We start from the raw sequence: 57,671 nt of genomic DNA, 5'->3' as shown, positions 1-57,671 counted from the left end.
CGATCAGCACAGCACTGGTAACTATTCCGAAACGGATGGGAAGGGTTAAATTTTTCATATTTCAATTTTTGGATTTATTGTATAATTTACTGAATGTTTGCGAATTATCCCAAGTTTAAAGCCCTAAGACTTTTATAAAAAAGCAGATGTTTAGAAAATATTCTATATTTTGCGTAACATCATTCGAGAAATCGATACCAACCTCTTAGCAACATCAATTTATAAATACTAACTATTTACAATGAAAAAACATTTGTTTTCCGCATTTACTATGCTCTTTGGAGTGGCGCTGCTTTCGGCACAGGAGGTAGTTTTTGAAGAGTATGATCTGGACAACGGTCTCCATGTGATCCTGCACCAGGACAACGGAGCCCCTGTAGTTACCACATCGGTTATGTACCATGTGGGATCTAAGGATGAAGACCCCGAAAAAACCGGTTTTGCCCACTTCTTTGAACATCTATTGTTCGAGGGAACCAAAAACATTGAACGAGGTGAGTGGGATCAAATTGTAGCTTCCAACGGAGGAAGAAACAATGCGAACACCTTCTTGGATCGCACTTATTATTATGAGGTATTCCCCTCCAACAGTTTGGAAGTTGGCCTTTGGCTGGAATCTGAACGTTTGATGCACCCAATCATCGGACAAGTTGGCGTAGATACCCAGAAAGAAGTGGTACAAGAAGAAAGAAGACTCAGAACGGACAATGCCCCCTACGGTGCATTTTTTGAGCAAATCTTGAAGAATCTTTACACCGACCACCCGTACCGCTGGGGCGTGATCGGATCTTTAGACCATTTGGCTAGCGCCACCTTGGATGACTTTAAAAAATTCAATCAAACCTATTATGTACCCAACAACGGGGTTTTGGTCGTAGCTGGCGATTTTGATATGGATGAGACCAAAAAAATGATCGAAAATTATTTTGGCCCTATTCCAAGAGGTACCGAAATAAAGCGCCCAAACGTAAAAGAGGAGCCCATTACGGAAACCAAATTTGCGAAATACTACGACCCTAACATTCAAATTCCAGCAATTCTTTTGGCCTATAGAACGCCGGGGCAAGGGCAAAGAGATGCCTATGTCATCAATATGATTTCTACTTATTTGAGCAGTGGGGAAAGCTCCAAACTCTATAAAAAATTGGTCGACGAGAAAAAAATGGCACTGCAAATACTGTCCGTACCCGTTGATGCCGAGGATTATAGCTCTTACATTGTCGGTGGACTTCCAGTTGGTGACAATTCCATTCAGGATATCAAAAAGGAAATCGACGAAGAAATCTTAAAACTTCAGATGGAATTGATTTCAGAAAAAGATTATCAAAAGCTTCAAAACAAGTTCGAAAACCAATTTGTAAATGCCAACAGCAGCGTTGAAGGTATCGCCAATTCATTGGCCGAAAATTATATGCTGAAGGATGACACCAACCTCATCAATACAGAAATAGATATTTACCGTTCCATCACCCGTGAGGAGATCATGGAGGTAGCAAAAAAATATTTGAAGGTAAACCAACGATTGGAGTTGGAATATTTACCAGAACAAAAAGACGCTAATTAAAATGAAAAAGTATTTAGTTTTAGCTGCGCTGTCACTGTTTATGACGGCCTCATACGCACAAATAGACAGGAGTACACCACCAGAAGCTGGCCCTGCTCCAAAAATCAACTTAAAAGAGCCGGCCCGTTTTGAACTTAAAAACGGTTTGAAGGTGCTTGTTGTGGAAAACCACAAATTGCCCAGGGTTCGTATTCAGCTATCCATAGACAACCCCCCCATTTTGGAGGGTGACAAAGCTGGGGTAGCAGCGCTTACCGGAAGTATGTTGGGCAAAGGGTCCAAAAACATTCCCAAGGACGAATTCTACGAAGAAGTAGATTTCTTGGGTGCCAATATCTATATTGGTGAGCAAAGTGCCTTTGCAAGTTCCCTCTCCAAATATTTTCCTCGTATTCTCGAGTTAATGGCCGATGCCGCACTCAATCCAGACTTTTTGCAAGAAGAGTTTGAGAAAGAAAAAGAGAAAATCATAACAGGAATCAAATCCGAGGAAAAAGATGTTTCTGCCATTTCGGATAGGGTACAAACAGCTTTGGCCTACGGCAAAAACCACCCGTTTGGCGAATTTATGACCGAGGAGACGGTTAACAATGTGACCCTACTCGATGTTGAGCAGTTCTATCGGTCCTATTTTGTTCCCGCCAATGCTTATTTGGTCGTAATTGGTGATGTTGAGTTCGAAACCGTAAAAGAGTTGGTGACCAAGGCATTTACACCTTGGTCCAAGGCCGTACCACCATCGCTTTCGTACTCCGATCCAAAAGATGTACAGTACACACAGATCAACTTTGTTGATGTACCCAACGCCGTGCAATCCGAAGTAGCGGTTGAAAACATCACAAACCTTAAAATGAAAGACGAAGACTATCTGGATGCACTCTTGGCCAATAGAATCCTGGGTGGTGGTGGACAAGCTCGTTTATTCCAAAATCTAAGGGAAGACAAAGGGTATACCTACGGTTCCTATTCTGGTCTAAGGGCCAATAAATTCAGCCCAATGCGATTCAACGCCTACGCACAGGTCAGAAATGCCGTTACCGATAGCTCGGTGGTCGAAATCTTGAAAGAGATAGATAAAATTACTTCGGAGCCCGTATCCGATGAAGAATTGGCAAACGCAAAGGCCAAATATGCAGGTAGCTTTGTAATGGCGCTGGAAAAACCAGAAACGGTCGCGAATTATGCTTTGAATATAGAAACCGAAGATCTTCCAAAAGATTTTTATGAAACCTATTTGGAACGATTGGATGCCATAACAAAGGAGGACGTACTAAAAGCTGCCCAAAAACATTTTTCAACTTCCAACGCCCGTGTAGTTGTAACGGGAAAAGGAACCGATGTTTTGGAAAATCTGGAAAAAGTCAACTTTAATGGTAAAACTATCCCTGTACTCTTTTATGACAAGTATGCCAATAAAACGGAAAAGCCAAACTATGAAGCTGAGATTCCCGAAGGTGTAGATGCCAATAGGGTTTTGGAAAACTATATTGAAGCCATTGGTGGCAAATCAAAACTGGAAGGTGTGGATTCTTACTCCATGATGGCCGAAGCCGAAATGCAGGGCATGAAACTGGAACTTGAGATGAAAAAGACATCCCAAGATCAATTTTTGCAAAACATCAAGGTACAGGGCAACTCCATGCAAAAGCAAGTTTTGGATGGTGATACTGGATATATGGTGATGCAAGGTCAACGTAAAGACCTTTCTCCAGAAGAGATTGCAAAAATCAAAGAAGAATCTGCCGCTTTTCCCGAATTGAATTACTTGGCAGCGGGAGATGTTTCATTGGAAGGCATTGAGCCCGTGGGTGACAAAAAAGCCTACAAATTGAAGATCAGTGATGGTAAAACTGCTTTCTATGATGTGGAGACTGGACTTAAAGTACAAGAAATCAACACCCAAGAGGTTCAAGGTCAACAAATGACCAGCACTATGGGCTATGGTGATTACCAAGAAGTATCCGGTATTAAGTTCCCATTTAAGTTAATGCAAAGCATGGGACCTCAGAATATGGAGTTTATCGTAAAAGAAATTAAGGTAAACGAAGGGGTAGAGGCATCAGACTTTAAATAAAAAAGGTTTTTAAATGGCATAAAAGAGGTCTAAAAAGTAAGGCGATGTCATATTGAGCTTGTCGAAATATTTTCAACTAACTGATAATCAATACCGGTTTCGACAGGCTCAACCTGACAAATCAAATTATGAAGACTTTTTAGACCTCTTTTTTATTGTTCATCAATTTGCTAAAAACTGTATTGTATAAAAGCAGATAGATTTCTTCCAGGATCATTGATGGGCACCCTGCCATAATCCGCTTGGTTCACAAAAGAGAAATTCAAATGGTTATTGTAGTTCTCATCAAAAATATTGGACGCTGCGACTCCAACCGTTAAATGTTCAAAGGGTTTTGCCCCAAAACGCAAATCCATTACCCCATAACCATCGGTAGTTTGCTCTCCAAAGGAATTAGCAATATTGGATTGTTCCGAAGTAAGTGTATAGGTTGCCCTAGCCCACAAAGTTTCCTTTTCAAAACTTAGATTAAAACGGGTCACCAAAGGTGGAGTCAATGGCAAGGATTCATCCAGATCTTGATTCTTTGCGTACACATAGGATAGTTCTGTTTTAAAGGCAAAATCTTCCAAGAAGGCCAATTCTCCAAAAACTTCAAACCCTGTTTTGTAGGCATCATTCAAATTGGTGAATCTTTTTACCTCTGTAGGCTCTGCCATCGGCATATACTTTTTATCCAATGATGGGTCTATCACAGGAACAATATAATTGTCATAGATAGAATAATACACAGAAGCCCCATAATCCAATCGGTTGAAAGCATATCCCTCAAAACTGGAATTCGCTTTAACGCCCAGTTCAAATTGATTGTTCACCTCGGCATCCAAATAAGGGTTACCTACATACTCGTAAGGATCTTGCCCAACCGTAAAATGGTTGATGAAGCGCTCGATCATATTTGCGGAACGCACTCCTCTACCGTAGGCCAATTCCAATAAAAGATTGGATGTGGCCATATATTTAAATGATGCTGTTGTACTAAAGTTATGCTCCGTTCGTGTATCCAAATCGGGATATTCGGCAACAAAATCATCCGCTGGCGCATCCGTTTTCGATCGCACCATGTCATACCTCGCCCCAACATTCAACAAAAACTTTTCTGATAAGGGGTATTTCCCTTCTATAAACGCTCCATAATCATCAATTTGGGAATCTTGCCAAACCTCATCTACAAACTCCATGGGAGTGGGCAGCAAATCACCGTTCATATTCCTTTTCACCAAACGTGTTCTATTTCCAGTTCTTCCTACCGAAAATGCGTCCAACCCAGTATAGAGTTTTAAGTCGTCAATAGGTCTCCATTCGAGTTCGACCCTACCACCAACAGTAAGGGCATCAACTTCTGATACCGCCTCCGTCATCATAAAAGATGGCCTTAGTTCGTTGGTCATTACATGGTCCACTTTGGAACGATACACCTTTGCGCTCAATGCTTTTAAACCATCAGAAATATTATCCAACTTATAATCTACAGAAAGCACATTGCTATCATCTATTTCTGTATCCATGGGTAATCCGGCATGCAATACATCCCTTCCAAAAGATTGCCGAAACCCAAGTTGGATTCTTTGGTCCTCTGTTGGGTTATAGCCTACCTGAACCCCATAATCGGTACTCTTGAACGAGGAAGGAACTTCATTTCCATCACCATCTTCATAATTTCCAAAATCACGAAATCCGAAATTGAGGTTCGCATCAAACTGCTCCCCAACATACTTTAGGTTGGCAAAACTTGTAATGGCATTTCCGTTGTTCTCACCTCCAAAATTCACTTTACCATGATATCCTTTTTCTTGTTTTTCAACTTCTTGAGTCACCAAATTTACAATACCGCCAAAGGTGGGCCCGTATCTAAAGGTATATGGTCCTTTAACCACTTCTACCCGTTCTATCTCTTCTGGGGTAACATGGGTGGTAATCGGGTCCATCCTATTGGGACAGGCGTGCATCACCTTGGTTCCTCCATTAAACTGAACATTGAGCTGTTCATATTGAGAAGCCCGAAAAGAGGGATCTATGGCATAATTACCACGTTTGATCAGGCTAAATCCGTTGATATCCTTAAAAAGATCGGCCACATTTTTAGATTGGACAATTTTCTTCTCCGGCTCACTTTTGAAGGTAGAAAAAACCGGGTCTATTTTCCTTTTCCCCTCTACTAGAACCTCATCCAATTGTACTGGTTTTTTTGTTAGGGAATCTTGCGCATTTGAAACTTGCGCGTAGGACATGGTAGTCCCTAAAAGCAAAACACAAAGTTTTGCCAGTGCACTTTTATTCATTTTTGATGTTATGTTTAAGATTATACATGTTCGGCAATGGGTGTTTGCCGCTTTTATTGTAAACCTTAAATCATGGGTGGCTTTATAAGGGTATCACTAAAGTGATATGAATAGGAATTTGTGTAATAGCATGGGTTCATCTCATTCTCGTGGCTACTTGGTAAATTGTAACCAGGTATCTCCATAAAAAACACCAAGACTTCTTCCCAGCCTATTACTGGCAATGGCTCCTCGTCCTCCGCTTGAGCACGCAGCATTTGTGCCAACATACATTTACCATCACAGTTAAGTTCCGGTTTGTCCTTGTTTTCGCAAAGTTGTTCTATAAACCCTTCCCTATCCAAGCTGTAATAAACATACATGGATGAAAAGCGCAGATTACTGATCATTATCAAAAGAATGAAAAGCGATGAAAATCCAATCCGCCTAGGTACAGTATGTGAAGATTTATCCAATACTCTCTTACTTCTTAATCAAAACAACAAGCGAATTTAAGGATACCTAAAATTCTATTATGTGACCAAAGTCACTTTTATTGTTTATTTGAATATTTAGCTTTAATCCCTCATTTTTACTATCGCAAATAGTTAAATTTGAAGACATAATTTTAGACACCATGAAAAAACTTTTTTCAATCCTTATCTGTACTGTTTTGTTGTTGAGTTTCTCCTGTAAAGAGGAGAAAAAAGCCCCTGATGGTTCCACTCAAATGAAAAAAGTGATGGCCATTCATGATGAGGTAATGCCTAAAATGGGCACCATTGGAAAATTAGTGGGAGAGCTTAAACCAAAAGTGGATTCCACTGAAACCGGAAAGCAGTACGAAGTAGCCATGAAAGACCTTCAAGCCGCCAATACGGCCATGATGGATTGGATGAAAGAATTTGGTGACCGTTTTGATCACGAAGAAATACTGGAAGGTAAAGAACTCTCCGCAGAAAAACAGCAATGGCTGGATGAGGAAGAAGAAAAGGTAAAAGTGGTCAAGGAAAAAATCAACGGCAGTATCGCCCGTGCCGAAGCCCTTTTGGCCAAGGACACAGTTCAGTAATTATTTTTTCCACCGCAAGCTTTCCATAATTTTTCTGATATCGTTCTGTAAATACATTGCTGCGGGAAGAATGGAATCGTAATTGGGTTTTGCGTAGAAATATAGCGAGCCCGTCACAAAGTGATTGATGCTATCGGTTACGTAAAATTGCGATTGGGATGCCGCATTTCCACTTACTTCGTAGAACATTCCGTAGACATTCTCACTAGGATTGATATACTCTTTAGGCGCAATATTATCCGCTTTTACTACATGTTCATACGTGAGTTTCTGTGCATCAATGAGCAACTCTCGTATATTACCGTCTACTTTTTTATATGTTAAAAATATGGAGCCATTCATCATAGGGTAATCCAGAACCAAGGAGCAATCTTTGTTTTCTTTAATGTTGGATAAGGTGTTCTGCTCAAAAGTGTATACGCAATCCGAGTTGGCCAATGCATATTCCGCTGCCGGATAATCCAATCGAAGCATAGCGTTGGGCTTGGGCAACACCTCGTCTTTACAACTTACCAAAAGTGTTGCTGCAATTACAAAAAACAATATGCTATGCTTCATGGGGCAATGTTACTTTTATACGTTTCAACCTTTTTTTGTCCATACTCTCCACAATAAACTTGTAGTCTTTGAACAAAACCTTCTCTCCTATTTTTGGGAAACTACCCGATATTTCCAATACAAACCCTGCTATGGTTTCGGATTCGCCTTTTTTATTCTCGAACTCCTCTTCCTCTTCGATTTTTACAACACGGTAAAAGTCCTTCAGGGCGGTTTTACCGTCAAACACATAGTTGTGGTCATCCAATTTTGAGAATACCAGATCCTCATCATCAAATTCATCACTGATATCGCCCACAATTTCTTCAATAATATCTTCCAAGGTTACAATGCCAGATGTTCCTCCGTATTCATCCACCACAACGGCCAAGTGATTCTTCTTATCCTGAAACTCCAACAACAAATCGTCCAACTTCTTGTTCTCTGGCACAAAGTAGGGTTCACGGATAAGCGTCATCCAGTTAAAGTTCTTCCTTTCTATGTAAGGCAAAAGATCCTTTACATAAAGAACGCCCATAACGTTGTCCATATTTTCCGCAAAAACAGGAATCCTGGAATATCCGTTCTTTTTAATTTCCTCCAGCACTTCAAGGAACTTCATTTTTTCGTTCAGAGCGAATATATCAATTCGCGGTCGCATTACCTGTTTGGTATCGGTATTTCCAAAGGTTACAATTCCCTCAAGTATTTTTTGTTCTTCCTTGGTGGTGTCGCCTTCAGAGGCCAGTTCGAGGGCTTGGGAAAGATGGTTAATGCTCAAATTGGATTTTTTCTTCCCCAACTTATCCTCCATAAAAAGGGTTACGGACCGCATCGGGGAGCTTAAGGGCGTAAAAATATAATTCAATCCTTTTAATGGGACTGCCATAAAATGCGAAAACTGCACTCGATTACGGTTGGCATATATTTTTGGCAGGATTTCCCCGAACATCAAGATCAGAAAAGTAGCCACTACCACTTCCAGCAAAAATCGGAAGGTTCCGTCGATTCCTTCAAAAATGGTATCCCCGATGGAACTGAACAGCAATACAATTCCGATATTGATGGCATTGTTGGTGATAAGAATCGTGGCCAACAACTTTTTGGGCTTTGTCAACAATTGCACGATCAATTTGCCTCGGGAAGAATTGCTCTCCTGCATTTCGTTGATATCGGTCTGTGACAGACCAAAAAGAGCAACTTCTGCGGCCGAGATGAAAGCTGAGCCAGCCAAGAGCAATACAAGCAAAATAATTTTTAAAGTGAATATTCCACTTAACGCGGTAAAGTAAAATGCCAAACAATAGGGCTCGGGATCCAATTTAATATTGCTTTTTAGTGTTTTATTTAGAATGGTAGGTCATCATCCTCTTCCTCCGAATTATCGACAGGTGCAGCAGGGCTTTCAGCCTTCGATGGCTCTTGGTAGTTAGCGGACGAACCTGATGATTGTGCATTGGCCATGCTTTCCTTTTTGGTGGTCAAAAAAGTAAAGTCCTGTACGTGCACTTCGGTGGTGTATCGGGTATTACCGTCCTCACCTTGCCATTGCCTGTTTTTTAAACGGCCCTCCACATAAACCTTGTCACCCTTGCTAAGGTACTTTTCACAAATTTCAGCGGCCTTGTTGCGCACAACAATATTGTGCCAATCCGTATTGGTCACTCTTTCGCCGGTTTGCCTATTGGTATAGGTCTCGTTGGTGGCCAAAGGGAATCTGCCGATACAGTTTCCGCCTTCAAAATAGTGCATTTTTACTTCGTCTCCCAAATGCCCGATCAGCATTACTTTGTTCAATGTTCCGCTCATATCTCTCTTAATTAACGAACTCGTCTTAAGTTATCCGAATCCGCTGCAAATTTATCTTTTGCACCCATTTTTTACCTTTTTATCTTTCCGTAGCTCTGCTATGCAACTCAAAAAAGCCTTCAAATGGGCACAAAACTTTACATTTTCGCTTGAATCCAACAACTCAAGACCAGTTCATCAAAAGTACTAAATTTTCAATGTCTTGATGAAATCTGCTATCAAAACTGGTACTGGAAAATCACCTATTTGTTTCCATGGTGTTCCTTCCTTTAATATATGAGAAGTTTTTAGGATCCAAAATTGTGTGTGCAAATGTTGATGTGATAGTTTGTGCACAATGGGTTCAGTATTATATAATGATAGGGATTCCACTGCCGGAACATCATCCTTCTCCTTGATCAACGGCTGCAATGCGCCAGGCTGAAGCTTTTTCTCCGACTCTATCAATGGAAACTGATATAAATTCTGCCAAATTCCCTTTCCCTTTCGTTGCTCTAAGATGGTGTTTTCGTTTTGATCCAACAATACCAAATAGTTAAAGTAGCGATTTCTAACCTTGGTTTTGTTCTGTTTTACTGGCAAAAGGTCAACTTTATCTTCTTTCAGGGCAACACAACTGTCTTGAAGCGGGCACAACAAGCAGTAAGGTTTTTTGGGCGCACATTGTATGGCACCAAACTCCATTATCCCTTGATTATAGTCTCGAATGTTAGCTGCATCCATTACTTCGCGGGCAAGTTCTTTAAAATATTTGATGCCTTGGGTGCTATTGATAGGTATTTCAACCCCAAAATATCGGGACAACACCCGATACACATTGCCATCAACAACGGGTTCCGGTACATCGAAACAAAAAGATGCAATAGCACTAGCGGTATAATCCCCAACTCCCTTTAAGGATTTTAACTCTTTATAAGTCTTCGGGAATTCCCCGTTAAAATCCTCCACGACCATTTTGGCCGTGGCGTGCAAATTGCGTGCCCGGGAATAGTATCCTAGGCCTTGCCAAAGTTTTAATACTTGTTCCTCTGGTGCACTCGCAAGATGAAAAACCGTTGGAAAAGCTTCCACGAACCTGTAATAATAGGGCATTCCCTGCGCTACCCGTGTTTGTTGAAGTATAATTTCCGACAACCAAACTTTATAAGGTTCACGTGTTTGTCTCCAAGGAAGATCACGTTGAAATTGAAGATACCAATCCAGTATTTTTCGGGCAAAAGTCATTAGAGAAAGTAATAAAGTTCAAATGTATTAGTTTATATACTTAAAATTAAAGGGTTAAAGGGAAAGATTAATTTTAATGTTTATATTTGCAAGCCGAAAAAAATTAGAAAATTAATAAGACGAAATGACGAAAGCAGATATTGTAACTAGGATCTCAGAAAAACTAGGTATTGAAAAAGGAGATGTGCAAGCGACAGTAGAATCCTTTATGGAAGAGGTGAAATCATCCTTGGAGAATGGTGATAATGTTTATTTAAGAGGTTTTGGTAGTTTTATCATCAAGACCAGAGCGGAGAAAACAGGTAGAAATATTTCCAAGAACACTACCATTAAAATTCCTGCACACAATATTCCTGCATTTAAGCCAGCCAAAGTTTTTGTGGAAGGCGTAAAGACTAATGTACAAGTAAAATAATATAATAACACACTAAAGCAAGAGCCATATGCCGAGTGGAAAGAAAAGAAAAAGACATAAGGTAGCTACGCACAAGCGCAAGAAGCGCAGAAGAGCTAACCGACACAAGAAAAAGTAGTTGTTTCAACTACTTTTTCGTTTTACCCAATTACGTTCTTTGACATAGAGATTCAAGAAACGAATTTCAATCGGTTCGAAAAATAACCGATACTATATATTGTTTAATCATTTATCCCAAAATTCATGTGGGATAAATAAAAATCGATTCAGGTGAATAGAGAATTAATAGTAAGATCTACGCCCGATGCAGTCGATTTTGCCTTACTAAAGGATGGAAAATTAGTAGAATTACACAAAGAAGAAGACAACAACAACTTTTCCGTAGGGGATATCTTCCTAGCCAAGATCAGAAAACCCGTTACAGGCCTAAATGCAGCATTTGTCAATGTAGGTTATGAAAAAGATGCGTTCCTGCACTACCACGACCTGGGCCCGCAACTGTCTTCCATGTTGAAATTCATTAAACAAGCTAGAACAGGGAAACTAAAAGATTATTCCCTGAAAAATTTTCCGTTTGAAAAAGACATTGACAAGAATGGCAGCATTAACGATGTGCTAAAAGCCAATCAGTCACTACTGGTACAAATAGTAAAAGAACCCATATCAACAAAGGGACCAAGAATCAGCTCTGAGCTTTCCATAGCCGGGCGTTTTTTGGTCATGGTGCCTTTTTCCGATAGAGTCTCGGTATCCCAAAAAATAGCGAGCAAGGAAGAAAAGGACAGACTTATTAGACTTGTAAAAAGTATTAAGCCCAAGGGATTTGGAGTAATCATACGTACCGTAGCAGAAGGCAAAAAGGTTGCAGAGCTGGATAAAGATCTTCAGAACTTGTTTTCCAAATGGACAAACATGTGCAAGAAATTGCAGCGGGCGTCACATCCATCCAAAGTTTTGGTGGAACTGAACAGGGCGTCATCCATCCTTAGGGATGTCTTCAACGATTCCTTTACCGGAATTCATGTTGATGAAGAAACACTCTACAACCAGATCAAGGATTATTTGCATGAAATTGCACCTCAAAAAGAATCCATTGTAAAGTTGTACACCGGTTCGGCCCCGATTTTTGAAAAATTCGGGATAGAACGTCAAATCAAGACTTCATTTGGCCGAACAGCTTCCATGAGCCGCGGGGCTTATCTTGTCATAGAGCATACCGAGGCTTTGCACGTAATAGATGTAAACAGTGGCAACCGCTCCAACAAGGCGAAAAACCAAGAAGATACCGCACTTGAAGTAAACCTATTGGCCGCAACCGAAATTGCAAGACAATTGCGTTTGCGCGATATGGGCGGAATAATTGTGGTAGATTTTATTGATATGACCAAAGGTGACCACAGACGAAAATTGTTTGACCACCTTAGGGACGAAATGAAGGACGATAGGGCAAAACACAAGATTTTGCCACCCAGTAAATTCGGTCTTGTACAAATTACAAGGCAAAGGGTTCGTCCGGAAATGAATATCAAAACCAGTGAGGAAAACCCAAATGGTACAGGGGCCGAAGTTGAAGCTCCAATTGTATTAATCGACAAAATTCAGTCAGATTTAGAGCGAATCCTTAAGCCGGAACGCAAGAACAACGGAATTGTATTGAACATTCATCCGTTTATTGCGGCATACCTTACCAAAGGATTCCCTTCTATCCGTTCCAAATGGTTCAAAACCTATAAGAAATGGATTAAGATACAACCTAGGGATGCCTACAAATATCTTGAATATCGTTTTAAGGACAAGGACGGCAAAACAATACGCCCATAATACAAAGCGACTCCAGAAATGGGGTCGCTTTTTTTGTTTTTACCAGTTTAGTGCAAAACAGTACTTTTGGTATACAACATCCTTACCATGAAAAAACTATTATCCACTCTATTCAGTTTGTTTATTTTGGCATGTTCCCCAAAAGCCGAACAGTCTTTGAACAACCTTTTAAAGGATTCCACTAAAATAGAAGGTAAAAAGAACTACTTGGGTTCCCCTTATGTTACCGCTGGCAACAGGGTATACATGGTTGGCCATCAAGATGGAACCTTTCCTGCTCTAGGCTGGCATATAAAAGGAGAAATGGGGGGTATCTGGAACCACCCTATAAAACTTATGGACGGTTTTGATGTCGAAATGGTTGTGAATGGTCAAGTTTTGGCCTTGAGCAAGGCCTCTGAGTTTGTAAACTACCCGTACGCAAACAAACATTTATTCGAATTTAAAGAAGAAGATCTTATTATTGAGCGGATTCAATTTGTACCTGATAGCGTTCAGGGCATTCTAATCCAGTTTGTCATCAAAAATAACAATACCAAAAAAATTGATGGCAACGTAAAATTTACTGGTCATACCAACTTGCGGCCAACATGGCTGGGAGAGCGCTCCAATATGGTGGACTCCAAAGATTCAGCGGCTTTCCATGACAACTATTGGATAGTTAAGGATAGTGTAAATACTTGGTACACTATTTTTGGATCGGACCAAAGACCCATTTCTTCTGATGAACTTAAAAATTCCGAGAAACCCAATGGTGTCTCCAATTCACTTGAATTTGTTGTTACGATTCCGGCAAAATCTGAGAAAACCTTAAATATTGCCATAGCCGGCTCATACGATTCCCGTACAGATGCCATTAACACCTACAACAATATTTTAGAAAACTTTGTTCCTATGGCCGAAGCAAAAAAAGCTCGTTACAAGGAACTCGCGAACCAATCCAAGCTTACCATACCGGACAAACACCTACAAGACACCTTTGAATGGCTCAAGTATAATTGTGACTGGCTTGTACGAACGATTCCCGAGATTGGTTCGGGGATTGGTGCAGGTATACCTGATTATCCCTGGTATTTTGGGGTGGACAGCGAGTATGCACTTAAAGGGTATATGGCCATTGGTCAAGATAAAATTGTGGAGCAAACAATCCGGCTTTTGGACAGTGTTTCCATGGCGGTGAATAGCAATGGAAGAATTCTTCACGAAATGTCTACAAACGGTGTTGTTTTCAATAAAGGAAATATTAATGAAACTCCTCAATTTGCATCATTGATATGGGAAATCTATAAATGGAACGGCGATAAAGAATTTCTGGCAACATATTTTCCAACGATAAAAAAAGGGTTGAAATGGCTATTGGAGGAAAACGATGACAATAAAAATCTATTTCCTGATGGTTTTGGCATGATGGAAATACACGGTCTCGACAGTGAAATGATTGATGTTGCTGCTTACACGCAAAGAGCTTTTGCCGATGCCGCACTTATGGCCAGGGAGTTGAACGAAACTGAATTGGCCAGGGAGTATCGGAAATTGGCGGATCAGCTAAAGGAGAAAATAAACACTGAATTTTGGTCGGAAACCTTTCAATCCTATGCAGATTTTATTGGAACGGACGAGCAGGCCCTGAAATTAATAGAAGATGCCTTGGTCAGGGCAGATACGCTCAACAAACCATGGGCAATTGAAGAACTTGAAACTACTAAAAAACAAATTTTGAGCAATCCATCGAACGAGCCCAGACCCTTTGTTCTTTACCACAATTGGGTAGTAAACACTCCCATGGAAATGGGTATAGCCGATTCTACCAAAGCAATAGTGGCTTTGGACAACGCAAAACAATTTACAAATCCTTTTGGGGTATTCGTCACAGGTATTGATCGCGATGAGACAGCTGGTGATGACTCCGGCTCCTTCAAGGGAAGTAAGGTATTTTCTTATACCGGTGCCGTAATGACATTGCCCACCGGTGTCCAAGCCGTAGCCGAAAATAATTATGGCAGGCCAAATGAAGCTTTGGATTATTTAAAAAGAATGTCCCGTTCCTTTAGCTACGCATTACCTGGAAGTATCTATGAGGTTTCTCCCGACTATGGCATGATTACCCAAGCGTGGAACATTTATTCCTTTGCCGTGCCCATTGTAAACCAGTTCTTTGGAATCAAACCTCTGGCGCACCAAAAAACAGTAGTGATTGAGCCTCAACTGCCCAAAGAGTGGGACAACGCTGCCCTCGAAAATGTTAAGGTTGGGGATAACATCATCTCGATATGGCGCAGTCAATCGGAAAGCGGCCATCAAATCAAAATCACACAAACACAACCTGATTGGAAAATTCAAGTTGTGTTACCAGATGATGGTTACACCGCGCAAGAGGGGGATGCTCAAACCGAAACCAAAAATGGTAAGACGGTATTTACTTTTACCGAAGCAACCATGGTTGTTGGCAAAAACTAGGAAAATGGCAACCTACGAATCCCAAAAAAGATATTATTCAGTTGAGGAGGCTACGGCTAAAATGGAACATTACTGTGCCTACCAAGAGCGCTGCCACAAAGAGGTCGTGGACAAATTGAAGTCCATGAACATGATTCCAGAGGCCATCGACCAGATTGTGGGACATCTGATCCAAGAAAATTACCTGAACGAGGAACGATTTGCCAAAGCTTTTGCCAGAGGTAAATTCCAAATAAAAAAATGGGGGTCGAACAGGATTGTACGAGAACTGAAGTTTAGGGACATTTCTGCTTACAACATTAAAAGTGCCCTCGAAGAAATCCAGAACGAGGACTATTTGAAAACCTTCGATGCCTTGGCCAAAAAAAGGTTGAGCCAAATTAAGGAGACCAATACCTTCAAAAAAAAGAAAAAATTAGCGGACTATCTTCTTTATCGAGGGTGGGAAAGCCATTTAGTATATGAAAAGGCCAATGAGCTTATCAAATAAAGGCACTTCTATTCTTGAAGCAATAATTTCTGTGTTCGCTCCACAGCCTTTTCATTTTTCCAATCAATCCACTCTTGACCCTTAACCTTGCGCATCAAATTATCAAAATGTCGCATTACCAAAATATTATAGACTGCCTTCCCAAAATTTTTCGGCTTTCGTGCAATCGCCCTAAGACTCATAGAAAATCCAGGGGTAATGTATTTCATATGGTGCCAATACCCTTCGGGTATGTAGAGAACGTTACCATGCTCCAAATGTGCAATATGTCCTTTGGTATATTGTAAAGCGGGCCATTTATCAAGGTCAGGATCGGCAAAATCGATATCTTCCCGCGTAATCAAGGAGTATGGAATCTTGTACAAGAATTTAGTTTCCGATTGGGAGAAAAGGATGCATTGCTTCTTCCCCTCAAAATGAAAATGAAAAATATTGGCCAAATCAATATCGTAGTGCATAAACGTATGTGAGTTCTCTCCGCCAAAAAAAAGCATGGGCAATCCCTTCATGAGCCGTAATCCAAAATCTGGATAGGAAAAATCCTCTTGTAATTCAGGAACTTCTTTAAGCAAATTCCAAAGAAATATACGGTATTTGGTAGGCCCTTTTTTTAGTAGATCCACATAATTGGCCAGCCTCATTTTGGCGTGTGGTTCGTTAAAACCCTCATCGTGTTTTACAGGGCGGTCATCATATAAAGGGACTTCCTTGTCTCCTGCCACCTCTTTAACATAATCCAAGCTCCATTTGGAATATGCTGGCCAATCCTCAATAAACCGCTCAATGACGACAGGTTTTTGGGGCTTGAAATATTTTTGGAGGAACTCTTTCTTGGAAAGGGTTTTCTCCCGAGGTATCTGTTCAAGATTCAGCTTCAAAATTTCAAGGAATTTGAAACCACTAAATTAGTAAAAGCATTTGAAATGGATGGCGAACTTAATCTTTGGAGACCAATTTACCTTTCTCCTTGGCCGCTTCGTTCCTTCCAATTTTATGCCCAGGTCTGGATCATTTTGGTTTTTTGGTATCCCATATGGATTGTTACGCCTATTTAAAACTATAGCGCAGACCGAAAAGCACATTACTTGGCGGCATTGGAACAAATCCAGACTCTATATAATCCGCATCGAAAATATTGCTTGCAGTAATGGTAAACTCTGCCTGCTTCACTTTGATCGCCAATGAAGCGTCCCAAACATTATACGTTTGCCCCGTTGTACGCTCTGCATACTTATATATGATATTCTGACGTACATTTTTAAACAATTGGGTGCTTAAGCGTGTGGTATATTGATGCTTTAGCGTATTTAAAGAGTAACGGGATAATTCCTCGTTTTGGTCTAAAATATTGTCATCTAAAAAAGCATAGCCTACACTTACGGTTTGGGTATAGTCCTTAAATTTAAAATTATAAGCAGCGTCTAACTCCAAGCCTTTGGTGTTTACCTCTGTAATATTTGTTGCCACAAACACATCCTCAGTAACATTGTTTCTTATATAATCTATTAGATTGTCAGCATCTCTATTAAATACGGCGATGCTAGCATTAATTGTGGGCGTGGTATACTTTAAGCCCAATTCCTGTGCAAAAGCTTCTTCCGGTTCCAAGTTTGCATTACCACTGGTAACCGGATCATTGTAAAACAAATCCGTATACGTTGGTATACGATAGGTGTAACCAACATTACCATATACCTTAAAATTATTGGTAAGGCTATACCCTATATCCAATCCAGGAAAAGCACGAAACTTAAAGTCTGAAAAATAGGTTAATGCTACGCCAGGAGTAATATCCAGCCTGTTGTCTGCAATGCTAAAACGATGTTCTAAAAACACATTGGACATAAAACGGTTTCGGTTACCCAAGTTGTTGCCTCTAAGATATATTTTAGAAAGTTCCACCCCAAAACCAGTAATTCCTAATTTAGATGCATAAGAAGCATTGGTTTCCATGCCTATCTTATTGGAAATATGCATGTTTCTGAAAAAACTGGGATCATTTCGTCTCAAGAGAAACAAGTCTTGATTACGTTTCCAATAGATTCTTGGCTGTATTTTTAGCTTGTTTTTCTTAAAGGTGGTAGAAAATGCCAAAAGGCTGTTTTGGGTTTCTTCGTACTCATTGAACGTAGGATTGGTGGTGTAAAAGTTCTCGGCCCCAAAATTGCGCTCCAAGAAAGAAGCTGTCATTACAATAGGCTGTGCATTTTTATTAAAAGTGCTTTTTAAAAAGTAATTGCCATTATCGTAATCTGAGTTATTTCTATAACCTTCAGATGTTACCCTTCCAACATGTATGATATGAGACGAATTTTCCTTATCCACACCAGCAGTTACACTACCATTTAATTGGCCAAAAGAACCCGCTTCTACGTTTAAGGAAACGGAATTATTCAAGCTCTTTTTTGTGATGATATTGATGGCTCCGGTAAAGGCGTTTTGTCCAAAAACCCTTGCTGCAGGGCCCTTTATAATTTCTATTCTTTCTATCACTTCTAATGGCAGAGCCGCGTTCATGGTATGGTGACCCGTTTGCGGGTCATCCATTTTAACGCCATCTATTAATAGTAAGGTTTGGTCAAAACCACCACCTCTTATGTACAAATCTGCTTGGCTACCACCCGTGCCTCGTCTTCTAATATCTACGCCCGCAACTTGTTGCAATAAATCCGCAACATTAACCGCTGCACTATTTTTAATATCATTAGAGGTGATTATGTTTATAGTTCTAGAATTTTCTTTAAATGGAAGGTTGATTCTGTTTGCGGTCACTACAACTTCGCTTAACGAATCTACCTTAACAGCATCGTCTTGTTGTGCTTGTGCTTGTAAAGCACCCACTAGTAAAATTGCAGAAAATAAAATTGATTTCTTCATTATTTAAGCTTGTAACGTAAGTTCTTAAAATTAATGCTGCAAAAGTCCTAACTTTCCGGACGATTAAACTAGTCCACTTTTAAAACAATGAATAGTCCGGTTTTTGATTTGTTGGTCAAGCTAGTATCCATAGACAAGTCTATTGTACAGCCTGTATACGTGCAAGTGACACAGCAAATCATGAACGCCATACAACGAGGCTATTTGGAAAAAGGCATCAAATTACCCGGGACACGAGTTTTAAGTGAGTTATTGAACGTCCACCGCAATACTGCCGTGGCCATCTATGATGAATTGGCCTCGCAAGGATGGGTAAACATTATTCCCAATAAAGGAACTTTTGTGGTGGTTCCGGAAGATTCCAATGTAAAAATAAAGGCAAGTACGCAGCACATCAATCAGGCATACGAGTATCCAAAAAGTCCAGGATTCCCATTTCAGCAATCCTTTCACCTTGCATCTACTAAGGAAGAAACTTCTTCTAAATATGCTATAAGTGATGGCAAGCCCGATTTGCGTTTACATCCCGTACACCAATTTTCTAGGTGGTATAGTGCTGCAATGAAACGAAAGCCACTAATCCATAAATGGAATAGAACAAGTGCATTACCCCCATCAATTTTTAGTACGCAACTTTGCAACTACTTAAATGTAACTCGGGGTTTCCATATTAAACCATCCAATGTATTGAATACACGAAGTACAGAAATGAGTCTGTATATTGTTTCGCAAGTTTTGATTCATCCCGGAGATTTGGTGCTGGTTGGACAACTGAGCAATTATGTGGCCAATATGATATTTCAGCAAGCTGGCGCAAAAATAAAAACCGTGCCCGTAGATGAAGAGGGATTGGATGTTGGGTTTATAAAAGAACACTTTGTAAAAGAGAACATTCGTTGCATATATGTTTGTTCCAACAGGGACTACCCTACAACAATAACTTTAAGCACCAAAAGGAGGCTACAATTACTACAATTGGCCAAAACCTGTGGTTTTGCAATAATTGAGGACGATTTTGACCATGATTTTCAGTTTGAAGGATCTTCCATGTTACCCATGGCAAGTGCAGATGCCGATGGAAACGTTATTTACTTGGGCAAACTGGGTCAGTCTTTATTTCCGAGTTTTCATACGGGTTTTGTCGTTGCTCCAGAGCAAGTAATTACCGAAGCCAATAATTACTTACAATTATTGGATACCCAAGGAGATTTAATACAGGAACAAATGCTTTCTGAATTGATATCCGAAGGAGAAATATACCGGCTCAAGAAAAAAAATATCGTTACTTACAAAAAACGCAGAGAAGTTTTATGCAGTTTATTAAATCATTATTTTAACACCATCCTTGATTGGCAAATACCTTCTGGAGGACTTGCCATATGGTTACAATTTAGTACTCCCATATCTCTAATAAAATTAACCGAAAAAGCAGAGCAGTTGGATTTATTCTTACCCAAAACCATTCTCTATCAAAATAAAAACACCTGCGCCATTCGTTTTGGATTTGGGCATCTAAACGAAGAAGAACTAGAAATTGTAATGAAAAAATTAAAACAAGCTTATCTGCAGGTAGTAGCAGCTTAAAATAAAGGGGGTCTCTAAAAAATATTGAAATGCGTCATTCTGAATTCATTTCAGAATCTCATCATAATGATAAAACCAATTGTTATGAGAACCTGAAACAAGTTCAGGTTGACTAAAACCTACCTTTTAGACAACCTCTTTAATACTTGTCTTATGTTGAGTCAAAGATATTTTTTATCCCTTTCCGATAGTTTTTCAGCTGTTGCGGAATCACTCAAAACATTCAAATTTATCTATATTGCAAAGATGATAATTAATGGCCAAAAAGCTTAATACAACCGTGCTTAAAAAATTCCGCTCCTTTAGCTTTCAAAATCTTGATTGGAAAACAGTCCTGCTTATTTTGGTTGTCCTGGCCATCATCATTCGTTTTCCCTTCTTTTTTAGGGATTATATTGATCGTGACGAGAGCACTTTTATTATTATGGGACAGTCTTGGGCCAATGGACATTTGCCCTATACACAACTATGGGACCTTAAGCCTCCGATGACTTTTTTATTTTTTGCCATCATCATTAAAATATTTGGAAAGAGTTTTATCGCCATACGCCTTTTTGGTTCTCTTATTGTTGCTTTAACGGCTTTGTTCACCTATGGAATTGCCGCAAAAATCACTTCCAAAAAAATAGCGTTTTGGGTGGCCATTTTCTGTGTTTTTTTTCAAAGTTTATTTGGTAGCCTACAAGGGGTAATGTCCGAACATATCTGTACTTTCTTTTTTGTTGCGGGTCTATACATTTTGTTTTTGAAGGATGACCGAAAATGGTTTTTTACTTCCGGTCTTTTGTTGGGGCTTTCGGTGATGACAAAATTGAACATGGCCTATCCGGTATTGAGTTTAGGCTTATATTTTTTATACAAAGGGTTTCACAAAAAACAAATTTTCAAGAACATTGTCAATTTGGTTTTTATGGGCATAGGTTTTTTCGTGACCATTGCATTCACCATATTGCCTTATTACCTTCAAGGCGATATCCAAATTTGCTGGGAATCCATTTTTGAAGCGCCTCTGGCCTATTCAGAAGGTAAATTCCACTCACCATGGAGAACATTGCCCTATGTAGGCTCCATTGCCATCCTGTTCGGTACCGGTTTCTATTTGAAACTGATTGATTGGAAATCAAAAAAATTACAATTGTTGACCGTTGTTGTGGCAGGAATCTTAATCTCTTACGTGCAGGCGGGCAAAGTAAACGGTCATTATTTAATCCAACTCTATCCCTTTATTTTGATTCCCTTGGGAATAGCCATTGGCAAACTTCCTTCTTTAAAAAAGAGGTATCATCCCGTAATCATTACTTTTTTGATTTTGATACCCATGGAATCATATCTGGAATATGGCAATATCATATCCAATAAAATAAAAAAAGGAACCTTTTTTAATGGAGAAGGTATTGAAGTACCAGCGTATATAACAGAACATAATCTGGAGACCAAGAATATTTTTTTTACCGAATACCATATTGGATATTGGGTATTGGGTGAAAAACCACCCACAAAAGCAGCAACACACCCTAGCAACATTACCCGTGAAGAAATGTTTCCCTATATGGAAAATCCGAGAAATACAGGAATGGAAGAGCTCCGGTATATTCTGGAGGTTATTCAGCCAAAAACATTAGTGGCAAGAAAGGGAAAAGAAATCTTTGATAAAAAATTGGTGAACTACAACACCTATATTGATGCTTACCTAGAAAAGCATTATGAACTAACGGCGACGGTTGGAAGGGGACTTATTTACCAACGGTTAGAATGATTCCAGTAACAAATAATCAGCGAGCAGGCCTTGTAATAAAATTGCATTTCATGCATTGGTACTTTCTGGGCTCAAAAAAGGGGAACAGCTTATAGAACACAGTATTTCGGGAATAATAAATTTCAGACTTTGTGGCCTTACAATTTGGACACATTACTGGATTTCCAAATTCGTCCGTAGCATAGTTTCGGACTTCGTCAAAAATTTCTTTGGCCCTTTCTTTATCACTGGAATATACCTGAAGTTTTACTCCTCCAAGAGCAGCACTGATCAAAGGGTCGGAATTTATGGTGTTTTCATCCTTTAAAAACACAGGAATTCCTTCTGCCTCCAGCTTACCCTTAATTACTATGGCGTCCGCGGGAAACTCAAACGAGCCTAGTGTATAAAATTCTGTTTTCATGCTTTCATATATTTTTTGAGCAAATCCAACGTATTCTGCTCTAGCTCTCCATTTCTAGCCATTCCCAAATAGTCGTTGGAAGAAAAATCAATCAGTCTACCAGGCTTGGAAAGGCTTCGCATTGCATTGTTTTCCATGTGTTTTCACAATTTAGCTGCCAGCTTCTTAGGAAATTTATCCATAGCACAAATGTAGCACTTACGGGGATTAAACAGTATCTTAGTTGCTCTTAAACCTATTCCAAAAATGAAATTCACCCTTTCTTTTTTAGCACTATTTACCGGGCTATGGATGACGGCCCAAACGAATACTTACGAAATTTCCTTTGACAATGCCGTCCACCACGAAGCCGTTATCCAAGCTACTTTTCCAGATTTAACCTCGGATACTGTGGAGTTTCGGATGAGCAGAACCTCCCCCGGTCGCTATGCACTGCATGAATTTGCGAAAAACGTTTATGGTTTTGAAGCTACAGATAGCAAAGGAAACGCATTGACCGTTATCCGTCCCAATCCCTATGCATGGGAAGTAAGCGGGCACGATGGCACCATCAACATTAAATATATTTTGTTTGCCAACCGCGGTGGCGGCACCTACTCCCAAGTGGATGAAACACATGCCCACTTGAATATTCCTGCGACTTTTATGTTTTCTCCCAAGCTGAGCGCGCGTAGAATAGAAGTGACTTTTGATGTTCGTGAAGATTTGGATTGGAAAGTGGCAACACAGCTTCCTTTGGTTTCCGGCACTACATATTCGGCACCGAACCTCTATTATTTTATGGATAGCCCTACAGAAATCAGCAACTATATGCTTCGTTCTTTTGAAGTTGACGGAAAAACCATCAATCTGGCGCTGCACCATAATGGAACCGAACAAGAGGCCGATGAATATTTTGAAAAAGTGAAAAAGGTGGTGTTGGCCGAAAAAGAAGTTTATGGAGAACTGCCTGATTTTGATTATGACAACTATACATTTCTGGCATGCTATATCCCAAATGCTTCCGGAGATGGGATGGAACACCGAAATTCTACTATTTTGACAAGCACTCGAAGCTTGGCAAACGGTGGAATGGAGCGAAATATCGGGACGGTATCCCACGAGTTTTTCCATGCTTGGAACGTGGAGCGTATTCGTCCAAAAACTTTGGAACCCTTTGATTTTGAAGAAGCGAATATGAGTGGAGCGCTTTGGTTCGCCGAAGGATTTACCAGCTACTATACAGGTTTGATTTTGTGCAGAGCAGGCCTTTCTTCCCCCAAAGAATATGTGGAAGGTTTGGCTGGAACTTTTAACTATGTTTGGAACTCGCCTGCACGGCAGTTCTTTAATCCCATTGAAATGAGTTTCCAAGCGCCCTTTGTGGATGCCGCCACCTCGGTAGACCCCGTTAATCGGGACAATATGTTTATTTCTTACTATTCCTACGGAAGTGTTTTGGGGCTGGCTTTAGATTTATCCCTTCGTGAAAATAATTTGAATCTGGATGATTTTATGAAACTAGTCTGGAAAAAATATGGTGTCACTGAAATTCCATACACCATTGAGAACCTGCATAATACCTTAAACGAATATGCTGGTGAAACTTTTGGAGACCATTTTTTCAACAACTACATCTACCAAAGTGAAATGCCCAATTACAAAACGCTGATGGAGTCGGTAGGGGTAATTTTGGAACAACCTAAGTCAGAACCCTATTTTGGAGCGTATGTGTCCATGAGCGCGGATAAATCGGGCTATATGATTCTAAGAAATACAAAAATGGGCAGTCCTGCTTATGAGGCCGGTTTGGATAATGGCGATGTCATCCTGAGTGTCAACGATAAACCCTTTGTCGAAGACCAAAAGTTTGAAGACTATTTGAAGCAGTTCAGTATAGGGGAGCCGTTGCAGGTAGAATTCAAAAGATATGGAAATGACAAAACTACCGAAATGGTATTAATACCAAGTCCAGATTATTCTTTTAGTTTGATGGAAGACAAAGAACAAGAACCATCCAAAAAGATGCTCGAACAACGAAAAAAATGGCTTAAAGTGGAATAATTTATCAACTGGAAGCTAGGGTTTAGAAGAAAAGAAATGGCACATCATTATGCTACAATAAAAAACGCCGCTCCAATGGAGCGGCGTTTTTGTGAATGAATTCATTTATTTTAATCGGCCAATACGATTACCTTATTGTCTTTCATCTCCACTGTTCCACTTGTAATAGTTAAAACAGTCTCTCCATTTTTTCCTTTGTAAAATTTATCGGCAAAAGCTTCATCTATGGTAATATTGCCTCTCACCTTCACATTCCCTTTTTGCAGCAAAGAAACAACAGGTGCGTGGTTCTCCAACATTTGGAACTCGCCATTTACACCTGGCACGGTAACTGAGGTTACGTCGCCTGAGAATAGCGTAGCTTCGGGTGATACTATTTCTAAATACATTTTATCTAGTTATGAGCCTGCCTGACGGCAGACAGGTTGCGAGTTATGAGTTAAGAGTTACTCAGAACTCCGAACTCTTAACCCTTAACTGTTTTACGCTTCGGACAACATTTTTTCTCCAGCCTCAATAGCTTCCTCAATGGACCCCTTAAGGTTGAACGCAGATTCTGGCAGGTGATCTAATTTACCATCCATAATCATATTGAATCCTTTGATGGTTTCCTTAATGTCCACCAATACCCCTGGAATACCAGTAAATTGCTCCGCTACGTGGAATGGCTGAGACAAGAAACGTTGTACGCGTCTTGCTCTACCTACGGCCAATTTGTCTTCTTCTGAAAGTTCTTCCATACCCAAAATGGCAATGATATCCTGAAGCTCCTTATAACGTTGCAGCAACTCTTTTACGCGCTGTGCACAGTCGTAGTGCTCTTTACCCAAAATCTCAGGTGTCAAAATTCTTGAAGTGGAATCCAAAGGATCCACCGCAGGATAAATACCCAACTCCGCAATTTTACGGGAAAGTACGGTAGTCGCATCCAAGTGGGCAAATGTTGTCGCTGGTGCCGGATCCGTCAAGTCATCCGCAGGTACGTAAACTGCCTGTACGGAAGTAATGGAACCTCTTTTTGTTGAGGTAATCCTTTCCTGCATGGCACCCATTTCTGTTGCCAATGTGGGTTGGTACCCTACCGCAGATGGCATACGACCCAATAGTGCCGATACCTCTGAACCTGCTTGGGTGAAACGGAAAATATTATCTACGAAGAAAAGAACATCTTTTCCTTGTCCTTCTCCAGACCCATCACGGAAATACTCGGCAATGGTCAATCCAGACAATGCCACACGAGCACGTGCTCCCGGTGGTTCGTTCATCTGACCGAACACAAAGGTTGCCTTGGATTCCTTCATTGCTTTTTTATCTACTTTGGACAAATCCCATCCTCCTTCTTCCATGGAGTGCAAGAAATCGTCTCCGTATTTTATAATACCGGACTCCAACATTTCACGAAGCAAATCGTTTCCTTCACGAGTACGTTCCCCAACACCTGCGAACACGGACAAACCACCGTGGCCTTTGGCAATGTTGTTGATCAATTCCTGAATCAATACGGTTTTACCTACACCGGCACCACCGAACAATCCAATCTTACCTCCTTTGGCGTAAGGCTCGATAAGGTCAATTACCTTGATACCTGTAAAAAGTACTTCCGTGGAAGTGGAAAGGTCTTCAAATTTTGGTGCATCCCTGTGAATCGGAAGTCCATTGTCTCCAGTTTTAGGCAGTTCCTCCAAACCATCGATAGCGTCACCGATTACATTGAAAAGACGTCCGTAAACATCTTCGCCAATTGGCATTTGAATTGGATTTCCGGTAGCTACAACCTCTACCCCTCTACTCAAACCATCGGTAGAGTCCATAGAAATGGTTCTTACGGTATTCTCACCAATGTGTGATTGTACTTCCAAAACCAATCTTGAGCCATCTGCTTTTGCTATTTCAAGGGAGTCATAAATTCTTGGGATCTTTACCCCTGATTCAAACTCAACATCAATGACCGGGCCTATAATTTGGGCAACCTTACCTGTTACTTTAGACATTAGTATGTTTATTTTTAATTGAATACGCGGAAATTGACCGCTATTTTTTCGGCTGCAAAGATATGCTTTTACATTTTTATTCAGAAACCGATTTCAGTTTTTTTTAAAGAAAAAAGGCGTTGGAAAACCCAACGCCTTTCGTTTTTCTTGCATACTGTTGCTTAGGGATTTATCGTCCAAGACAAATAGTATATGGAACCGATAAAACCGGTACCTACGGCCGTAAAATATTCGTCTCCCAAAATATTGGATCCACCCAATTTAAAAATAGATTTCATTGATGGAACTGAATAGTTTATCTGCGCATCCAATACAGTGAACGCTGGAACGTCTCCATCTGCAAAGGAAGCTTCCCAGAAGTAACTGTCGCTCCAACGGTAGTTTACGTTGAAACCAAAATTTTTGAATAGTTCTGCATTCCCGAAAGACGCTTTTACCTTGTGCTTTGGTGTGTTAAAGTTGGTTCTTATATCTGGATATCTTCCTTCATCAATATCCAATTCTGCAAAGGTATAGTTGACCCCAAGATCAAAGTTTCCAAGTTTGGTGTCTACACCAACGGTTCCCCCAAAGGAGTTAATGTCAGCTTCGGAATTGGTATAGGTTTGGTATACTTGAAAATCCCCGTTTTGGATTGCTAGCAAAGAAAGACCTCCATCTCCTGCTTCACCGTAAAAAGGAACGGCAGTTGTTGTATTCGCCAAAAAGTTGGTGTAGCTATTATAGTAACCACTCAAATCTATGGTAAACCTACCCACTTGAGCTCTATAACCCGCCTCGTAAGCGGTGATCTCCTCTGGCTGCACAAGGGGAGTATTCACTGCCTCGGGTGCCCCTGCTTGCAGCGAACTTGTTGAATAGGCGTTTTCATAAGCTGCGCGACCTACAATTTGCACTGTAGACTGACCCGTTAGGGCCTGACCACTTTCACTGACTTCGAACGTACGCACATCTCTATCCAAGTTATCTGGGGCTGACCCAACCAAAATGGCTCGGCCAGCATTCAATCCAATAAATAAGTCCTGTGTGGTCGGGTTTCTAAAACCTTGTTGTACGGAAACCCTAAGGTTATGGTTTCTTTCCTCACCCAAGGTATAAGCAAACGATACTCTTGGAGAAACAAATCCATCAAAAAACTCATTTTTATCGTAACGTGCCGAACCTGTAAATTTTAAACGGTCGTCCAAAAATTTCTTCTGTACTTGAAGGTAAGCTCCGTATTCATTGTATTTGATGGGGCCATCAATATCCGTGAAAATGGTTCCTTGGGAATTCAATTCGTATTCCCTGAAAGAACCTCCTAATTGGATGTCCGCCCAATCATTAATCAAGTGGGCTATATTGTAGTTACCATTTACGTGACGGAATTTTGTTTTATCGATAAATTTTGCGCCCGTAGTTAAATCCCCATCGTTAATCACTCTATTGAACGTGCTTTCAAAAGCAGCTGTTCCCGGAATCAATCTTCCTTGGTCAGCGGCCTGCCTACCCGCAACATGTGCCTGGGCAGAGGCTTGTTCTGGAGTAAGTCCGGCACCTTGAATTCCTCCTAAATAAGTTGGTATGTACGCTCCTGCATAATCAGTAAACCATTGTGTGTCGGACTTCCAAGCTCTGTTCACGTTGATGGCGGCAAAGCGAGTGTCGTAAGCATCACCCGAGTTTTCTGAAACGATATACCCTCTTACAAAGAAGTTATCGTTTTTGATTTCCAGTTTATGCTGTTGCATAGTGAATCCTGCTACGGCATAGCGGTTGGCTCCTTGATAAATGGTGGTACCTCTACCGATTCTACTATTTAGGATTACCTCCAAATCATCTGCAAAAGGTCTGTAGTGCAGCGCAAAATCCGCTTTTACACTCTCGGCGTTATAATTGGCCAAATCGGCTTCGTCATAACCAGTTCTGGAAATTGTTGCCGAACCTACAGTTCCTGTTGGGAATCCAGCAGCTGCATCAAAATCCAAAACAGTGGAAACCTCATCACCGTAAACATTCAATCCATCATATGCTGGATTGGAACGATCGGCACCTGGATTGTTTAAATCCACTCGGCTGTTCGCGTGCCAGTCTTCACCATTAAGCACAGACAAGTTTGCTTTTACAGCTAATTTATCGCTAAAGGCATGGGCGGCGCGCACCCCAAAATCTTTGTAAAAATTACTTCCTGCAGCTTCTTGATCGGTAAAACCTGCCTTAAAGTAGGCACTTATTCCTTGAAAGTCGAATGGATTCTTGCTGGTCATAAATAGGATACCGTTAAAGGCACCAGCACCATAGAGTGCTGAGGAGGCTCCTGGAAGAATCTCTACGCTCTGCACATCCAGTTCCGACATCCCCACAAGGTTACCCAAAACAAAGTTGAGTCCAGGCGCGGTGTTGTCCATACCATCTACCAACTGTAAAAACCGGTTGTTGGCAAAAGTGGCAAAACCCCTGGTGTTTACGGATTGAAACGTTAAACTATTGGTGTTGATATCTACACCTTTTAAGTTTTGAAGTCCACCATAAAAAGATTCCGCTGTGGTATTCTTGATTTCCCTGAGACCGAATCGCTCTACGGATACAGGTGATTCAAAAATACGTTCCGGAGTTCGGGAAGCGGAGATCACAATTTCGTCCAACATGGTATTGGATTCCGAAAGTGTAATCGTAAGTGTCTGATTGTTCGAAGTTACATTTGCTGTAAAATCCGAGAAACCAATACTGGAAAATTGAAGCTGAAAAGGGGGTTCTTCATCAGTATTAAAGGTAAAATTTCCATCAAAGTCCGTAGTGGTTCCTTCTGCTTTGCCCTTTAAAACCACATTGGCTCCAGGTATGGGCTCATTATTTTCATCAACTACCTTTCCCTGTACGGTGGTCTGACCATAAGTTGCCAAACCCATCAGCATTAGGGAAACAAACATAAGTTTTTTCATTTGCTATGGATTAGAGTTAATTTAGTTACTGTGCATGTTAAGTATCAGTCGGGAAGATACATTTTTTTTTATTCCGATTATACAAATTTGAAAAAAATTATGCATGCATAATACTTTTTTGGCAAAAAAAAGTATTTAAATCTACGTTTTCAATAAAAAAGGTGCTGAAAACAGCACCTTTTGGGTAAAATTATATGTTTTGAGAAGATTACTCGACGGTAACCGATTTTGCCAAATTTCTAGGCTGATCTACATTACAACCCCTCATTACCGCAATATGGTAGGACAACAACTGCAAAGGGATGGTTGTAAGTAAGGGTGATAGACTTTCTGAAGTCTCAGGCACCTCAATTACGTGGTCTGCCAGTTCCTTTACAGTTTTATCGCCCTCGGTTACTATAGCTATTATTTTTCCTTTTCTGGACTTGATTTCTTGGATATTGCTCACTACTTTTTCGTAGTGCCCTTTTTTGGTGGCGATTACCACAACGGGCATTTGCTCATCGATCAAAGCGATGGGGCCGTGCTTCATCTCGGCTGCGGGATAGCCTTCTGCGTGGATATAGCTGATTTCCTTTAACTTTAATGCACCCTCCAAAGCTACAGGGAAATTATACCCTCTACCCAAATATAAACAGTTAGAGGAATCTTTATAAGTTTCTGATATTTCTTCAACCAGTGCATTGGACAGCAATGCTTTTTCCACTTTGGCGGGCACTGCTTCCAATTCTGCCAAATATTCGTGATACTTGGACTGGGACAGGGTTCCTTTTTCTTGTGCCAATTTCAGCGCAATCATGGTCAGCACGGTAATCTGTGTTGTAAATGCCTTGGTCGAAGCCACACCAATTTCCGGTCCTGCATGGGTGTATGCTCCTGCATGGGTTTCCCTTGCAATGGAAGAACCTACCACATTACAAACACCAAAGACAAATGCCCCTTTTTCTTTTGCCAATTTAATGGCCGCCAAGGTATCCGCGGTTTCACCTGATTGAGAAATGGCTATCAAAACATCATTTTCACCAATTACAGGGTTTCGATACCTGAATTCCGAGGCATACTCCACCTCAACCGGAATCCTGGCCAAATCCTCAAAAATATATTCGGCTACCAAGCCAGCATGCCACGATGTACCACAGGCTACAATTATAATCCTATTCGCGTTGAGAAATTTTTCCAGATTCTGATCAATACCGGACATTTTAATTATCCCTTGGTCTGCGAGCAAACGCCCCCGGTAGGTATCTAAAATGGCTTTGGGCTGCTCAAAGATTTCCTTGAGCATAAAATGGTCGTAACCACCCTTCTCTATTTCTTCTAGATTAAGCTTTAGCTCTAAAATATTGGGGTAAGCGATGGAATCATCCTTGATTTTACGCAGTTTGATTTCCTTACCGATTCTCACAATGGCCATTTCTTCATCTTCCAAATACACGGCATTGTTGGTGAATTCTATAAACGGTGAGGCATCCGAGGCAATAAAATATTCGTTTTCCCCGATTCCGATGGCAAGCGGGCTTCCCAATTTGGCGACCACGATTTCATCAGGTTTGTTTTTGTCAAAAACAGCGATGGCGTAAGCACCCACAACTTGATTCAATGCAATTTGTACTGCTTGCCCTAATTTCACCCCTTCTTTTTTCTTAACTTCTTCAATGAGATTGATGAGCACTTCAGTATCCGTATCCGACTCAAAAGTATAGCCCCTTTTTATCAGTGCTTGTTTGATGGACTCATAGTTTTCTATAATACCATTGTGGATAATCACCAAATCACCCGAATTGGAGTAATGCGGATGGGAGTTTACGTCATTCGGAACCCCATGGGTAGCCCATCTTGTATGGCCTAGGCCTAATTTTCCTTTAGTGGGAATGGAAGCTTCGGCCTTGCTTTTTAAATCTTCGACTTTTCCCTTTGTTTTGGCAAGATGAATGTTCTCCCCGTCAAATAAGGTAACTCCAGCACTATCGTACCCTCTATACTCCAGTCTTTGAAGACCTTTAATGATAACAGGGTATGCATCTCTATGACCAATGTAACCAACTATTCCACACATAAGCTTATTTTAATTAACAATAACTATTTGGGGGTTTGTCATCAAATTTAAAAAGGTATCTGTTAAAATAGGCACTAATAGTTATTTAAACCGATGAACGTTCAAAAAACCACGATAAATCCAAGATTTTAATTGGGTTCCGTATAATAAATTTCCAATTTCAACTTCTTAGCTTCATTGGGAGGATCTACATTACTGCCGTACAGTACAGTTCCCAGAGGACTCATAGCAGCACCTAATGGATAGTTTACACCCTGCATATCCGACCCTATCGCTTCTTGAATAGCCGCCAAATTGATGTTAGGAGTCAATGTTAGGCCTAATTTGGCATTTGCGGAGTCCCGCACTATAATATTGTTGATATGCTCCGTAATTCGAACGGTGTACTTTACGCCCAAATCATTTTCCCGTTCCAACAATCCATCGTGATTAGGGTAATACCTTAAAGGGTTTGTGCTTGTGTTGGGAGTTACGGATTCGTTGGAGATGTCATATAATGGAAAATTGGTTTCTGCATTGTACAAATAAAGTCTTGGCGGCTCCACTACGGAGGCATCCAAAGCTTCACGATCTACATAGAACACTAAATTGGCCTCGTTGATCACCCAATTGTTTTGCTTAATTTGATTGATTATTTCAGCCCCTCCATTCTCCACATCTTCAAAAAGAAGCACCTCTGCAAGGGTTGCCCCTCCTTTTACATATATTCTGGAAGCATTTTCTCCATTGTCCACCGCACTTGCGACATTTGTTGGTAAAATTTCGTTCTCAAAAACATTGACTGCATTTCCAGAAATTCCAGATTGGGAGCTACCTGATAAAAAGCTCAATACAAAGTCCCTTTCTGCAGTTACCTTCTCCTCGGTCTCAGGGTCAATATCGTCGTACTCGTAGGTAATGGTAATGTTGGCCTCGGTCAAATCGAGCAAGAACATCAATTCATCCATATCTGTTCCCGTTAAATGGACTCCCCTTAAAAAGTTTTTAAAGTTGGATTGACTCAATAATTCAGCCTGACCTTCTTTATCCAAAATATTTTGTTGGAAAAAATCTGGGTTCAATGGCACCCGTATGCCAGGGGGAATCCTTGAATCCACCACAGTTTGAGACTCATCCACATCATCAGTATCTGGGTCGTCCTCTGCATAAACAAGCTTTTCCGTATCATCAATAACCACGGTTTTCTGACCCTCTATGGTGAGTTCCTCTCCTATAAATCCGGAAAAATCCTGATTGGAATAATACTCTTGGGCTTCTTCAAAGTTGGAATTTGGATCTAAATCACGAAGAAAGTAATTGGATCTTGAAACTACGATATCAAATGTTTGTTCCCTATCCCCATAAATACTGTCCAAATCAAACCTATTTGGGTATATATTGGAAACAAAATCATCTCCTGTACCGTCTTCATCGGGGTTGTAAGGGTCCGATCCTATTATCCGTTCTTGATTATCGGTAACCCCGTCACCGTCAAAATCAGAATTTGGATCATCCGCATCCTCCCCGCTTTCCAACTCATCCGGAATACCATCGCCATCTGAATCGGGGGATGGGGCCGTTTGAAAAGGAATGAACAGTATGACCTCTTTTACGGTTTCGTTCTCTTGGTCGTTATCGGCCTCATCTTCCTCTGCTTGGCTAAGGTCGCCGAATTCTGGAGAAGTATTTGGCAATGAAAGTTGTGAAATGATACTAGCCTTTCTTTGTCCATAAATGGGGTCATTAAAAATCCCCAATTGGTACAAAGGAAGTCTATTGGTCTGTACCGCTGTGATGCCCTTGTTGTAGGTGAAAACATCGTATTCTATCTTGCCGGTCGTAAACGGCTCCCCATCAATAACACCTTCGCCAATCGTTAAAGCGTCCAATTCACTTTCACATGAGGCAATTAGTAAAAACAAAGTTCCAACCAGCGCTGAAACTTTGAAAATCTTGGAAAATCTCATTCAATCTATTTTAAAACCTCTGTATTATAGAAATTTGTGTACGCCTCTTCTGCTTCCTGAAGGGAAACGTAGGGCAATACCGGAACGGAAAGATTGTCTATGTGGCTTTTTAGGTCATCCGACAAATCTTCCGCGGCTAAAATAACGGCATCAGAATGATTTACGGCAACCTTTAACAAATTATTATACTCGGGCTTGGAAAGTGAGGAAATATCTTCCTTATCTATACCGTCAAATGCAATTTTATCTATCATGGTACTGTCCAGCTCACCTTCAAAATCTTTACCATAAACAGATGTCACTATTCTACTTTCGGAGAACAATGGCTCATCTGCATAGTACTTTCTCAGGTAAAGTGGCACCATGGAAGCCATCCAGCCATGCACATGGATAATGTCCGGGGACCAATTCAGTTTTTTTACCGTTTCCACTACTCCTTTGGCAAAGAAAATGGCGCGCTCGTCGTTATCCGGAAACAAGTTTCCATCAGCATCGGTAAAGGTGGCCTTTCTTTTAAAGTATTCGTCGTTGTCTATAAAATAGACTTGGATTCGCTCCTTTGGAATGGATGCTACCTTTATGATAAGGGGCATATCCATGTCGTTGATCACCAGGTTCATTCCCGACAAACGTATGACCTCATGTAATTGATGCCTTCTTTCGTTGATATTTCCATACCTTGGCATAAATATGCGTATTTGGCCACCGTTACTGTTCACCATTCTAGGCGCTTCGTAAGACATTAAGGAAACAGGGTTCTCTGGGAGGTAGGGAACTAATTCAGAAGATACAAACAATACCTTTTTACCATTCATAAACACTTTCTTTTGTTTATCTGAAAAACATAGCTGCAAAAGTACAAAAATTATGCTGATTAGCAGTATTTATAGTATTTTTGCACCCTTTTGTACTATGTTTATGGAGATATTCGACCGTAAAAAAGAACTAAACAGCTTCATAATGGAGCAACGCAAAAAAGACCACTCCATTGGTCTAGTGCCCACTATGGGCGCTCTTCATACGGGTCATATCTCTCTGGCAAAAAAAGCGCTCTCAGAAAATGATTTGGTAGTCGTAAGCATTTTTGTGAACCCAACACAATTCGACAAAAAAGATGATCTCGAGAAATATCCGCGCACTTTTGAGAAGGATATTGAACTTTTGAAACAGGTTTCGGACAATATTGTGGTCTTTGCCCCCACGGTCGATGAAATCTATCAAGGCAAGGTCATCTCCGAGTCCTACGAGTTTGATGGATTGGATAAAGTAATGGAAGGGGAGTTCAGGAGTGGTCATTTTGATGGAGTCGGAACCATTGTGGAGCTTTTACTTAGAACCGTAGCCCCCGACCGAGCCTATTTTGGTGAAAAAGATTTTCAGCAATTACAGATTATCCGAAAAATGGCCGAAATCAAAGATTTGCCCTTTGCCATTATCGGTTGTCCCATCGAAAGGGAACAGAATGGTTTGGCCATGAGTTCACGCAACGAAAGACTATCAAAAAACACCCGTGCACAAGCTGGTTTTATACATACTACGCTACAAGCTGCCAAAGCCAAATTTGGCACGAAAAGTGCTGTGGATATAAAGGATTGGGCAAAATCCGAATTTGAACAACATCCTTTATTTGACCTGGAATATTTCGAAATTGCCGACGAGAACACATTGACTCCAGCTTTAAAAATACAGGACAACCAAAAATATAGGGCATTTATTGCCGTTTATGCAGACGGCGTGCGCTTAATTGATAATCTAAGATTGAATTGATAGTTTTGCACCATGCAAGTAGAAGTCGTAAAATCTAAAATTCACCGTGTAAAAGTTACCGGAGCAGACCTTAACTATATAGGTAGTATTACCATAGACGAAGACCTGATGGATGCCGCCAATATCATTAGGGGCGAAAAAGTGCAGATCGTGAACAATAACAACGGTGAGCGGTTGGAAACTTATGCCATTCCAGGCCCCAGAGGTTCGGGAGAACTGACCCTAAACGGTGCCGCTGCCAGAAAAGTAGCGGTGGGTGACGTATTGATCCTTATTACATACGGTTGGATGGATATCGAAGAGGCTAAAACATTTAATCCAGCATTGGTTTTCCCGAACGAGAAGACCAATCTACTCAAGTAAATTTTGGGCAAATCCCTTAAAAAATTCCTTAAACTGTTTGTACCCATTGCTTTTGGGCTCTTTTTGGTTTGGTATTCCTATAATTCTACCACACCCGACGAGCGAAAGCAAATCATCCACTACATTTCCAATGCCAGCCCATTTTGGGTAGGTATGTCGATTATTCTCGGAATTCTAAGTCATATCTCCAGGGCCGTTCGTTGGAAATACTTATTAAGGCCATTGGGGTACCGTCCAAAGTTCATCAATAGCATTTTTATAGTGCTTATGGCTTATTTTGCCAATTTGGGGATACCTAGATCTGGTGAATTTCTGAGGGCGACCGCACTTACCACTTACGAAGGCGTCCCTTTTGAAAAAGGTTTTGGAACCATCGTAACAGAACGGGTCATTGATCTGTTAATGCTATTACTGATTTTAACCACAACACTCTTATTGCAAACCGATATAATTCTTGCTTTTCTAGAGGAGAAAGGAATAAGCATTATAGGAACTGTAGCAATTTTGGCCATTGGTCTTCTAGGGCTTTTTATCGGCTCATTTATCATCAGAAAATCAAAATCGCCCTTTGCAAACAAGGTGAAAACATTTCTAAACGGTCTCATTGATGGCGTGCTGAGTGTTTTCAAAATGAAGAACAAATGGCCCTTTGTATTCCACACCATCTTTATTTGGATCGCTTACATTGGAATGTTTTGGGTGATAAAGCACACAGTTGTCGAAACCCTTTCCCTATCGGTTAGCGAACTCTTGGTGGCGTTTGTAGCCGGAGCCTTTGCCATGTCCACCACCAATGGAGGAATCGGGCTTTATCCAATAGCGGTTAGTGCCGCGCTCGGGATTTTTGGAATAAGCTCGGTATCCGGAGATGCCTTTGGATGGATCATGTGGATTTCTCAAACCGCAATGGTTGTAGTTTTTGGCACAATATCCTTTATTGTATTACCGTTATTGAATAGAAATCGGTAAGCCCCAGCCGCCTAAATCTTAACCAATGAAAAAATGTCTATTGCTACTGATAGGCTTTACGTGCTTGAACCTAGGTGCTCAAGTAAAAAAAGAAATCTTTGAATCGTTCAAACTACAAGAGCGAAGAGATGTCTCCTATTATTTCCCAGCAGATTATACTGAAGAAAAATCATATCCCTTGATCGTGGTTTTGGATGCCGAACATTTATTTGACCTTGTTGTGGCCAATGTAAAATTCCAAAGTAGGTTCGATCGCATGCCCGAAGCCATTGTGGTCGGTATTGGCCAATTGGAAAATGATTTGAGATGGGAAGATTGCGCCTACGATGAAGTATCAGGTTTGCCCACCGAAAAAGGTAAAATGTTTTTCGAATTTTTGGGAACCGAAATCATTCCATATTTAGAAACCAGTTATAACATAGCTCCCTTCAAAATGTTTGTTGGGTACGACATTACCGCTAATTTCGGAAACTACTTTTTGTTCAAAGAGCGTTCACTTTTCAATTCATATATCAGTATTTCACCCGTTTTGGCCACAGAAATGGAGAGCAGGGTCCCCGCCCGTTTGTCCGAACTGGACCAGACCATCTTTTACAATTTGATTGTGGAGAAACAAGCCTCGGACGACAGACAACGTATTCTGCAAATGAACCTCAGCATCGAATCCATCGATAAAGAATCCTTGCATTACTTTTTTGATGAGTACGAAAATGCCGACCATACCTCCATTGCAGCTTATGGGATAAGTAAAGCTTTTGACAACGTTTTTCGGATTTACAGACCCATCACCCCTGCAGAATATAAATCAGATATTTTGACTTCCGAAGAACCCGTTTTCAGTTATTTGGAGAACCGATACCAAACCATAAAAGATCTATTCGGGTTCGAAAAACCTGTGGAACTCAACGATATTATGGCTATTTATGCCGCTTGCCTCAAAAAGGAAGACTACGAGTCGCTAGAACCTCTGGCCGACCTTTGCAAAAAAGAATATCCCGATACCATGATGGGCTTTTACTTTGAAGCAGAGTACTATGAATTTATTGGAGAGCCCAAAAAAGCGTTCAAAACCTTCGAAAAAGCGTTCCAATTGGAGGAAATCGACTTTTTGACCAAGGATTTGGCCCTCCAAAAAATCGATGCCCTTAAAGCAGACTTTGGCTATTAGTATTTTGGATTTCTAGATTATTGGATTGTTAGATGATTTCCTTTCTAAAAATCCAACTATCTAACCATCCAAATATCCAATCCATCATCTAAATCCATATCTTAGGCCCCTCATTTAGTTTGAATGGCCAAGACCAAAACAGCATTTTTTTGTCAAAACTGTGGAACCCAATTTCCCAAGTGGATCGGGCAATGTTCCTCTTGCAAGGAATGGAATACCATTGTTGAAGAAGTGGTCCAAAAAGAGGACAAAAAAAGTTGGAAAACCGATAAGGTTGCCAAACAGGCCAACAAACCCCTTCGGGTTTCCGAAATCACACAAGAAAAAGAACTCAGACTTGACACTTTGGACCAAGAGTTCAATCGCGTGTTGGGCGGTGGACTGGTGCCGGGCTCGCTGACCTTGTTGGGCGGGGAACCGGGCATCGGAAAAAGTACGCTGTTGCTTCAGATTGCTTTGAAGCTACCCTATAAAATCCTATATGTTTCCGGCGAAGAAAGTCAAAGGCAAATAAAAATGCGTGCCAATCGTATTCAGCCGAACAGCGAGAATTGCTACATCCTTACCGAGACCAAAACACAGAATATTTTTCAGCAGATTTCCACTATTGAGCCTGATTTGGTGGTCATCGATTCCATTCAAACGCTGCACACCGATTATATCGAATCTGCAGCAGGAAGCATTTCACAAATCCGAGAAAGCACTGCCGAACTCATCAAATTCGCAAAGGAAAGCCATACCCCCGTTATTTTGGTGGGTCACATTACCAAAGATGGCACCATTGCAGGCCCCAAGATTCTGGAACATATGGTGGATACGGTTCTTCAGTTTGAAGGTGATCGTAATTACGTGTATCGTATTCTTCGTTCCCTCAAAAACCGATTCGGTTCAACCGCCGAGCTGGGCATTTACGAAATGCAGGGAAGCGGCTTGCGCGAAGTGAACAACCCATCCGAAGTGTTGATCTCTAAAAATGATGAAGACCTCAGCGGAACCGCCATCGCCGCCACCGTAGAAGGGATGCGGCCCTTGCTGATCGAGATTCAAGCTTTGGTGAGCACCGCTGTTTATGGCACACCGCAACGTTCAGCCACAGGATTCAATGCCAAAAGATTGAACATGCTCTTGGCCGTTTTGGAAAAACGCGCAGGTTTTAAATTGGGGGCAAAAGATGTTTTCTTGAACATTACCGGCGGAATCTCCGTGGATGATCCCGCAATAGATTTGGCCGTTATGGCTGCCATCCTATCCAGCAACTCGGACATTCCCATTGAAAAAGGCGTCTGTTTCGCCGCCGAAGTAGGGCTTGCCGGTGAAATAAGACCCGTGCAACGTGTAGACCAACGTATTCTTGAAGCTGAAAAATTGGGTTTCTCAACCATATTTGTATCCAAAAACAATAAAATCGGTTTAAAAAAGACAGGTATTCAGATTCAGAAAGTCTCAAAAATTGAAGATGTAATCGCTCACCTATTCGGATAAGCCTCCTTTTTGATGGTTTCTTTCTATATTTAAAAATCTGATTGCTTAAAAACAAAAAGTTGTCAGGTCAAGCGGTCATATCGAGCGCAGTCGAGATGCGAGACCTCATTTTTAAAACGTTGGGTTTAATAACTTCTCGACTTAAGTTCATCTTGAGCGTAGTCGAAAGACTCGAAGAGACACAATACCATAGTTGATTATAAATACTCAATTCATAAACTTTCAAACTCCACATGAAAAGATATTTCCTTTTTCTTTCTTTTGCCACAATCGCGTCCTGTTCCAATCCAAATACAACTGACAAACCCTATTTTACTACTTGGGAACATTATTTGGGGGACCCCGAACGCACTCACTTTTCCAATCTAGATCAAATCGATACTTCCAATGTTTCACAATTAAAACTGGCTTGGAGCTATAAAAGTGGAGGACTACAAGAAGGGAGAACAACCCAAATACAGACCAGTCCTTTAATGGTAGGCAATACCGTCTATGGCGTTAATGCAGCCATTGAATTATTCGCCATAAACGCGAAAACAGGTAAAGAAATCTGGAAATTTTTACCCAAAGCCAAGGATGAATCGGGCTTGGGGCTCAACCGCGGATTAAATTATTGGGAATCGGATGGCGAGGAACCTAGCCGCATCTTTTTCTCCTCTGGACCAAAACTCTACGCCATCAATATTGAAACTGGCGAGCCCATTTCCTCTTTTGGGAACAACGGTAGCATTGACCTACGAGATGATTTGGGCAGGGACCCCAATAAACTGTCGGTAGTGTCAAACACCCCTGGAGCAGTTTTTAAAAATATACTCATTCAAGGTACCCGAGTTGGTGAAGGGCCAGGTTCCTCCCCTGGCCATATTAGGGCATATGATGTGCTCACAGGCGAAATTTTATGGACATTCCATACTATTCCACAACCGGGAGAATTTGGTTACGATACTTGGCCCGCCGAAGCCTATAAAAAAGTTGGTGGTGCCAACAGTTGGCCCGGTATGGCTTTGGACAATGAGCAAGGTATTGTTTACATCCCTACAGGTTCGGCCGCTTTTGATTGGTATGGAGGCGACCGCGAAGGCTCCAACCTCTTTGCCAATTCCCTTTTGGCGCTGAACGCCAATACTGGAGAGCGTATTTGGCATTTTCAAATGGTACACCACGATATTTGGGACCGAGATTTGCCCGCACCTCCCAACTTGGTGGAAATTGTTAGGGACGGACAAACCATTCCAGCTGTGGCACAGGTCACTAAAAGTGGCCACGTATTTGTATTCAACCGAATTACGGGAGAACCCTTGTTCCCTATTGAAGAAAAAACCTATCCAAGTTCCACACTGCTTGGCGAAAAAGCATTTGAAACCCAGCCATTACCCTTAAAACCAGCACCGTTTGCACGTCAAATTTTGAAAGAGGATGACCTATATGCTCCAAATCGAACTGCCTTTGTTGATGATTTGGTTCAAGGGAATGAAACCGAGGACAATCCAACCGTTTTGGAAAAATTTAAATCCATTACATCAAAAGGGCAGTTTATCCCGATGGATACTACGGGAGTAATTCTATTCCCAGGTGCCGACGGTGGTGCCGAATGGGGCGGAGCGGCGCTCGACCCTAGGGACGGGGTGATGTACGTGAATGCCAATGAAATGGCTTGGATCATTAAAATGAAAGAAGTTGGCGGAGATGATGAAGGATCCAGCGTAGGACAAAGCTTGGCTCAAATTCATTGTGCTAGATGCCACGGTGGCGAGTTACAAGGCTTGAATGGAATCCCTGAACTTCAAAATGTGAAATTGCGATTGGAATCCGACTCCATAAAAGCCATTATTCAAAAAGGGCGTGGTGCCATGCCTGGCATGCCCAATCTTTCAGAAGAAGAGAACAATGCCATTACAGACTTTATATTGGATATGGAAGAGGTCAAAGACCATAGAGTGGAAAAACTAAAAGTTGATGTGCCTTATTCCGTAGCCAGTTTTGCCCGTTTCAAAGATGATAGGGGTTATCCTGTGGTAAAACCGCCATGGGGAACCCTAAATGCCATTGATCTTAACACAGGTGAATATTTATGGACAGTGCCCTTGGGTCATGAAGAAAGTTTGGATGACCCCAATGTTCCTGTTTCAGGATTGGAAAATTATGGCGGCCCTGTCATCACCAAAGGTGGAGTGCTTTTTATTGCAGCGACCAAGGATGAGAAAATCCGTGCGTTCAACATGAAGACAGGCAAACAACTATGGGAAGATCAACTTCCGGCTGGAGGGTATGCTACACCCATTACCTATCAAGTTGATGGCAAACAATACCTGGTAATTTCCTGCGGGGGCGGGAAAATGGGTACTGCCTCTGGCGATGAATACCGAGCGTACGCTTTAGAATAATTTAAGGTGCGGGATTTGGAATCACTTTGTGTATTTCCTCAATTCCTTTTAAGACCTCATCAGAAAGTTCCACATTGATACTGTCAATATTTTCCTTAAGCTGTTCCATACTTGTCGCTCCAATAATATTACTGGTAAGGAATGGCCGGGTGTTTACAAAGGCCAAGGCCATCTGCGCCATGCTCAAACCGTGTTCTTTGGCCAATTGGGCATACTTCTCTGTAGCTTGCACGGCGGTATCTCCACTATATCTGTTATAATTGGGAAACAACGTTACCCTTGCTTTTCTGGGAGGGACTTCGGAAAGGTATTTTCCGCTCAACACACCAAACCCAAGCGGGGAGTAGGCCAGTAAGCCTACCTGTTCACGCATCGAAACTTCAGAAAGCCCTACTTCAAAAAGGCGACACAGTAAACTGTAGGGGTTTTGGATGGTACGCATACGGGGAAGGGATTGGTGCACTTTGCTTTCTTCCAAAAAACGCATAGTGCCCCATGGTGTTTCGTTAGACAGTCCTACGTGACGAATTTTGCCTTCGGCAATTAAATCACGAAGGGTTTCCAATACTTGGTGGATGTTATCATCCCAAACATCAACAGCATGGGCATTGTATCCCCGTTGTCCAAAATAATTGGTGTTCCTTTCTGGCCAATGGAGTTGGTATAAATCGATATAATCTGTTTGGAGACGTTTTAAACTGCCCTCCACCGCACTGGTGATGGAGTCCTTACTGAACCCAGTGCTACGGATATGCTTGCCGGCATGCCCTGGTCCCGCTATTTTAGAGGCCAATACAACCTTATCGCGATTTCCTGTTTTTTTAAACCAATTTCCAATAAGCTCTTCGGTAACGGCATACAATTCCTTTTTGGCCGGTACAGGATACAGTTCGGCCGTATCAAAAAAGTTGACCCCTTGGTCCAAGGCATAATCCATTTGTTCGTGAGCTTCATCTTCATTGTTCTGGCGGCCCCAGGTCATAGTTCCCAAACAAATTTTGGATATTCTGACATCGGTATGTGGAATTCTGGTGTATTTCATCTTTTACAGTTTAGGACGGTTAAAGGTACTGAAACAAAAACATCGGCTTTTAAGCCAATGTTATTTCTCAACTTCCAATAAAATGGGGCAATGATCGCTGTGTTTTGCTTCGGACAGAATTACGGAACGTTTTAACCTATCTTCCAAGGGCTCGGCCACCATTCCATAATCCAAACGCCAGCCTTTATTGTTTGCCCTGGCATTGGCTCTGTAACTCCACCACGTATAATTATCGGGTTTTTTGTTGAAATGTCTGAAGCTATCGATAAAACCACTTTTCATAAAATTGTCAATCCATTCCCGCTCCACGGGTAAAAATCCCGATACATTTTTGTTGCGGACCGGGTCATGGATATCGATTGCTTCGTGACATATATTGTAATCTCCGCAAATAATAAGATTGGGACGTTCTTTTCGCAGCTCTTCCGAATATTTTTGAAAATCGCCCATATAGGTGAGCTTAAAATCCAGACGGTCCATATTGGTGCCAGAGGGCAGGTACATACTCATTACAGAAAGATCTCCAAAGTCGGCACGGATATTTCTACCCTCATGGTCCATATAATCTATACCTGTTCCCAATTCCACGTTATCAGGCTCATTCTTACAAAGTAACGCCACTCCGCTATATCCTTTTTTCTGGGCACTGAACCAGTAATTGTGGGAATAACCGGCTTCTTCAAAAACAGAGGTGTCCACCTGTTCTTCCATCGCCTTGGTCTCTTGCAAACAGACCACATCGGGACCAACCGATTGCAACCACTCCACAAACCCTTTCTTTAGGGCGGCTCGTATTCCATTTACATTGTAGGATACAATTTTCATGCGCTCAAATTTGTTCAAAAATAGCTATTGTGAACGGCTCCCTAAAATTGAATTTGTCAATGGATGCATCAAGGAAAAGAATCATAGTCTGCTTTCTAGAAGTTTTCCCGTAATTTTAGGTCAAAATTTAACTCCATGACCGCTCTTGTCCTAATTGACACCCAACTTGGTCTCCAAGAAATAGCATACTACGGTACGGAGCGAAACAACCCCGAAGCCGAAGAAAATTGTGGTAGGTTATTGCAATTTTTCAGGGAGAATCAATTTCCTGTTTTTCATGTAAAACATAATTCCACCGAACTTGGTTCACCGCTCCACCCTAGTAAAATAGGAAACAATTTTCACCCCGCAGTAGAGCCAATGATCAACGAACCCGTGTTTGAAAAAAATGTAAACAACGCTTTTATCGGAACGCATTTGGAAAGTAGGTTAAAAGCTCAAAACATTACTGATTTGGTTATCGCAGGACTAACCATTGAGCACTGCATTTCCAGTTCTGTTCGGATGGCCTCAAACTTAGGTTTTGATGTTACTTTGGTTTCCGATGCCACTGCGGCCTTTGATAAAATCGGATATGATGGCAACCCATACAGTGCCGAGGTCATTTTTCACTCAGAACTGGCCAACTTAAAAGACGAATTTGCAACTATCAAGAATACCGAAACCCTATTAAACGAACTAGAAAAATCATTTTAATGAATTTTAGATTTAAAGTATTCCCCCTGCTTTTTACATTTTTATCTGCACTACAAATACTAGCACAGGACACCCGAAAAGATTCCATAACACAATTGGAAGAAGTCATCATCACCCAAGATGCCATTCCCAAAAAAGCTACGGGTATTACATCTTCTTCAAAAATAGCCGGAAGGACTTTTGAGCGGTTCAACCCTACGGATATCCCATCTGCAATAAACCAAATTTCGGGGGTATATATTCTATCAGGAGCCATCAACACCAACCGAATCACTATCCGCGGTATCGGCGCAAGAACTCCCTATGGTACCAACAAGTTACGTATGTACTTTAACGGTATCCCTGTGACCAATGGCACTGGCTCCTCCACTATCGAGGCCTACGATTTTGAGAATTTGGGTGCCGTAGAGTTCATAAAAGGTCCAAAAGCCACCGCCTATGGCTCTAATCTGGGAGGCGCCATTTTGCTGGATACCAAGGCATCCGTAGAAGACAAGACCCTGCTTATCAATTCATTTACGATGGGTTCGTACAATATGCTGAAGGACAACTTAACATTCTCCCATTCGGAAGATGGTTTTAATCTATCCCTTAGCTACAACCACCTGGAAACCGATGGATACCGACAGAACAGTCAGTTTCAGCGCGATGGCTTGTTGCTGAACACCCGGTTCCGAACGGGACAAAAAAGCAGTGTGGCACTTTTGGTAAATTATATCGACTATACAGCTCATATTCCAAGTTCCATCAACCAAACCGATTTTGAAGAAGACCCTACCCGCGCACCATCAAATTGGTTGGAATCCCAGGGCTTTGAGGCCAACAACTATATTTTGACGGGGCTCTCGCACACCTATCAATTTTCGGAACACCTTCAAAATACCACTAGTATCTTTTATACTTATTTAGACCACTATGAACCAAGACCTTTTAACATTCTGGATGAATTTACCAACGGATTCGGTTTTAGAAGTCGATTTACAGGCAATTGGGGCGAGGCACAGTTTACTTTTGGCGGCGAATTCTATAAAGATGAATACCATTGGGGCACTTTTGAAAACCTGTACGAAGAAAATGATGGCAATGGCAGCTTGCAAGGGAATCAACTGAGCGACAATACGGAGTTTAGAAAACAGTTCAATCTTTTTGGTACGCTTACCTACCCCATTACAACAAAGTTTTCCGCCCAATTGGGTCTTAATTTGAACAAGACCAATTATGATTTCAGGGATTTGTTCAATCAAGGCGAAGCCAACGCTTCTGCGGAACGTGATTTTGATGCCATATTGCTACCAAATCTTGGACTCAACTACCAATTAAAAAACGGAAAGATCTATGCGAACATCAGTAAGGGTTTTTCCAATCCCAGTTTGGAAGAAACATTGACTCCCAATGGCGTCATCAACCCAGATATTGCACAAGAAACGGGAGCCAATTATGAATTGGGCACTGAATGGTCGCTATTTAATAAAAGCTTATCAACCAACATTACCTTGTACCGAATGAACGTGAAAAACCTACTGGTGGCGCAACGTGTGGGAGAGGACCAATATATTGGCAGAAATGCGGGAGAAACCCGTCATCAAGGGTTGGAACTAGACCTTCAATATCAAGAGCAGTTGTCAAGAACGCTCACCTTTTCTCCTTATCTAAGCTACACATTGAACGACCATAGTTTTGTGGATTTTGTGGACGGCGACAACGATTATTCGGGAAATCCGCTCACGGGAGTGCCAAAACATCGGTTAAGCTCGGGTATTGATTTAAGGCATACTAACGGACTGCTGCTCAATCTGACCCATCAGTTTGTGGATGAAATTCCTTTGACGGATGCCAATTCCATCAGTAGTGATTCCTTTAACGTGTTCCATGCCAAATTAGGCTATCGCACTTCGCTTTCTTCGCATATCAGTTTAGGTCTGAATGCGGGAATCAACAATATTTTTGACAGTAATTATGCACAGTCCGTACTGATCAATGCCGTTGGTTTTGGGGGAGCACAACCCAGGTATTATTACCCAGGAAATGCACGTAATTATTTTGGCGGGGTGCAATTGAATTATGTTTTTTAGCCAACCTTTATAGCTTAATTCACTATCTTTAAAAGGGTTCCAATCACAAACTATTATGCAACTAATTTCAAAATTCACGCTTTTATTCATTCCGCTGCTTTGCCTATCACAAACAGAAGAAATGTCAGATTTTGAAAGTGAAGTGCTATCTATGGACATTGTTCAACGGGAAAAGGTAACAGATTATGACATCGCTTTGGCAAAGGCAAGTTTGGAGTCTACCCAACGCGCCACAAAAGGAAAAGTGGAAAACTTTAATGCGTTGGATTATTGGAACATTGCAATTGCACTGTATCGATTGAAAGAGTCAGAAGAAGGAATTATCCTTGCTTTAAAAAAAATGATTCAACAAGAAAAAGGTTGCGAATGGCTTGATGAATTAAAATATGACTCGAGTTTGTACTTACACTTGCAAGAGACCTATGATGATCTTCTTGAAGAATGTGGCCCCTTAAATGTTCAAAAAAACTCATTTGACATCAAAACCTACATTACACAAAACAACCTTGATAAAGATTTGACCCAATTAATGGCCGAACTGGAAATAAAAGATCAAAGTGTCCGTATTCCCGGTGTTTCTGATGAAAAATTGATTGAGGTAAGTCACCAAAACATAAAAGTAATCGATTCCATTTACCAAAACCATAATAAATATATTGGACGAAGTGTGGTCGGAGGGAAATTTGCTAGTGTGATGTGGTTAATGATACAGCATTCCGATATTGAAACCATGAAACGATACCTTCCGGTTATTTTGGATGCGGTAAAAAAAGAAGAACTCAAACCGACCCCTGCCAGAATGCTCGTCGATAGGATATATGGTGTTGAATATGGATATCAAATCTATGGGTCGCAACCTGGAGTGAAAATTGCTCCAGAGAATATCAGACAAGAAACCATGGATAAATTAGGGATACATTAATTATGATTGCCCCAAGAATACAAACCCTACCCCCAACCTTGTTGGTCGGCAAAAAATCAATCACCTCCTTCGCAGACAACAACACGTTTGACCTTTGGCAAAGCTTTTCCCCCAGAAAAAAGGAAATCAAACATTCCCTGAACGATGATCTCTATTCCGTTGAGATATATCCCAACACTTCCTTTTTTCAAAATTTCAACCCCACCCAGGCATTTGAAAAATGGGTGGCCATTGCCGTATTGGAAATTGATGAAATACCAAAGGGCATGCAAAGCTTAACCATTCCAGAAGGATTGTATGCCGTTTTCCCATACCAAGGAAAACCAAGCGAAGCTATGGAAACTTTCAGGTATATTTATAGTGATTGGCTTCCAAATTCAGAATATGAAATGGATGACAGACCTTACTTTGCCCTAATGGGAGCTAAATACAAGGGAGAACACCCCGAATCTGAAGAAGAGTTTTGGGTACCCATTAAATAACATTATCGATTATGAAAAGTCTTTATTTCTTTTTCTTAGCCTTATTAGCCTTATCCGGATGTAAGCAAAACGAAGAACCCACACTTAAAAAAGAAGTTTCAAAGTTTGTTCACGATGTAAACACAGGGCCCAAACCTTGGACCAGCGAGACCTTCGAAACTACAGAAGATGATTTTACGTTTGCCATTATTTCCGACCTCAATGGAGGAGAAAGAGAAGGGGTTTACGCCACCGCAGTACAACAATTGAACATGCTCGACCCCACTTTTGTACTCAGTGTGGGGGATTTGATAGATGGCGGCACAGAAGATAAAGAGCAGCTTACCAAAGAATGGGATTCATTTGATGACCGCACCGCTAAACTAAATATGCCCTTCTTTCATTTGGGTGGTAACCACGACCTCACCAACCCTACAATGCGAGAGTTCTGGAAAAACCGTTTCGGTCCTCGCTACTATCATTTTATATACAAAGATGTTTTGTTTTTGATGATGGATTCCGAAGATTATGAAGAAAAACGTATGATGGAAATCTATAAAGCCCGGGCCACAGCGTTAAAAATCATTAATGGCGAAATTGAGGGCACCTATGAAGAATCGGAGTATTACAACATGCCAGAACGCAGAATAGGTGGGATGAGCCAAGCTCAATTGGATTACTTTACAAAAGTGTTAAAGGATAATCCAGATGTAAAATGGACGTTCGTGCTAATGCACAAACCACTTTGGATGCGCCAGGACGAAAAAGGACTCGGGCCCTTGGAGGATGTATTGGCCGACCGAGAGTATACTGTAATCAACGGGCATTTCCACTCCTTTTCAAACCAAATCCGAAAAGGACAGAGCTATACTATTTTGGGCACTACTGGGGGAAGTCAAAATCCACAGGACTCTATGGCTTTTGATCATGTGAGTTTAGTTCGTATGGAAAATAAGCCTGTAATCACTCATTTAAAAATGGAAGGAATTTTGAATGAACAAGGAAAAGTACCAAAAATAGAATAGCCTGGTCTTTTATTAAAAAATGTTACCTTACATCATCGCTTGAATTCAGCACCACTTATTAAATCCCTATGAAAAAATCATTTGTACTCTGTTTAGCTTTTTCAATGTTTGCAATAGCTATTTACGCCCAATCAGACAAAGAGAAAGCAGCTAGCACCGTTAGCAAAAATACGATTGAAAGCCACATCAAATTTTTATCGGACGACCTTTTGGAGGGTCGTGAAGCCGGCACTAGGGGCAACAAGATAGCCGCCAGTTATTTGGCCAACCAATTGAGAAGGTTTGGTGCCCAACCGGTTCCAGGCACGGATTCTTACTATCAAAAATTTGATCTCGTAAAAACAGGTGCGCCAAATTTTGTAGAACTAAGTTTGAACGGAGTCAACTATCCCTTGCAAGCGTCTTTTAAAATGCCGGCAATAGAGCAGTCCGGCGAAGCAGTCTTTTTAGGTTATGGTACCGAAAATGATTTTAAACGCATGACCGTTTCTGGAAAGATGGTAGTGGTACTTGGGGGAAACGGAGCAGGACAAGATCCTGGCCAAATGTTTCGAAGCAGCAGGGAAAAGGTGGAGCGTGCCAAAGCTATGGATGCCAAAGGACTACTAGAGCTAGTACAGTTTGATGAAGGCATGTGGAGCCGTTTAAAACACTATATCGATGCTCGAACCGAAGTGAAGGATGCTGAAGATGCGCTTGAATCTTCCGAAATGCCGCATGCTTGGGTGAATACAAAGTCTAATGATCCAGGGTTTACAAAAGACATGCAGCTATCTTATAATTTAAAATCGGACGGACAGACCGAAGCTATACTGCATACCCAAAATGTGGTGGGTATCATCGAAGGTACCGACCCCATACTTAAAAAAGAATATGTTATTTACTCCGCCCACTACGACCACGTAGGAGTCGGACAACCCAATACTGAAGGCGATTCCATTTATAATGGTGCACGCGACAACAACATCGGGGTTACCGCGGTGTTGTCCATGCTGGAAAATTTGGGGAAGTATCCAACCAAGCGTTCGGCCTTGTTCATTTTGTTCACGGCAGAAGAAAAAGGATTATTGGGAAGTCAATATTACGCAGAACACCCCATGATTCCGCTGCACAAAGTTTCGTATTGCTTCAATACCGATGGCGGAGGATATAACGACACCTCTTTGGCTACCATAATAGGTTTGGAACGTACCAATGCAGAAGATTTGATTATTGAGGGTGCCGGTGCATTTGGACTAAAGGCCATTGGCGATCCTGCCCCGGAACAAGGGCTTTTTGATCGAAGCGATAATGTCAGTTTTGCAAAAAAAGGGGTTCCGGCGCCCACCTACTCCACGGGCTTTCATAGTTTTAATGACGAGATTATGAAATACTATCACCAGGCCGACGATGAAGCAGATAGCCTGGACTACGACTACCTCCTAAAGTTCTACCAAGGTTATGTATATTCGGGTCGATTGATTGCCAACAGTTCCAAAAAACTATTTTGGAAAGAGGGCGATAAATATGAAGAAGCGGGTAAGGCATTGTATGGGATAAAGTAAATAATTTAGGAATAGTTAGATTGTTATTTCCATCACCCTGAATTCAGTTCAGGGTCTCATCCATTTTATGATTATAAGATGCTGAAACCAGAGCATCATAACCCATCTTCCTAAACATCTGTTTATCAATAAATAGTTTTGAAATATTCTATTTTATTTAGATATTTACCTAAATAACTAAACAATATAAATGAATTCGTTGTTCAAGGCCCTAAATGATGAAACACGCAGGCAAATTGTGGAACTCCTTAAAGAAAAGGATATGAATGCGGGAGAAATTGCCGAACGGTTTCATATTTCAAAACCCAGTATTTCGCACCACTTGGATATTTTAAGACAAGCCGACCTGGTCATCAGCGAAAAAAAAGGACAGTTTGTAGAATATTCCCTGAACACCACCATTTTAGAAGATTTGCTTAACTGGATACTAACCCTTAAAAAATAAATGATGAACCTTAAAAAAGAATTACCGCTCATCGGGATTGTATTGCTGCCCTTTTTGTACTTGGCATACGTTTGGAACCAATTGCCCGCCCAAGTGCCCTTGCACTATAACATTAAGGGCGAGGTGGACCGATATGGTGATAAATCGGAACTTATCCTAATTCCGATCATGACCTCCCTATTGATCTATGTGATTTTTTTGGCCGTGCCACATATCGACCCGAAAAAGCAAATCCAAAAAATGGGAAAAAAATACGATACCTTAAAATGGGTCATTACCACCTTTATGTCGGTTTTGGCATTATTTATCATATACACTGCAAAAAATCAATCTTTTGCCAATCCCAATTATATTCTATTGCTGTGCGGCGTACTTTTTATCCTACTCGGAAACTATTTCAAAACCATCAAGGCCAATTATTTTATCGGTATACGAACGCCTTGGACCTTGGAAAACGAAAGCGTTTGGAAAGAAACCCACAAATTGGGAGGCAAAATATGGTTCGCAGGCGGTTTGCTTGTCATTCTATCCAGCCTAATTTTTGATGAACGTACCAATTTTATCATTTTTATGACCATCATAGCAGTAATGGTGTTGGTTCCTGTAGTATATTCTTATCTGTTATTCAAAAAGCAAGCAACATAGCTCATCAAATAAAAAATGCTTTGAATGGGTTTGTGAGTAATCCGTATCTTAGTTTCCAATTGCAAAGCATATGATACGAAATTGGGTTTCTTTTCTGTTTTTAATGCTGATTTTTTCCTGTACCGAAAAAACCAAGAAGGAAGTGAGCTCAATTGACCCGGTAAATTGGAACAATAGGATGGCCAACATTTCCCAAACAGATTCTTTGTTGACCGGCACTTCATATCTCTCCGTGTATTCTGAGATTTATAGTGAGACGGAACACCGTACACACAATCTTACCAGTACTATAAGTATGCGCAATACCAACCTGAAGGATACCATTTACATTAATAAAGCTGAATATTTTGATACCAAGGGCAATCCTATAAGAACCTATTTTGATGAACCTATCTACATCAAACCCATGGAAACCGTCGAAATTGTGATTGACGAAAAGGATCAAGAAGGGGGTACCGGAGCCAACTTCCTTTTTGATTGGTCCATAAAACCAAATTCTCACGAACCCTATTTTGAAGGGGTGATGATTTCCACCTCGGGACAACAAGGCCTATCGTTTACCACCGAAGGCAAACGGGTGGAATAGCCCTGACAGACTTACAATTATCATAGTTTTACTCGCTCGATTATGTATCTTGTATAGCAATTATGGGAAGAATACATCCTTTCCTTGCGCATAAAAACTAAACTATGAATGATTTACAAATCGCCAAAGGTGTTTCTTTAAAACACATCGCTACCATTGCAGAAAAATTTGGAATCGACCCAGAACACATTGAAATGTTCGGGAAATACAAGGCTAAACTTCCCTTAAAAGCAATAAATCGAGAAAAAGCTAAAGAAAGTAATCTTATTCTGGTATCGGCCATTTCCCCCACTCCCGCAGGAGAAGGAAAAACCACGATGTCCATCGGGCTTTCCGAAGGGCTGAACCGCTTGGGGAAAAAATCAACCGTGGTTTTACGGGAACCGTCCCTTGGTCCCGTCTTCGGAATTAAAGGGGGTGCCACCGGAGGAGGATACTCCCAAGTGTTGCCCATGGAAGACATCAACCTGCACTTTACGGGTGATTTTGCCGCCATTGAAAAGGCACACAACCTATTATCGGCCATTATCGACAACAATATTCAGAGCAAAACCAATTCCTTAAGATTAGATCCAAGAACCATAGGTTGGAAACGCGTGATGGACATGAACGACCGTTCCCTTCGCCATATAATTGTAGGGCTGGGTGGCACAACCTCGGGCGTGCCGCGGGAAACCGGTTTTGATATTACCGCTGCTTCTGAAATTATGGCCATACTTTGTTTGGCAGAAAGTCTTAGTGATTTAAAAGAACGCTTAGGAAATATATTCGTGGGGTACACTTTCGACAAAGAACCCATTTATGCCAAAGATCTGAAAGCTGAAGGTGCCATGGCGGCTTTGTTAAAAGATGCCATTAAGCCCAATTTGGTACAGACCATAGAGGGGAACCCAGCCATTATTCACGGAGGGCCTTTTGCCAATATAGCCCAGGGGACCAACTCTGTACTTGCCACTTTGATGGGGATGTCCCATTCTGAGTACACGGTGACAGAAGCCGGATTTGGATTTGATTTGGGTGCCGAAAAATTCTTCGATATTAAATGCCAAAGTGCTGGTTTAAAGCCCAAGGCCGTTGTGCTTACCACAACTATTCGTGCGTTAAAGTACCATGGTGGCGCCGATTTAAAATCCTTGACCGAACCCAACGTAGAGGCCTTGAAAAAAGGGCTTCCCAATTTGGAAAAACACTTGGAAAACATCGCTAAATTTAACGTTGTTCCCGTAATTGCCATCAATAAATTTGTTTCGGACACGGATGAAGAAATTGCGGTCATCAAGGCTTTAGCGGTATCCAAAGGTGTTCGAGTAGCCGTTGCCAATGTGTGGGCCAAAGGTGGTGAAGGTGCAGAAGATCTGGCCAAATCAGTTATTGAAATCGTAGAATCCAAAGCTTCGCAATTCAAACCACTTTATGATTGGAAATCTACCGTGAAAGATAAAATAGCCACTATCGCTACAGAAATATATGGTGCTGAATACGTGGACTACACTGCCAAAGCCAAAGCTGACCTTAGAAAAATCGCAGACCTTGGTCTAGATGAATTGCCCGTTTGCATTGCCAAGACACAAAAATCATTGTCCGACAATCCCAAATTGTTGGGCAGGCCAAAGGATTTTATCATCACGGTACGAGAGATTGAAATTGCGGTTGGGGCTGGTTTTCTAATCCCAATTACGGGCAACATTATGCGTATGCCGGGATTGCCGGCACATCCATCATCCGAAGGTATTGACATTAACGATGAAGGGGAAATTACAGGATTGTTCTAAAAACCTTAGATTTTCTGTAACCAGTAACGCATATCCACTTCTTTGGAGATGATGTCCTTCACCTCTGAAAGTTTTACACGACTTTGTTCCATGGAATCCCTGTAACGGATAGTTACCGTATCGTCTTCCAATGTTTGATGGTCCACCGTAACACAGAATGGTGTTCCCGCTGCATCTTGACGACGGTAACGACGGCCTACGGCATCCTTTTCATCATAATCCACATTGAAATCCCATTTTAGCTCATCCACCAATTTTTGTGCAACTTCGGGAAGTCCATCCCTTTTCAACAATGGGAGTACAGCTACCTTGTTAGGCGCAAGAACTGCCGGAATCTTAAGTACAGTACGCGTTGAACCATTTTCAAGTTCTTCTTCTTGCAATGCATTGGAGAACACCGCCAAGAACATACGATCTAATCCTATGGAAGTTTCCAACACATAAGGCGTATAGCTCTTGTTTTCCTCATGGTCAAAATATTGAAGTTTCTTGCCCGAGTATTCCTCATGCTTGCTCAAATCAAAATCGGTTCGGGAGTGGATACCTTCCAACTCTTTGAACCCGAATGGGAACCTAAATTCGATATCGGCAGCAGCATCGGCGTAGTGGGCCAATTTTTCATGATCGTGGAAACGGTAATTGTCCGCGCCCATTCCAAGTGAAAGGTGCCACTTCATCCGTTTTTCCTTCCAGGCTTCGTACCACTCCATTTGGGTGCCCGGTTTTATAAAGAATTGCATCTCCATCTGCTCAAACTCTCGCATTCGGAAAATAAACTGACGGGCCACAATCTCATTACGGAAGGCCTTTCCTGTTTGGGCAATTCCAAACGGAATTTTCATCCTTCCGGTTTTCTGTACGTTCAAAAAGTTCACAAATATACCTTGTGCGGTTTCAGGACGAAGATACAGGTCCATGGCACTATCGGCTGAAGCTCCGAGTTTGGTGCCGAACATCAGGTTGAACTGCTTGACATCGGTCCAATTTTTAGATCCAGAAAGCGGACAGGCAATCTCCAATTCCTCGATCAAGGCCTTTACATCGGCCAAATCTTCATTCTCCAAGGATTTCCCCATTCTTTTAAGAATGGAATCAGCCTTTTCCTGATACCCAATTACCCTATTGTTGGTCGCAAGGAATTGTTCTTTGTCAAAGCTATCACCAAATCGCTTGGCCGCCTTGTTTACTTCCTTTTCGATTTTGGCTTCGATCTTGGCCACATAATCCTCGATCAAAACATCCGCACGGTATCTTTTTTTGGAATCCTTGTTATCTATCAGCGGGTCATTGAAAGCATCAACGTGGCCCGAGGCTTTCCAAGTGGTGGGATGCATAAATATGGCAGCATCGATGCCCACAATATTCTCATTGAGCTGCACCATGGCCTTCCACCAATATTCGCGAATATTTTTCTTTAGCTCGGCACCGTTTTGACCGTAGTCGTAAACTGCACTGAGTCCATCATAGATCTCACTGGATTGAAATACATATCCATACTCCTTTGCGTGTGAGATAACCTTCTTAAAAATGTCTTCCTGATTTGCCATTGGGCAAAAATAGAATTTTACCCAAAAAGAAGTATGTTATTTCAGCTGAAATTCAGTAGAAGAGAGCAATCTTTCGTCCTCGAACACATTAAGGGTATAAATTCCCTCTGCCAACGAGCCCTCGGGAACGGTAATGGCATCACAAACACTGATTTCTTTTCCTGTGTACACGATTTCCACCTTTTTGCTATAGGTATTGCCACTCACCGAAATGGTATTGGCATTATCTTCGATAACGGCCATGTTCGGGTCCAAAAATTGTAAGTAGAGTACTTTTATGTCGCCATCGGAACTGGGATCGCTCAAAATAGTGACACATCCCCTTAGCTTTTCTATTACCGATGCCTTATTCGTTTTAATAGGCCTACCTGCCCTGAGCCTAAATCCGCTTCCCTCGGCATCCTGCAGTTTTAGATAGCTTTTTATTCGTAGTTCCCTAGTAAGTTCCTTATTGGTCTCCCGCAACAACGATTCCGTTTGTTGCATATTGCTGGCCCTGCCTCGAAGCTCTTCCAACTGCTTTAGGGTTTCGTCATACTTGCTTGCAAGCAAGCTGTTGTTATATCGCAAAAAGTTGTTCTTGAGTTTTAGACTGTCAAACCGCAATTCCAATTTACGTAGTTCCTTTCTGGTTTCCTTTAATTTGGTGATGCTGAAGTTCAACCTGCCAACCGAATCCAAGAGTTGCTGTACCCTAAAACGAGAGGTTTGCAATTCGATTTCGTTGACTTCGTTCAAGCCTGATAACCGATCTACCTCGGCTCGCATAAGTGTTAAATCTTTTACCAAAAGAGATTTCTCCTCTTCCAGATAAATCATTTGGTTTTTGGATTGTGCGTAGCTGTAATAAAAGGCAATAAGAATCCCTACAATTACCGCGGCCATTGCGGCAAAGATAATTTTGTAATTGAAATTGTTATCTTGGGAGTTCATGGGGTTGACATACTACGCTAAAAAATGTATAAGATTTGACACCAAAAAGGTTGGCTAAGATAATAAACGAGATTAACAACATCCTATTGCCAAGGGTATGTTTTGGATGTAATACGCAATTATTTAGGGGAGAACGTATTTTGTGTACCGTTTGTCGACATGATGTGCCGCTCACCGATCATAACTATCTGGAAGAAAACGCAGTGGATCGCATATTTTATGGTAGGGTTCCGATAAAAAAAGCTGCTTCTTTCGTTTTTTTCTCCAAAAATGGACTCGTAAAAAGTTTATTGCATTGGTTGAAATATAAAAATCAGGAACAAATTGGAGGCTTTTTTGGTGACTGGTGCGGAGCCTATTTAAAAGAAAATGGACAATTAAAGAACATTGATGTTGTTGTACCTGTTCCTTTGCATTCCAAAAAACAGAAAAAACGGGGTTATAATCAGGTAGCGCTTTTTACCCAAAAAATAGCAGATAATATTGGCGCAACCTATTGCGATGATTGGTTGATAAAAGTGAAAAACATAAAGACCCAGACCAAAAAAGGCCGTCAATGGCGATGGGAAAGTTCCAAAGATGCCTTTGAACTGGATGCATCAAACAAACGGGATTTTAAGCACGTGCTCTTGGTGGACGATGTTATCACTACCGGAGCAACCATTGAGTCGTGTGCACAAACACTTCTCCGGCATAAAAATATAGAGGTTTCCGTGTTAAGCATGGCCATGGTACCGGAGGGTTAAAATTTATTAATGCGGCGTCCCAGTTTTCAAATTAGTTGTTTCTTTGTTCCACATTATTTTTAGGTATGGTGTATTTAAAAAAGATGCTGGGATTTCTTTTTGTTGCCTTTACGGTTCTTGCCCTTTGGCAATGTGCCAAACGAGGTTCCCCAAGCGGTGGCCCAAAAGATGTCACCCCGCCAAAATTGGTGCGCGCCGAACCTGAAAATTTTACCATTAATTTCAAATCAGAAAAGATTCGCCTTTACTTTGATGAGCTTATCAAGCTTGAAGACGTACAGAATCAATTGGTGGTATCCCCTCCTTTTAAAAATCCGGCCACAATAACGCCCATGGGCGGTCCAAGTAAATATATTGAGGTGGTTATCAACGATACGCTTCGTGAAAACACTACATATACCATTAATTTTGGCCAAAGTATTGTGGACAACAACGAGGGAAATCCCAACAGCTTTTTAACTTACGTTTTCTCGACTGGGGATTATTTGGATTCACTCACCCTTAACGGAGCCGTAAAAGATGCCATCAATAGAAAAGCAGATGAGTTTATAAGTGTAATGCTTTATGAAATAGACAGTGCCTATACCGATTCTACCATTTATAAAGAACCTCCGCTATACATTACAAATACTGGGGATAGTTTGCCTTTTTTTGAACTGAAAAACCTAAAAGGTGGAAAATATGCCTTGTTCGGTTTAAAGGATGTGAACAAAAATAATATGTTTAATCAGGCACAGGATAAGATTGGTTTTATCGAGGATACCATTACGCTGCCAACGGATTCCATTTACGTATTGAACCTATTTCAGGAAGAATTGAATTATAAGCCATCGGTTCCCAGTTTAACTGCCAAAAACAAAATTATATTCGGATATCAGGGTGATTACAGGGATATGGAGATTGAAACTTTGACCTTAATGCCCGATTCCGTTAAGAGCACTATTTTGAAAGAACGTGACAAGGATACCTTGAATTA

Annotated in this window: 49 protein-coding genes (2 of these 49 running past the window's edge); 28 read left to right on the top strand and 21 right to left on the bottom strand. The window is 41.2% G+C overall.

Annotated elements, in window-relative coordinates:
• Positions 1–58: the 5' portion of a DUF4199 domain-containing protein gene (locus tag J4E06_RS04060; protein ID WP_349522762.1), read on the bottom strand. Its footprint begins 398 nt before the window's first position; only the first 58 of its 456 coding nucleotides appear in the window; its start codon is at positions 56–58; the stop codon falls past the left edge of the window.
• Positions 59–241: 183 nt separating this feature from the next.
• Between J4E06_RS04060 and J4E06_RS04055 the strand changes: the two genes are divergently transcribed.
• Both J4E06_RS04055 and J4E06_RS04050 read left to right on the top strand, forming a co-directional pair.
• The gene (locus tag J4E06_RS04055; protein WP_349522761.1) at positions 242–1,564 is read left to right on the top strand and encodes a M16 family metallopeptidase; all 1,323 of its coding nucleotides are present in this window, start codon (positions 242–244) and stop codon (positions 1,562–1,564) included.
• 1 nt (position 1,565) lies between these two features.
• Complete coding sequence (locus J4E06_RS04050; RefSeq protein WP_349522760.1) at positions 1,566–3,638, top strand: M16 family metallopeptidase; 2,073 nt, start codon at positions 1,566–1,568, stop codon at positions 3,636–3,638.
• 170 nt (positions 3,639–3,808) lie between these two features.
• Here the strand turns inward: J4E06_RS04050 and J4E06_RS04045 are convergent, their stop codons facing one another.
• Positions 3,809–5,920 carry a TonB-dependent receptor domain-containing protein gene (locus J4E06_RS04045; RefSeq protein ID WP_349522759.1) on the bottom strand — a complete coding sequence of 704 codons (2,112 nt, stop codon included), beginning with the start codon at positions 5,918–5,920 and terminating at the stop codon, positions 3,809–3,811.
• 65 nt (positions 5,921–5,985) lie between these two features.
• On the bottom strand, positions 5,986–6,309 hold the full coding sequence (locus tag J4E06_RS04040) for a hypothetical protein (RefSeq protein ID WP_349522758.1): 324 nt from the start codon (positions 6,307–6,309) through the stop codon (positions 5,986–5,988).
• A 227-nt stretch (positions 6,310–6,536) separates the two neighbouring features.
• On the opposite strand from J4E06_RS04040, the gene J4E06_RS04035 reads away from it, so the two are divergent.
• A complete protein-coding gene (locus tag J4E06_RS04035; protein WP_349522757.1) occupies positions 6,537–6,971 on the top strand; it encodes a BAR domain-containing protein in 435 nt (144 codons plus the stop codon).
• Here the strand turns inward: J4E06_RS04035 and gldD are convergent, their stop codons facing one another.
• From gldD to mutY, 4 genes are all read right to left on the bottom strand, one after another.
• The gene (gldD, locus tag J4E06_RS04030; RefSeq protein ID WP_349522756.1) at positions 6,972–7,529 is read right to left on the bottom strand and encodes a gliding motility lipoprotein GldD; all 558 of its coding nucleotides are present in this window, start codon (positions 7,527–7,529) and stop codon (positions 6,972–6,974) included.
• Positions 7,519–8,829 carry a gliding motility-associated protein GldE gene (locus tag J4E06_RS04025; protein WP_502877333.1) on the bottom strand — a complete coding sequence of 437 codons (1,311 nt, stop codon included), beginning with the start codon at positions 8,827–8,829 and terminating at the stop codon, positions 7,519–7,521. Before J4E06_RS04025 ends, gldD begins: the two co-directional genes overlap by 11 nt.
• Before the next feature lie 26 nt (positions 8,830–8,855).
• Positions 8,856–9,317 carry a single-stranded DNA-binding protein gene (locus J4E06_RS04020; protein ID WP_349522755.1) on the bottom strand — a complete coding sequence of 154 codons (462 nt, stop codon included), beginning with the start codon at positions 9,315–9,317 and terminating at the stop codon, positions 8,856–8,858.
• A 186-nt stretch (positions 9,318–9,503) separates the two neighbouring features.
• The gene (gene mutY / locus J4E06_RS04015) at positions 9,504–10,541 is read right to left on the bottom strand and encodes an A/G-specific adenine glycosylase (RefSeq protein ID WP_349522754.1); all 1,038 of its coding nucleotides are present in this window, start codon (positions 10,539–10,541) and stop codon (positions 9,504–9,506) included.
• Between the two features lie 124 nt (positions 10,542–10,665).
• Between mutY and J4E06_RS04010 the strand changes: the two genes are divergently transcribed.
• The 4 genes from J4E06_RS04010 (at position 10,666) to J4E06_RS03995 (ending at position 15,724) form a co-directional block, all read left to right on the top strand.
• Complete coding sequence (locus J4E06_RS04010) at positions 10,666–10,956, top strand: HU family DNA-binding protein (protein WP_014032385.1); 291 nt, start codon at positions 10,666–10,668, stop codon at positions 10,954–10,956.
• Between the two features lie 270 nt (positions 10,957–11,226).
• Complete coding sequence (locus J4E06_RS04005; protein ID WP_349522753.1) at positions 11,227–12,777, top strand: Rne/Rng family ribonuclease; 1,551 nt, start codon at positions 11,227–11,229, stop codon at positions 12,775–12,777.
• 87 nt (positions 12,778–12,864) lie between these two features.
• Positions 12,865–15,234, top strand: coding sequence for an amylo-alpha-1,6-glucosidase (locus J4E06_RS04000; RefSeq protein ID WP_349522752.1), 2,370 nt, complete (start codon positions 12,865–12,867; stop codon positions 15,232–15,234).
• 4 nt (positions 15,235–15,238) lie between these two features.
• Positions 15,239–15,724 carry a regulatory protein RecX gene (locus tag J4E06_RS03995; protein ID WP_349522751.1) on the top strand — a complete coding sequence of 162 codons (486 nt, stop codon included), beginning with the start codon at positions 15,239–15,241 and terminating at the stop codon, positions 15,722–15,724.
• Positions 15,725–15,732: 8 nt separating this feature from the next.
• Here the strand turns inward: J4E06_RS03995 and J4E06_RS03990 are convergent, their stop codons facing one another.
• Positions 15,733–16,602, bottom strand: coding sequence for a cupin-like domain-containing protein (locus J4E06_RS03990; RefSeq protein WP_349522750.1), 870 nt, complete (start codon positions 16,600–16,602; stop codon positions 15,733–15,735).
• A 169-nt stretch (positions 16,603–16,771) separates the two neighbouring features.
• The gene (locus tag J4E06_RS03985; RefSeq protein WP_349522749.1) at positions 16,772–18,601 is read right to left on the bottom strand and encodes a TonB-dependent receptor plug domain-containing protein; all 1,830 of its coding nucleotides are present in this window, start codon (positions 18,599–18,601) and stop codon (positions 16,772–16,774) included.
• An 87-nt stretch (positions 18,602–18,688) separates the two neighbouring features.
• Between J4E06_RS03985 and J4E06_RS03980 the strand changes: the two genes are divergently transcribed.
• Together J4E06_RS03980 and J4E06_RS03975 are read left to right on the top strand one after the other, a co-directional pair.
• On the top strand, positions 18,689–20,185 hold the full coding sequence (locus tag J4E06_RS03980) for an aminotransferase-like domain-containing protein (protein WP_349522748.1): 1,497 nt from the start codon (positions 18,689–18,691) through the stop codon (positions 20,183–20,185).
• Positions 20,186–20,441: 256 nt separating this feature from the next.
• Complete coding sequence (locus J4E06_RS03975) at positions 20,442–21,941, top strand: ArnT family glycosyltransferase (protein ID WP_349522747.1); 1,500 nt, start codon at positions 20,442–20,444, stop codon at positions 21,939–21,941.
• Positions 21,942–21,957: 16 nt separating this feature from the next.
• Here the strand turns inward: J4E06_RS03975 and J4E06_RS03970 are convergent, their stop codons facing one another.
• Both J4E06_RS03970 and J4E06_RS03965 read right to left on the bottom strand, forming a co-directional pair.
• Complete coding sequence (locus J4E06_RS03970) at positions 21,958–22,344, bottom strand: putative signal transducing protein (RefSeq protein ID WP_349522746.1); 387 nt, start codon at positions 22,342–22,344, stop codon at positions 21,958–21,960.
• Positions 22,341–22,481, bottom strand: coding sequence for a hypothetical protein (locus tag J4E06_RS03965; protein WP_349522745.1), 141 nt, complete (start codon positions 22,479–22,481; stop codon positions 22,341–22,343). Before J4E06_RS03965 ends, J4E06_RS03970 begins: the two co-directional genes overlap by 4 nt.
• A gap of 109 nt (positions 22,482–22,590) precedes the next feature.
• Between J4E06_RS03965 and J4E06_RS03960 the strand changes: the two genes are divergently transcribed.
• Complete coding sequence (locus J4E06_RS03960; RefSeq protein ID WP_349522744.1) at positions 22,591–24,387, top strand: M61 family metallopeptidase; 1,797 nt, start codon at positions 22,591–22,593, stop codon at positions 24,385–24,387.
• A 110-nt stretch (positions 24,388–24,497) separates the two neighbouring features.
• Here the strand turns inward: J4E06_RS03960 and J4E06_RS03955 are convergent, their stop codons facing one another.
• The 6 genes from J4E06_RS03955 to J4E06_RS03930 form a co-directional block, all read right to left on the bottom strand.
• Positions 24,498–24,776 (bottom strand): F0F1 ATP synthase subunit delta/epsilon, encoded by a 279-nt coding sequence (locus J4E06_RS03955; RefSeq protein ID WP_349522743.1) that lies wholly within the window; start codon positions 24,774–24,776, stop codon positions 24,498–24,500.
• Positions 24,777–24,869: 93 nt separating this feature from the next.
• A complete protein-coding gene (gene atpD / locus J4E06_RS03950; RefSeq protein ID WP_349522742.1) occupies positions 24,870–26,378 on the bottom strand; it encodes a F0F1 ATP synthase subunit beta in 1,509 nt (502 codons plus the stop codon).
• A gap of 161 nt (positions 26,379–26,539) precedes the next feature.
• Positions 26,540–29,299 carry a TonB-dependent receptor gene (locus J4E06_RS03945; RefSeq protein WP_349522741.1) on the bottom strand — a complete coding sequence of 920 codons (2,760 nt, stop codon included), beginning with the start codon at positions 29,297–29,299 and terminating at the stop codon, positions 26,540–26,542.
• 208 nt (positions 29,300–29,507) lie between these two features.
• Positions 29,508–31,355: a glutamine--fructose-6-phosphate transaminase (isomerizing) gene (glmS, locus tag J4E06_RS03940; RefSeq protein ID WP_349522740.1), complete on the bottom strand. Its 1,848-nt coding sequence runs from the start codon at positions 31,353–31,355 to the stop codon at positions 29,508–29,510.
• Positions 31,356–31,483: 128 nt separating this feature from the next.
• Positions 31,484–33,301 carry a DUF4270 domain-containing protein gene (locus J4E06_RS03935; protein WP_349522739.1) on the bottom strand — a complete coding sequence of 606 codons (1,818 nt, stop codon included), beginning with the start codon at positions 33,299–33,301 and terminating at the stop codon, positions 31,484–31,486.
• Between the two features lie 5 nt (positions 33,302–33,306).
• Positions 33,307–34,116 (bottom strand): glycogen/starch synthase, encoded by an 810-nt coding sequence (locus J4E06_RS03930; RefSeq protein ID WP_349522738.1) that lies wholly within the window; start codon positions 34,114–34,116, stop codon positions 33,307–33,309.
• Positions 34,117–34,219: 103 nt separating this feature from the next.
• On the opposite strand from J4E06_RS03930, the gene panC reads away from it, so the two are divergent.
• The 6 genes from panC to J4E06_RS03900 all read left to right on the top strand — a co-directional run bounded on the left by panC (position 34,220) and on the right by J4E06_RS03900 (position 41,434).
• A complete protein-coding gene (gene panC / locus J4E06_RS03925; RefSeq protein WP_349523032.1) occupies positions 34,220–35,068 on the top strand; it encodes a pantoate--beta-alanine ligase in 849 nt (282 codons plus the stop codon).
• Positions 35,069–35,080: 12 nt separating this feature from the next.
• Positions 35,081–35,431, top strand: coding sequence for an aspartate 1-decarboxylase (gene panD, locus J4E06_RS03920; RefSeq protein WP_349522737.1), 351 nt, complete (start codon positions 35,081–35,083; stop codon positions 35,429–35,431).
• Between the two features lie 3 nt (positions 35,432–35,434).
• Positions 35,435–36,400, top strand: a complete 966-nt coding sequence (locus J4E06_RS03915) for a lysylphosphatidylglycerol synthase transmembrane domain-containing protein (protein ID WP_349522736.1) — start codon at positions 35,435–35,437, stop codon at positions 36,398–36,400.
• A 25-nt stretch (positions 36,401–36,425) separates the two neighbouring features.
• Positions 36,426–37,568: an alpha/beta hydrolase gene (locus J4E06_RS03910; RefSeq protein ID WP_349522735.1), complete on the top strand. Its 1,143-nt coding sequence runs from the start codon at positions 36,426–36,428 to the stop codon at positions 37,566–37,568.
• Between the two features lie 123 nt (positions 37,569–37,691).
• The gene (gene radA / locus J4E06_RS03905) at positions 37,692–39,050 is read left to right on the top strand and encodes a DNA repair protein RadA (protein WP_349522734.1); all 1,359 of its coding nucleotides are present in this window, start codon (positions 37,692–37,694) and stop codon (positions 39,048–39,050) included.
• Between the two features lie 233 nt (positions 39,051–39,283).
• Entirely contained in the window at positions 39,284–41,434 is a 2,151-nt protein-coding gene (locus tag J4E06_RS03900) for an outer membrane protein assembly factor BamB family protein (protein ID WP_349522733.1), read from the top strand.
• 1 nt (position 41,435) lies between these two features.
• Here J4E06_RS03900 and J4E06_RS03895 read toward each other — a convergent pair whose 3' ends face one another.
• Both J4E06_RS03895 and J4E06_RS03890 read right to left on the bottom strand, forming a co-directional pair.
• On the bottom strand, positions 41,436–42,476 hold the full coding sequence (locus tag J4E06_RS03895; RefSeq protein WP_349522732.1) for an NADP(H)-dependent aldo-keto reductase: 1,041 nt from the start codon (positions 42,474–42,476) through the stop codon (positions 41,436–41,438).
• Between the two features lie 60 nt (positions 42,477–42,536).
• Positions 42,537–43,301 carry an exodeoxyribonuclease III gene (locus J4E06_RS03890; protein ID WP_349522731.1) on the bottom strand — a complete coding sequence of 255 codons (765 nt, stop codon included), beginning with the start codon at positions 43,299–43,301 and terminating at the stop codon, positions 42,537–42,539.
• A 135-nt stretch (positions 43,302–43,436) separates the two neighbouring features.
• Between J4E06_RS03890 and J4E06_RS03885 the strand changes: the two genes are divergently transcribed.
• The 10 genes from J4E06_RS03885 (at position 43,437) to J4E06_RS03840 (ending at position 53,469) form a co-directional block, all read left to right on the top strand.
• A complete protein-coding gene (locus tag J4E06_RS03885; RefSeq protein ID WP_349522730.1) occupies positions 43,437–43,997 on the top strand; it encodes a cysteine hydrolase family protein in 561 nt (186 codons plus the stop codon).
• On the top strand, positions 43,997–46,069 hold the full coding sequence (locus J4E06_RS03880; RefSeq protein WP_349522729.1) for a TonB-dependent receptor family protein: 2,073 nt from the start codon (positions 43,997–43,999) through the stop codon (positions 46,067–46,069). The genes J4E06_RS03885 and J4E06_RS03880 overlap by 1 nt, the downstream gene beginning before the upstream one ends.
• Before the next feature lie 55 nt (positions 46,070–46,124).
• Positions 46,125–46,991: a hypothetical protein gene (locus tag J4E06_RS03875; protein ID WP_349522728.1), complete on the top strand. Its 867-nt coding sequence runs from the start codon at positions 46,125–46,127 to the stop codon at positions 46,989–46,991.
• A 2-nt stretch (positions 46,992–46,993) separates the two neighbouring features.
• The gene (locus J4E06_RS03870; RefSeq protein ID WP_349522727.1) at positions 46,994–47,473 is read left to right on the top strand and encodes a GyrI-like domain-containing protein; all 480 of its coding nucleotides are present in this window, start codon (positions 46,994–46,996) and stop codon (positions 47,471–47,473) included.
• Positions 47,474–47,484: 11 nt separating this feature from the next.
• Positions 47,485–48,477 (top strand): metallophosphoesterase family protein, encoded by a 993-nt coding sequence (locus J4E06_RS03865; RefSeq protein ID WP_349522726.1) that lies wholly within the window; start codon positions 47,485–47,487, stop codon positions 48,475–48,477.
• A gap of 68 nt (positions 48,478–48,545) precedes the next feature.
• Positions 48,546–50,021, top strand: a complete 1,476-nt coding sequence (locus J4E06_RS03860) for a M28 family peptidase (RefSeq protein ID WP_349522725.1) — start codon at positions 48,546–48,548, stop codon at positions 50,019–50,021.
• Positions 50,022–50,211: 190 nt separating this feature from the next.
• Positions 50,212–50,466 (top strand): autorepressor SdpR family transcription factor, encoded by a 255-nt coding sequence (locus J4E06_RS03855; protein ID WP_349522724.1) that lies wholly within the window; start codon positions 50,212–50,214, stop codon positions 50,464–50,466.
• The gene (locus J4E06_RS03850) at positions 50,467–51,111 is read left to right on the top strand and encodes an SdpI family protein (protein ID WP_349522723.1); all 645 of its coding nucleotides are present in this window, start codon (positions 50,467–50,469) and stop codon (positions 51,109–51,111) included.
• A gap of 70 nt (positions 51,112–51,181) precedes the next feature.
• A complete protein-coding gene (locus tag J4E06_RS03845; RefSeq protein ID WP_349522722.1) occupies positions 51,182–51,697 on the top strand; it encodes a DUF3124 domain-containing protein in 516 nt (171 codons plus the stop codon).
• Positions 51,698–51,801: 104 nt separating this feature from the next.
• Entirely contained in the window at positions 51,802–53,469 is a 1,668-nt protein-coding gene (locus tag J4E06_RS03840; RefSeq protein ID WP_349522721.1) for a formate--tetrahydrofolate ligase, read from the top strand.
• A 5-nt stretch (positions 53,470–53,474) separates the two neighbouring features.
• On the opposite strand, the gene J4E06_RS03835 is transcribed toward J4E06_RS03840, so the two are convergent.
• Positions 53,475–55,016: a glycine--tRNA ligase gene (locus tag J4E06_RS03835; protein WP_349522720.1), complete on the bottom strand. Its 1,542-nt coding sequence runs from the start codon at positions 55,014–55,016 to the stop codon at positions 53,475–53,477.
• Between the two features lie 36 nt (positions 55,017–55,052).
• Complete coding sequence (locus J4E06_RS03830) at positions 55,053–55,949, bottom strand: DUF8428 domain-containing protein (protein WP_349522719.1); 897 nt, start codon at positions 55,947–55,949, stop codon at positions 55,053–55,055.
• A gap of 50 nt (positions 55,950–55,999) precedes the next feature.
• Between J4E06_RS03830 and J4E06_RS03825 the strand changes: the two genes are divergently transcribed.
• The gene (locus J4E06_RS03825) at positions 56,000–56,695 is read left to right on the top strand and encodes a ComF family protein (protein ID WP_349522718.1); all 696 of its coding nucleotides are present in this window, start codon (positions 56,000–56,002) and stop codon (positions 56,693–56,695) included.
• 83 nt (positions 56,696–56,778) lie between these two features.
• Positions 56,779–57,671 carry the 5' portion of an Ig-like domain-containing protein gene (locus tag J4E06_RS03820; protein WP_349522717.1) on the top strand. 709 nt of this gene lie beyond the right edge of the window, so only the first 893 of its 1,602 coding nucleotides appear in the window; its start codon is at positions 56,779–56,781; its stop codon lies off the right edge, out of view.

Source organism: Allomuricauda sp. NFXS6 (assembly GCF_040148835.1).
GTDB lineage: Bacteria > Bacteroidota > Bacteroidia > Flavobacteriales > Flavobacteriaceae > Flagellimonas.
This window is presented reverse-complemented; position numbering and strand designations above follow the sequence as displayed.

Bases quoted from the DNA above. Each gene is read 5' to 3' on its own strand.
- J4E06_RS04055 (WP_349522761.1), top strand. From the start codon at position 242: ATGAAAAAACATTTGTTTTCCGCATTTACTATGCTCTTTGGAGTGGCG.
- J4E06_RS04050 (WP_349522760.1), top strand. From the start codon at position 1,566: ATGAAAAAGTATTTAGTTTTAGCTGCGCTGTCACTGTTTATGACGGCC.
- J4E06_RS04045 (WP_349522759.1), bottom strand. From the start codon at position 5,920: ATGAATAAAAGTGCACTGGCAAAACTTTGTGTTTTGCTTTTAGGGACT.
- J4E06_RS04040 (WP_349522758.1), bottom strand. From the start codon at position 6,309: ATGATCAGTAATCTGCGCTTTTCATCCATGTATGTTTATTACAGCTTG.
- J4E06_RS04035 (WP_349522757.1), top strand. From the start codon at position 6,537: ATGAAAAAACTTTTTTCAATCCTTATCTGTACTGTTTTGTTGTTGAGT.
- gldD (WP_349522756.1), bottom strand. From the start codon at position 7,529: ATGAAGCATAGCATATTGTTTTTTGTAATTGCAGCAACACTTTTGGTA.
- J4E06_RS04020 (WP_349522755.1), bottom strand. From the start codon at position 9,317: ATGAGCGGAACATTGAACAAAGTAATGCTGATCGGGCATTTGGGAGAC.
- mutY (WP_349522754.1), bottom strand. From the start codon at position 10,541: ATGACTTTTGCCCGAAAAATACTGGATTGGTATCTTCAATTTCAACGT.
- J4E06_RS04010 (WP_014032385.1), top strand. From the start codon at position 10,666: ATGACGAAAGCAGATATTGTAACTAGGATCTCAGAAAAACTAGGTATT.
- J4E06_RS04000 (WP_349522752.1), top strand. From the start codon at position 12,865: ATGAAAAAACTATTATCCACTCTATTCAGTTTGTTTATTTTGGCATGT.
- J4E06_RS03995 (WP_349522751.1), top strand. From the start codon at position 15,239: ATGGCAACCTACGAATCCCAAAAAAGATATTATTCAGTTGAGGAGGCT.
- J4E06_RS03985 (WP_349522749.1), bottom strand. From the start codon at position 18,601: ATGAAGAAATCAATTTTATTTTCTGCAATTTTACTAGTGGGTGCTTTA.
- J4E06_RS03980 (WP_349522748.1), top strand. From the start codon at position 18,689: ATGAATAGTCCGGTTTTTGATTTGTTGGTCAAGCTAGTATCCATAGAC.
- J4E06_RS03975 (WP_349522747.1), top strand. From the start codon at position 20,442: ATGGCCAAAAAGCTTAATACAACCGTGCTTAAAAAATTCCGCTCCTTT.
- J4E06_RS03970 (WP_349522746.1), bottom strand. From the start codon at position 22,344: ATGAAAACAGAATTTTATACACTAGGCTCGTTTGAGTTTCCCGCGGAC.
- J4E06_RS03965 (WP_349522745.1), bottom strand. From the start codon at position 22,481: ATGGAAAACAATGCAATGCGAAGCCTTTCCAAGCCTGGTAGACTGATT.
- J4E06_RS03960 (WP_349522744.1), top strand. From the start codon at position 22,591: ATGAAATTCACCCTTTCTTTTTTAGCACTATTTACCGGGCTATGGATG.
- J4E06_RS03955 (WP_349522743.1), bottom strand. From the start codon at position 24,776: ATGTATTTAGAAATAGTATCACCCGAAGCTACGCTATTCTCAGGCGAC.
- atpD (WP_349522742.1), bottom strand. From the start codon at position 26,378: ATGTCTAAAGTAACAGGTAAGGTTGCCCAAATTATAGGCCCGGTCATT.
- J4E06_RS03945 (WP_349522741.1), bottom strand. From the start codon at position 29,299: ATGAAAAAACTTATGTTTGTTTCCCTAATGCTGATGGGTTTGGCAACT.
- glmS (WP_349522740.1), bottom strand. From the start codon at position 31,355: ATGTGTGGAATAGTTGGTTACATTGGTCATAGAGATGCATACCCTGTT.
- J4E06_RS03935 (WP_349522739.1), bottom strand. From the start codon at position 33,301: ATGAGATTTTCCAAGATTTTCAAAGTTTCAGCGCTGGTTGGAACTTTG.
- J4E06_RS03930 (WP_349522738.1), bottom strand. From the start codon at position 34,116: ATGAATGGTAAAAAGGTATTGTTTGTATCTTCTGAATTAGTTCCCTAC.
- panC (WP_349523032.1), top strand. From the start codon at position 34,220: ATGGAGATATTCGACCGTAAAAAAGAACTAAACAGCTTCATAATGGAG.
- panD (WP_349522737.1), top strand. From the start codon at position 35,081: ATGCAAGTAGAAGTCGTAAAATCTAAAATTCACCGTGTAAAAGTTACC.
- J4E06_RS03910 (WP_349522735.1), top strand. From the start codon at position 36,426: ATGAAAAAATGTCTATTGCTACTGATAGGCTTTACGTGCTTGAACCTA.
- radA (WP_349522734.1), top strand. From the start codon at position 37,692: ATGGCCAAGACCAAAACAGCATTTTTTTGTCAAAACTGTGGAACCCAA.
- J4E06_RS03900 (WP_349522733.1), top strand. From the start codon at position 39,284: ATGAAAAGATATTTCCTTTTTCTTTCTTTTGCCACAATCGCGTCCTGT.
- J4E06_RS03895 (WP_349522732.1), bottom strand. From the start codon at position 42,476: ATGAAATACACCAGAATTCCACATACCGATGTCAGAATATCCAAAATT.
- J4E06_RS03890 (WP_349522731.1), bottom strand. From the start codon at position 43,301: ATGAAAATTGTATCCTACAATGTAAATGGAATACGAGCCGCCCTAAAG.
- J4E06_RS03885 (WP_349522730.1), top strand. From the start codon at position 43,437: ATGACCGCTCTTGTCCTAATTGACACCCAACTTGGTCTCCAAGAAATA.
- J4E06_RS03880 (WP_349522729.1), top strand. From the start codon at position 43,997: ATGAATTTTAGATTTAAAGTATTCCCCCTGCTTTTTACATTTTTATCT.
- J4E06_RS03875 (WP_349522728.1), top strand. From the start codon at position 46,125: ATGCAACTAATTTCAAAATTCACGCTTTTATTCATTCCGCTGCTTTGC.
- J4E06_RS03870 (WP_349522727.1), top strand. From the start codon at position 46,994: ATGATTGCCCCAAGAATACAAACCCTACCCCCAACCTTGTTGGTCGGC.
- J4E06_RS03865 (WP_349522726.1), top strand. From the start codon at position 47,485: ATGAAAAGTCTTTATTTCTTTTTCTTAGCCTTATTAGCCTTATCCGGA.
- J4E06_RS03860 (WP_349522725.1), top strand. From the start codon at position 48,546: ATGAAAAAATCATTTGTACTCTGTTTAGCTTTTTCAATGTTTGCAATA.
- J4E06_RS03855 (WP_349522724.1), top strand. From the start codon at position 50,212: ATGAATTCGTTGTTCAAGGCCCTAAATGATGAAACACGCAGGCAAATT.
- J4E06_RS03850 (WP_349522723.1), top strand. From the start codon at position 50,467: ATGATGAACCTTAAAAAAGAATTACCGCTCATCGGGATTGTATTGCTG.
- J4E06_RS03845 (WP_349522722.1), top strand. From the start codon at position 51,182: ATGATACGAAATTGGGTTTCTTTTCTGTTTTTAATGCTGATTTTTTCC.
- J4E06_RS03840 (WP_349522721.1), top strand. From the start codon at position 51,802: ATGAATGATTTACAAATCGCCAAAGGTGTTTCTTTAAAACACATCGCT.
- J4E06_RS03835 (WP_349522720.1), bottom strand. From the start codon at position 55,016: ATGGCAAATCAGGAAGACATTTTTAAGAAGGTTATCTCACACGCAAAG.
- J4E06_RS03830 (WP_349522719.1), bottom strand. From the start codon at position 55,949: ATGAACTCCCAAGATAACAATTTCAATTACAAAATTATCTTTGCCGCA.